A 57,671-nucleotide genomic window follows, 5' to 3' on the forward strand; every position below is an offset into this window, starting at 1 on the left:
GGAATGCAAACTTACGGGGACTATGGTCAATGGTTTCTGTTGCAATAGAAAAGCATCTCCTTAAAGTTGATATATTGATCATACTAGGAGATGCTTTTTAAAAATATGCGTTGTTTGATTGGGGGCTTACTTTAAATGTTCTTTAAACCAGTTGATTGCTTCGTTACTATAAACCTCGAATTGTTCTAGATAAGGTGTAAAGTGATGTCCATCAATTACTTTTATTTTTTTAGGTTCTTTTGCTTCTTTGAAAGCCTCAACTTGTAAATCTGTTGGTGTAACAGTGTCATGTCCCGCGACTAGTAACAAAAGAGGTGTAGGAGAAATCAAAGAAATATAATTACCAGGATTATATGAACGAGAAAGTTCTATAGAACGAATTGTAACTTCATTTTTCCAATTAGGTGACAGTGCACCACCTGATAAATACCAGTCAACAGAAGTTTTTTCAGTATATATTCCTTCATCGCCCTCAAATTCAGGAACTATCTTACGGCGCGTTGGTTCACCGCCTTGCATACGCGTTTTTCGGTCTTCGTAAAAAGTATTTAATAATGCGGGTACATCATTAGGTGACACTCTTCTAGCAGATGATTCAGAACCACTTATAGTAGGTACTTGGGATACGATACAACGCACTCGTTTATCCATAGCTCCGACCATTAAAACATGACCACCACTATAACTAGAACCCCAAATACCAATTCTTGAACTATCCACATCTTCTAATGAACTCATAAAAGTAATAGCATGTTGGTAATCAAGTACTTGCTCGTAAGGGTTGATTTCTTGACGCGGTTGACCATCGCTATCACCAAAGTTTCGGTGATCATATAAAAGAACGGCAAATCCATTGCTTGCAAATTCTTCAGCAAATTTATCGACGTACATTTCCTTTAATGAACCATATCCATGTGTCATTATAATACCTGGAAGACTTGAATCTGTATTGTTAGGTAAGTAAAGCCAACCTCTTAGCGTAATTCCTTCTGCATTAAATTCTACACTTTTTTTATTAAATAAATGAACGCACTTGTTCAAATTATTTTCCCCCAATACTGAATAATATAAAGTTCTCTCTAATTATATTTATACACCAAATTTCCGTGTTTGTAAATTGATTTCGTATGTAAATTAATTAAAGGAATTTAAAGGTAGTGATTGGGCGGGAACCACTTAGTTAGGCAATAAAATTAATGTTTAATAGAATATCAATAGCGGGACGGGGATAATTTACTATGATTGGATTACATCATATTTGGGGTAGAGTGCTATTATGCCAAGTGCAATATAGGAATGTGGAAGGTTGTTAAGGTCTATACTTTCTCTTTTCAAAAAATACGTACCGACTCGAAGTTGACAAGTCGGTACGTATTTTACTTTTTTTATGAAACGACAACCAGTTCTACAGGTTTTCACAAACTACTATTTTTTTCGTTCCGTTGGATATAAGTTCGTAAAGTAATCATCTGTAATTTCTCGCACTTTTCCACTTAAGAACAGTACAGCGATAATGTTTGGTATGACTACAATCGCTAAAAGTAAATCAAGGAATTGCCAAACGAACTGCAATCCGCCGAGTGCACCAATAACAATGGCTACGATATAGACTGCACGCATGACTTTGGAGAAGCCTAGACCAAATAGGAATTCTGCTTGTTTTTCACCATAATAGACGATAACAACGATGGTCGTAATAACAAATAAGAATAATATGAGCGATATAATGATGCCACTAAGTGTTGCACCAAAAACTGTGCTGTATGCTTCTGTCACCATAGTAGATGCTTGATCGGCATCAATTGCTTCCCAAACACCAGTCGTCAGAATGACTAGTGCTGTCATTGTGCAGACGATTAATGTGTCGACAATAACTTCGAAGACACCCCAAAACCCTTGCTTGGCTGGGTGATTATTTACTGCAGCAGAGTGGGCGATGGGAGCTGTCCCCATACCCGCTTCATTGGAGTACAGCCCTCGTGCAAGTCCCCATCGAATAGCTGCTGCGACACCTGCTCCTGCAAATCCACCAGCTGCAGAAATGGGTTGGAATGCATACGTGAAGATTAGTCCGAAAGCCGCGGGTATTTCTGTAGCATGAAAGCCAATAATAATAAGAGCAGTTACAATATAGATTACAACCATTGACGGAATCAAGCGCTCTGTCACACGTCCAATTGCCTTAATACCCCCAAAGGATACAAGTGCCACTAGCACAGCAATAACTAATCCTGTGATAAGTGGCGACCAGCCAAATGAAGATTCAATGGTCGTTGCGATGGAATTTGATTGCACCATTGTACTTGCAATGATTTCAATCATAAGTGCAAATGCGAAAACGTAAGCAACCTTCTTCCAGCCAAGTCCTTTTTTAATATAGTACATCGGACCGCCGACGTAATCTCCTGCTTTATTCTTCTCCCTATACTTGATACCGAGAACAACTTCCGAGTATTTCGTCCCGATTCCAACCAGAGCGACAAGCCACATCCAGAAAATGGCTCCAGGTCCGCCAAGTGCAATGGCGACCGGTACACCAACAATATTAGCTGCACCCATCGTAGAAGCGAGTGCGGATGTAGTTGCTTGGAAAGGCGTTAGTGTACCATCGCCTGAACCTTTCGATAATATTTTTCCGAATGTCTGGCGAATGATATGCGGCATGTATCTGAATTGAAAAAAGCCGAGACGAATGGTCAGGAAGATGCCTCCACCAATCAGTAAGGTGATAATTGGGAGACCCCATATAAAGTTCGAAATACTTTCCACCCATTTTGTAAACGTTATCATTTCAGTCAACTCCTTTGGCTGCTTGAGAAAACCCCAAATTTCTTGTTGTTTGTTTCAAATGTCGAATTTTGTTATCTACTATACTAGTAAAGTTATGATAGACCTGTCAATTAAAAATAGAATAATTTGGATTTCAGGTACAAAGGAATATGTATTTTACTAACGTAAAAATAACACATCTTCTTAATTGGGGGATGTGTTGTGGATGTTTCAGATTGTTTTTTAATTCTTCAGATGGATTAGGAGGTGTTTTTAAAACCCTGTAACTATTCCTTACTTAATCCGACTACTTCAATGAGTTCAAAAAAGGAGAGAATTTTTATGAAAATAAATAAAATCATTCCAATTGCAATGTCAGCTTTGCTCATCGGAAGTGCGGCCGCATCAGGAGAAGTGTTTGCGAAAGAAGGAGTAAAATCAGAAGTGACTTCAAATGAAAAAGCGTATATCAAAGTAGAAGGAATAATTGAAAGCGTAGAAAAAGGTGAAGCGGCTACTCTTTATACGATTAAACAGGGAGAAGAGAGGCCTGTCTTTGCCGTCACCGAAGATACACTAGTTTTTGATAATACAGGCCAACAAGTAGAGTTGGATATAGGAGACAAGGTTTCTGGGTACACAGACTCGAACAAGCCAATGATTATGATTTATCCGCCACAGTATAGTCCGGAAGTGGTTATTGTAGAAAAGGATGAGAGTGCAACAGGAACGGTTGGCGTATTCGATGATGAATTAGTGGATCCATACTTGAAATTACAGTTGAACGTAGATGAAACAACGGATCTTTCAAGTGTAACGGGTAAACAGGTGAAAGTTGATGATTTAAAAGGTAAAGACTTACTCGTATTCTATACAACGACGACAAGAAGTATCCCCGAACAGACAACGCCCGAAAAAGTGGTTGTACTGGATGGAAATACAGGAGATCAGGCCGCTAGTGTAGAACAAATAATTATCGATGATCATTATATGGTGGATGGAGTAAAGATGGTTCCATTACGCTTGTTGGCAGAAAAGCTTGGATATGTTGTGGACTCGACCGGTGAAGGGGCAATTGTTTCAAAAGGCGCACCGTCTTATACAATTACTCGCGGACAGAAAGAATATGGCTACAACAAGTCCCTTCGTAAGTTCGAAGTTGTCCCAGATTTACTTGAACCGAAAAAAACATATGTACCAATAGAGTTTATAGATGAATTAATGAAGTGAGCATCCTGATGTCTGCAATAGCACTACAGATTTTTTAAAAAAATTAAAGAATTATTTGAAAACTGTTGACAATGTAAAGTAAACCTTGTAATATTGCATACAATATATCAATTCAGACTAAGAACGGAACTAGTAAAAGTGTTTTGTGTCTTTCTAGAGAGTCGATGGTTGGTGCAAATCGGCAGGCGCGCATTTTGAACTCATCCGTGAGTCACTCCCCGAAAGTTACTAGTAAGGGATGTCGGTTTCCTCCGTTATCAGGATAGACAGTGATTGCTGTCGACAAGTGGATTTGTTTTTATGACAAATCAATTAGAGTGGTACCGCGAGTTTAACCTCGTCTCTATATTTCGATATAGAGGCGAGTTTTTTTATATTTTCACAAAAAAAGGAGTGCATTGAGATGAGTAGAAAAATTTGGGTGTTTGATACGACGTTACGTGATGGAGAACAGGTACCGGGAGCTAAACTGAATCTTTATGAAAAAGTAGAAATCGCACAGCAACTCAAGAAGTTGGGCGTCGATATTATCGAAGCTGGATTTCCTGCTTCATCTCAAGGTGATTTCGAAGCGGTGAAAGCGGCTGCTCAAAAAGTAGGTAACACAAACGATATTATGATCACAGCACTGGCTCGTGCTGTAAAAGAAGATATCGATTCCGTCTACAATGCGGTGAAATACGCTGAAAATCCAATGATCCATATGGTGCTTGGAACATCCGATATTCACGTAGAGAAAAAATTCAATAAGTCTAAAAATCAAATCCTACAAATTGGTGTAGATGCCGTAAAATACGCGAAAACCTTACTACCCGAAGTACAGTACTCGACGGAAGATGCATCACGTTCGGAGTTCGAATATCTATGGCAAACAATTGAATCGGTCATGAGGGCGGGGGCAACGATGATCAATGTGCCCGACACAGTGGGCTTCGCGGAACCAGAAGAGTTTGGAGCGATGATCTACAAATTAAATGATCGAATGAAAAACTTGAATCCAGACGTATTATTAAGCGTTCATTGCCATAATGATTTAGGTATGGCCACAGCCAATACACTAGCAGCGGTGAAGAACGGTGCAGATAAAGTAGAGTGTACGATTAACGGTATTGGTGAACGGGCAGGAAATGCGGCGCTTGAAGAAGTAATCATGGCATTGAACACAAGAAGCTCCATCTATAACGTCAATACGCAAATTAATACGAAAGAAATTATGAATACTTCACGTTTAGTATCGAGCTTTATGGGACTTGACGTACAAGTGAACAAAGCGATTACAGGAGATAATGCTTTCGCCCATTCTTCAGGTATACATCAAGACGGGTTGCTAAAATCAAGGGATGCGTATGAAATCGTTCATCCGGAAGATGTAGGTCTAGACGATATGGAACTAATTTTGACTGCGCGTTCTGGACGTCACGCAGTGAAAAATGCGCTTGAAAAACTAGGATTTACACAATTAAATTTAGACGATTTTGAAGGGATTTTTGAAGGATTCTTAGCATTAGCAGATATTAAAAAAGAAGTGTATGATCATGATTTATATGTAATTGTAGAAAATTATTATGAAAAGCATAACAAGGCTAACGTTACCAACTATAGTGACCATTTCTTTGAATTTGAAGATCTGCAAGTCATTAGTAACTCCAGCTTCCCTTCAGCGAGTGTGAAAATTCGTAAAGGTGAAGAAGTCTTTAAAGCAAGTGCTGTTGGATCGGGACCAATTGATGCATTGTATTCCGCAATTGCAGATATTACAAAAGTTCCGGTGAAACTAGTGGAGTATGATATTAGCAGTGTTTCACGCGGTAAAGATGCACTTGGTAAAGTGAAAATCACGATTGAGCATGAAGGTGTAAAATACGTAGCCAAAGCTGCAGATACAGATATTTTGAAGGCGAGTGGATTGGCTTATATGAATGCAATCAATAGTGTAATTGTAGAACAGATTAAGGAAACGACTAAGCAACTCCATGTAGTAACTAGCTAATTTGAAGCGGAAAAGGCAGAAGTCTCAGTGGACTTCTGCCTTTTCTCATGAATAAATATAAAAAAGATATTCCTGTCCATTCTTCACAGGATCTTGTGCAAACGTGTAGCCGTGTGCCAGAGCTTTTGCAGTAACCTAAGCTTTCTGTGACAAGCCAGTTTCCGTAAAGCCTGTATTTTTCATCCTGTATTGCGTTAAATAGCTCATTATCTTCTTCATAGACTTCATATAATTCGTTTGGAAAGCTTTTAACCCTACGCTTACTCCTTACTTTGGCAATATTCTCGGATCAACCGTGAAGCTTTGGACTGACTGATTTGAAGATCCGTTGCCACTCCTCTTGAAGAACCAAATTTTTCATACGATCTTCTGACCATCGTACTTGTGACATTATCCAATGCTTTATCCAATGAATTTGAATAGAAAAGTTCAGGAACTTCTTTCACATTTTCCAAAATCACTTCCGGCAAATCCTCCACTCCGATGACCGCTTCACTAATAATCACCAAACGCTCCATCAGATTTTCTAGCTGCCGCACATTGCCGGGCCACGAATAATGGTAAAGAACTGTTAAGCATTCATCAGAAATTATTTTGGTGGAATTATACTTATCATTGAATTTACTTAAGAAGCTGTAGACCAGAGGAATAATATCTTCTTTACGTTCAGCTAATGCCGGCATATGGATATCAATGACATTAAGTCGATAAAATAAATCCTCGCGGAACGTTTTTTCTTTCACCATCTTAAGTAGGTTTTGATTCGTGGCGGCGATAATACGGATATTCACCGTTTTGCTCACATTGCTCCCGATCGGGATAAATTTCCTATCCTGAATAACTTGAAGCACTTTCGATTGCAGGGGTAAGGCTAACTCCCCGATTTCATCCAAAAATATTGTCCCGTTGTGTGCTGCCTCAAACAAACCAATCTTACCTTCTTTTTTAGCACCCGTGAAAGAACCGGATGTATATCCAAAAAGCTCTGATTCTAACAAGTCTCCAGGGATGGCTGCGCAATTGACATTAAGGAAAGGTTCATCCTTTCTCTTACTTAATTTATGCAAATGATAAGCAATCACACCTTTACCCGTACCAGATTGACCGTGGATTAGCACAGTAGAGTCAGTCGGTGCAACCTTTTTGCAGAAATGTAGAATTTTACGCATCTTTTCATTGTTTGTGATAATTGCATTTGTTAAACTCTCATCTATTTTACTAGAAGAAGGTTGCTCTTCTATCGTTGTTAGTCGTGTAAAATCTTTTATTTCAGTTGCTGTAATCACAATGTATTCAATATCGTTCTGTGTATTTAATATTGGAAAAGCCCTAGTAAGCAATTCAGCTCCAATATTCGTTTGCTGACGCATCGATACAGGAGTTTTCTTTTCTAATACGCTTGGGACAATCGAGGGCGTCCAGTATCCCTCATTAAAAAAATCATTATTATATCTACCTACCACGTCATTCTTGTTCACTCCGTAATGCTTTTCGCAGTTCCGATTGACATAGACAATCCTAGTTTCTCCATCCAATACATAGATTTCATCCGACGAATAATCCAGTATTTTAAGCAACGACTCCAAAGATAAGTCCATTTTTTCTAATTCTTCGGTCACGCATAATCACCTTCCTAGTAATTGGCCTGAGTCAATATTGCAAATATTGCTATTTATTTGAATCAGATTTGACTCGATTGTAGCAGAGTTTTTAAAAAAACACACTGAAAATCTTAATCTTATGCAAGTTTAAGAAGTTGGCATGATACTTGCAATAGTATTTAACAACGCGGCGAACATAAAAGAAAACACTTAATCACCTCGTTACGTATTCTTATATATAAATAGCTAGGAGGTACAAAATGAATAGAACAGCTGAAGTTAGCGACATTTCAATTATCGGTGGAGGTCCAGTGGGCTTATTTACAGCGTTTTATGCAGGTCTTCGACAAATGTCTGTAAAAGTTATTGAAAGCTTACCGCAACTTGGGGGCCAGCTTTCTGCGCTTTATCCTGAAAAATTCATTTATGACATTGCTGGTTTTCCTAAAGTTAGGGCACAGGAACTTGTAGATAATCTAATCGAACAGATGGATCAATTTGCTACTACGATCTGCTTAGGCGAAACAGTGATCCGGGTTGAGAAAGAAAATGACGGTGTTTTCAAATTAACTACAAATAAAGAAATCCACTATTCTCGAACAATCATCATTACTGCCGGAAACGGTGCATTCCAAGCAAGGAAGATGGAGATTGATAGTGAAGAAAAGTTTCAGGATCAAAACATTCATTACTTTGTTCAAAACATGAACCAGTTCGAGGGCAAGAAGGTAGCGTTATTCGGTGGTGGTGATTCAGCGGTAGATTGGGCATTGATGCTTGAACCGATTGCCGAAAAAGCATCCATAATTCATCGCAGAGATAAATTCCGCGCACATGAACATAGTGTGGAACTTTTGAAACAATCCAAAGTGGAACGATTGACTCCATATGTTCCAGTTGAATTGATTGGAGAAGAGAAAGTAGAAAAAGTAATTATTAAGCATTCGAAAACAGAAGAGCTAGTAGAGTTAGAAGTCGATGATGTATTGGTAAATTACGGTTTTGTCTCTTCTTTAGGACCGATTAAAGATTGGAGCCTTGAAATCGAGAAGAACTCCATTGTCGTGAACTCGAATATGGAAACAAATATTAAAGGCATCTATGCGGTCGGAGATATTTGCACATATGAAGGGAAAGTAAAACTAATTGCAACAGGTTTTGGAGAAGCACCTATTGCGGTGAGCAGCGCGAAAGTGTTTATCGATCCAACCGCAAAAATGCAACCACTGCACAGTACCAGCATCATGGGAGAACAAGTAGAGACTCCAAAGAAAGTGATGGCTGAAGTCAACTGATTATGTGAGATAGGAGGCAAAGATATGGCGAAATATACAATGGTGGAGCGAAGTACGTGTATCGCTTGTGGAGCCTGCAACCCAGTTGCACCTGAATTATTTGATTACACATCTGACGGTTTCGCTTTCGCTTTATTGGATGATAATGAGGGAGTTACGGAAGTTCCAGAAGACTTAATCGAGGATTTGGAGGATGCCTTTGAAGGATGCCCAACCAATTCGATTAAAATGGCAGACACGCCATTCTCTTGTCATAGAATTGAAGCTAGTTAATTTAAAAAAAGTATAAAACAGAACCTCAAAGGAGAATGAGAAATGGCTTATAACAAAGTACAGAATGCAACAGAAAGAACATTTGAGAGAACGATGCCTTATAGTTTATTTACAGATCCTGCCGTGTTAGAAAAAGAAAAAGAAATGATTTTTGCAAAAAGCTGGCAGCTGGTTGGCCATGTGAGCCAAGTAGAAAAGAAGGGTGAATTTTTCACTGCGGAGATTGGCGATGACCCAATTATCATCATTCGTGGAACAGATGAGGTCCTTCGCGCGTTTTACAATGTATGTCCGCATAGAGCGACAAAACTTGAGAAAAGTCAGCAAGGTAAAAAGAAGATTTTACAATGTATGTACCATGGCTGGACGTTCAAAACAGATGGTAATTTAAATAAAGCACCGAACTTCCGCAGTGAAGAAGATGCTGCTTGCGTGAAGGATGCTTGCTTGCGTTCAGTTAGAATGGAAGTTATCGAATCATTGATTTTTGTAAATTTAGATGACAATGCAAAACCTTTAGCCGAATCATATGGGGACTTCTTCGATCGCCTAGGGAAGTTTGATTTTCTGAAGAACTTACAATTTACCCACAAAAAGTCTCGTCACATTAAAGCGAACTGGAAAGCATTCATTGAAAACTATTTAGAATGTGACCATTGTCACGTGGCGCATCCAAGTTTTGTTGATACACTGGATATGGATGACTATCAAATCATTACGTGTGAGAATTATTCAATTCAAGGATCTATGGTAAAACCCGACAAGCAATACGGGGAAGTGAATTTGGATGAAGCAGAAATGCAAGGAGGATCTTTCTTCTGGCTATGGCCGAACTTAATGCTTACAATCTATCCAGGACCTGCTAATATGGCATCCATCCAATTGGTTCCGATTGATCATGAAAATACTGAAATTGTTTACACATATTATTTCAGCGAAGACAGTTTGGACAAATTAACTCAAGAAGAAAAAGACTTGATGACTTTCGCAGAGCAAGTTCGCTTTGAAGATATCGAATTGGTTGAATTGGAGCAACTTGGCTTTAAATCACGTGCGTTCGAAAAAGGCCGTTATTCTCAATCTGAACAAGCAATTGTTCAATTCCATGAAATGGTACTGGAGGCACTCAATGAATAAATTACTTAATAAAACAACATCTAAACATTTAATGATTAACGGAAAGTATGTAGAAGCGTCGAGTTACGCTTCGCTATTCTCTCCATACTCTGGTGAAAAAATTGCTGAAATTGCTATGGCAGATAAAGAATTGACAGGACAAGCAATTGAAGCTGCGTATAATGCAAGAAAAGTTATTGGGAATATGCCTGCATTTCAACGTGCTGAAATATTAGAAAATGTTGCGAGAATACTAGCAGAAAAGACGGAAGAGGCAGCAACAGTCATTTCAAGTGAATCTGCGAAGCCGATCATGTTTGCAAGAGCCGAGGTTTTACGAACAATCGAGACGTATAAATTCGCTGCTGAAGAAGCAAAGCGTATTCATGGAGAAACGATTCCATTTGATGCTGCTTCAGGCGGTGTGGGACGAATTGGCTATACATTGCGTGAACCAATCGGTGTTATCGCTGCCATTACACCATTCAACTTCCCGATGAATTTGGTTGCTCATAAGGTGGGACCCGCGATTGCGGCAGGTAACCCAATAGTGCTTAAACCGGCATCTCAAACGCCCCTCTCTGCCTTATTCATAGCGGAAGTATTTAAAGATGCTGGACTTCCTGCAGGTGTACTGAATGTTATCACAGGACCAGGTGGTGTAATCGGCGATGTCCTGGTTGAGGATGAGCGTGTTAAAATGGTTACGTTTACAGGAAGTCCAAGTGTCGGAATCGGCATCAGTAATAAAGCTGGTTTGAAGAAGACGACTTTGGAATTAGGATCTAACTCAGCGTTGATTATTGATAAGGATATCGACATTGATTCTGTTATCGACCGCTGTATTATGGGGGCCTTCTCGAATCAAGGTCAAGTATGTATTTCAACACAGCGAATTTATGTGCATGAAGATCTTTATGAGGAATTCACAACTAAATTTGCAGCTGCAGCCAAGCAGTTGAAGTTAGGTGATCCACTTGAGGAAGATACGTATATTTCTTCACTAATTTCAAAGAAAGAATTAGAGCGAACACTTAGCTGGATTGAAGAAACAAAGAAAACCGAGGCAGAAATTCTTGCAGGTGGTAAGGCACAAAATGGAGTCCTTGAACCAACAATCATTATAAACGCGGATCATACGTTAAAAGTTTCTTGCCAAGAAGTATTTGCACCAATTGTCATTGTGAACAAAGTAAATTCCGTACAAGCGGCAATTGAGCAAGTCAATGATTCTCGTTTTGGTCTACAAGCGGGAATTTATACAAACAATGTGCAGCATGCGTTATACGCTTCGAAAAACTTGGAAGTGGGCGGTGTGATCATCAATGACGTACCTACCTACCGAGTGGATCAAATGCCATATGGCGGTGTGAAAGAGAGCGGAACAGGACGCGAAGGTCTTAAGTATGCCATTGAAGAAATGACGGAAATGAAACTTGTCGTCTGGAATCAAGGATGAAGGGGATGGACACAGGAATGAAAAAGTTTAAAATTGCAGTCATTGCAGGAGACGGTATTGGACCTGAAGTCATTGATGAAGGAATTAAAGTGTTAAAGAAGACCGCTGAATTAGATGGAAGTTTTTCATTTGACTTCACGTATTTTCCATGGGGTTGTGAATACTACACACAACAAGGTCGAATGATGGCAGAAGACGGAATGGAACAGCTAAAGGAATTCGATGCAATCTATTTAGGAGCGGTTGGTTTCCCTGGCGTTCCAGATCATATTTCCTTATGGGATCTTTTATTGATCATCCGTAAAAGTTTTGATCAATATGTCAATATACGTCCTGTGAAATTATTAAATGGAGCTCATTGTCCTCTACAAAATATTGAACGTGAAGATATAGATATGCTGTTCATTCGGGAAAACACGGAAGGTGAATATTCGGGCGCTGGAGATTGGCTATTTAAAGGCCAAGAGCATGAGGTCGTCCTGCAAAATGGTGTATTCTCCCGCAAAGGTACAGAACGAATCATTCGGTATGCTTTCGAGACGGCCAAAAAGCAAGGGCGTAGTTTGACTAGTATAAGTAAGGCAAATGCACTGAATTATTCAATGGTTTTCTGGGATCAAGTATTTGAAGAAGTAAGTGCAGAATATCCGGAAGTGAAAACCGCATCTTATTTAGTAGATGCTGCAGCGATGCTCATGATCACCGATCCAAAACGTTTTGAAGTAGTAGTCACGTCGAATCTGTTTGGCGATATTTTAACCGATGTTGGTGCAGCAATCGCAGGTGGAATTGGTTTAGCTGCAGGTGCGAACATTAATCCGGAAGGCACATTCCCTTCTATGTTTGAACCGGTACACGGCTCTGCACCCGATATTGCGGGAAGAGGAATCGGTAACCCTTTAGCTTCCATCTGGTCAGCTAGTCAAATGCTTGATCATTTTGGTTACGAGCACCACGGTAAAAAAGTGATAGATGCTATAGAGCAACTATTAGTTGAAGGTGAAGTTCTAACGCCTGACATGAAAGGAAGTTCTTCTACGTCGGAGGTAGGCGATCGCTTGATTGAACTGTTAGAGAAATCGATTATAGCTCGTGTTTAACTGTATCCTATCGGTGTTTTTTAACACCGATAGTTTTGTACCTATTTATGATTCGTAATATTTGCTAGTAAAATTAGATTGAATTGTAGAAGGTTAAAAGGAGTGTATATATGAGATTCAAGACAATTGATAAACAGATATTGGCTATTGCTCTGTCTTTAGTTGCGATATTAATAGTCCCTATTTTAATCAATCCTGTTAAGGGAACTTCGTTTCTAAACTCAGTTCTTAATTCCATCACCACAAACTTTGGCCCTTTGTATTTATGGGCGTGTTTAGGAATATTCGGATTTTTGCTATGGCTGGCTTTCAGTAGATTCGGCAAGATTCGATTAGGCAATACGAAGCCAGAGTTTACAACCTTTAGCTGGTTAGCATTAATATTCACTGCTGGCATAGGTTCAGGTATTATGTATTGGGGAATTATTGAATGGGCTTTTTATTATTCCAGTCCTCCATACGGTATGGCCGCTGAATCTGTTGAGGCCGCCAATTTTGCTTCTACATATGGAATGTTTCACTGGGGATTTTCAGCTTGGGCTATTTATTGTGTACCTTCCATTCCTATCGCATATGCAGTATATGTCAAAGGCCAAAAATCTTACCGATTGAGTACGGCATGCAGAGGGATTATTGGGAATAAAGCAGATGGTTTGCTTGGTAAAGTGATTGACGTATGCTTCATGTTCGGTCTGATCGGTGGCATTGGAACATCTTTAGCTCTTGGAACTCCATTGCTCGCCGAAGGAGTACATTCTCTATTTGGTTTTGAGAAAACGCTTACATTGAATTTGTCAATAGTTGTAACCTTGATGATTTTTTTCTGTATCTGTCTGTATTTTGGACTCAAAAAAGGATTGAAACGCTTAAGTGATTGGAATCTGTATCTTTACATCGCCATTGCAGTTTTTATCTTTATTTTCGGTCCAACAGCTTTTATTATCGCGACCTTCACGGACAGTGTTGGCGTATTGTTTCAAAACTTTTTCAGAATGAGCTTGTACACGGATCCGATAGGGAAGTCAGGTTTCAGTGAGAGTTGGACACTATTTTACTGGGGATGGTGGTTCTCTTATGCACCGTTCACAGGTATGTTTGCAGCCCGCATTTCTAAGGGTCGAACGATTAAGGGATTAATCCTTGGACAGTTACTGGGCGGAACATTGGGCTGTTGGATTGCCTTCGCAATCTTCGGTAACACAAGTATGTATTTTCAGCTTAATAATATTGTTCCTGTACTGGATATTCTTCAAAATGAAGGGGCACCTGCTGCAATCTTGGCTTCTTTAAGTGCGCTTCCTCTTGGTGGTGTCGTCATGGTACTCTATTTACTAATAGCAGCAATTTTCCTTGCGACTACAGTCAACTCGGCCGCTTATACGTTGTCTGACGTAGCATCCATTAATTTACGGGAAGGCGAGGAACCTGCACGTTGGTATCGTGTATTCTGGGGGATTGTGTTAACAAGCATCTCTATTGTTTTAATGTATGGCGATGGCTTAAAGGCTTTGCAGACACTCTCTATTATCACGGCATTACCTCTAGTATTCATCATATTATTGATGATCGCTTCATTCATGAAATGGGTGTACCAAGGTGAAAAAGATGGTATCCATATTTATGAAGGCGCACAATACGATAAACCGGAAGAACAGACAGTTGAAATTACTATTGAACGAGGTAAGAAGAATAAAAATAAGGGTAAAGTTATAGAAAAAGAAAACATGATTTAGCCTTTGTACAAAAGAAAAAGGCAGAAGCCCCAGTGGACTTCTGCCTTTTCTCATGCGTAAATATAAAAAAGATATTCCTGTCCGTTTTTCACAGGATCTTGTGCGAATGTGTAGCCGTGCGCCAGTGCTTCTTCCGGTACGTTACGGAAAGAGCCAGGACAATCGGTAATGACTTGTAGCAACTCGCCTTTATTCATCCCTTCTAGTGCTTCCAACGTATAGATGACAGGATAGGGACAGGATTCACCTCGAAGATCAAGTGTGAAATCCGCTTCTAACTCAGCTTGCATGAACGTTCATTCCTTTCTTTACAGCCAATTTCCGGTGATAGCGTTTTTCACCGTAGACCGTCAATGCATAGAGTCCCGCTAACATAACGAGCGTTACTGTAATAGCACCAATTGGACCGATTGAGTCGATCAAATTAATCTTCGCGCCACTTTTAACTAATACAGTATATACTCCAAGATGATCCCATGCGTAGGCAAGGAACGTAGCACCTATAATATTTCCCGCAAATACAGGCAAGAACAGTAATTGTCCTTCCATTAAACGATACATCATTCCCGTTTCACAGCCGGAAGCCATGACAATCCCAAGTCCGAATAACACACCGCCAACAAACGTACTCAGTGCTGCAATTTGTGTAATAGGAGTCACATCGTATAGGGAAATAACAATAATCGTCAAAATGGAGCTGACCGCCATACCAATAATAATTGCTTTCGCCATGATACTACGCCCAACAAGGAATAAATCACGGAAGGCAGACGTAAAGCAGATTTGTCCACGTTCAATTAGAATACCGAAAGCGAGCCCGAATAATGCGCCTAGACCAAGAAACTTTTGCCCTGTCGCAAAGAAGTAGGTGATTAATCCGATATATAGTACTGCGATTGTACCCCCAATATAGGGTTGGATGATCCGATTCTTACCTTGAGTTGGTTTACCGCTACCACGAGTCAAAGAAGGTTTTCCCTTCCACCATCGTGTTTTGGTTAGCTTAGATCCGAAAAACGTCCCAATTCCCGTTGCAATAATGAAAATCCACGAATGAAAAGAGAACTGTGGAACGCCTGTGAAGAATGCCGCTAAGTTACAGCCGAGTGCTAAACGCGCGCCAAAACCTGCAATGATTCCGCCGATAAGTCCTTGTACATAGCGTCGTTTCTGTTTCGGCAATCGAATCTTAAAACTATTACTTAGTAACACCATAATGAGAGCGCCTGCGAACATGCCCCAGACAATCCAGCCGTCCGGTCGATTCCAAGTCGTCCCTTGTAGGTGTACCATATCAAAATATTGCCAGCCTGAGATATCCACTCCGAATAATAAGAGTAGATCTCCCCCGAGGCGAGTGAATTCACCGGTTACTGCCCAAACAGTCGAAGTCAGTGTGAAATATAACGCACTTAATATTCCAGCAATCAGTAGGACAACATAGGGGTTCCAATAGCGTGTGAAGATAGGTTGAAGAATAGATTTCATAATTGGTTGCCCCTTATCAAAAGTTCTTTTTTTAGTGTAATCCTAAATTTGAGGAAATCAAGTGATTTTATGCTGAAATTATGTAATAAACGATTACCCCTTCTGCTAAAGAAGGGGTAATCGCCTGGTTCATTCATCGATAATCGTCAACAGTTCCCGAATATCCGTACGTTTCTCAGGTTCCGGTACATGCTTTGGATAGCCAATCATTAACGTGCCGACGATTTTCTCGTCTGATTTAACGCCAATGGCTTCTTTAAACACCGGATCATGTGTCCAATCGTTCGTTCTCCAAATCATGCCAATTCCGCGTTCCCATGCGGCGAGTTGGAAGTTTTGGATCAGTGCAGAAATTGCGGCGTAATCTTCGTCCCAACGCTTTTTGCGAGAATCTTCCGGCATGATGACGACGAGATGGAGAGGGATCTCGCGGAAGTATGCAGCTTTATTCTTCGCTTTATCGGTTATGTTACCGTCTCTTTCCTGAGAAGCAAGAAAGGACTCTACGAATTTCTCTTTTCCAGTGCCCGCGTATAATTGGAAACGCCAAGGCTCTGTCAGTTTATGATTCGGTGCCCACTTTGCAACGTTTAGCAACTCGATAAGTTCCTCTATATTTACTGGATCTGTTTTAAATTTCTTGATGGAACGTCTACTAATAATGGTTTTTTCTACATCATTCTTTCCTTCGTAGCTCATATGTGAAAACTCCTTTTCTATAAATAGAATCTTTCTAATTGAAAATCATTATCAACTATTATAGTAACACGAAAAACCCCGCAAGAGCAATGTATGCTCTTGCGGGGGAAACTAGTAGTTACTTAATGTAGTAAATTGGAGATCCAGGTCCTAAATCAATTCCTAGTAACATCCAAACAATAAGCGTCAAACTCCAGAATAATAAGAAGAACATGGAGTAAGGGAACATAACGGCAACAAGTGTACCAATCCCCATTTTCTTATCATACTTCTGCGCAAATGCGATGATAATCGCAAAGTACGTCATAAGAGGAGAGATAATATTTGTTGATGAATCAGCTACACGGTACGCCATTTGCGTCAATTCCGGAGAATAACCGAGCTGCATCATAATTGGCACGAATACCGGCGCCATCATAGCCCATTTTGCAGACGCACTACCGATGAACAGATTGATAAACGCAGCAATTAGGATGAACATTAACAATAACGGAATCCCTTTTAAGTTAATACTATCAAGGAAATTCGCACCGTATACACCTAACACTAAGCCCATATTCGACTCGGAGAAGAATGCAACGAACTGACTCGCAGTGAATGATAGTACTATAAACATTCCCATAGCAGCCATCGTTGTCGACATCATCGCTGCTACATCTTTATCATTGCGTATCAATTTCGTCACTTTCCCATAAACCAAACCTGGCACGAAGAACATGAACGCAATGATTGGCACAAGTGATTTCATAAATGGTGATTTGATGATCGGCATATCGGCTTCATCCCCACGTAATGGAGCGCCAGGGAAGACGACAAGTAATGCAACGAGGATACCTGCAACAATTACAGACACACCAGCCCAGATTAAGCCTTTCTTTTCTAGTGATGATAATTTCTCGACCTTTTCACGATACTGTCCGTTGTATTCACCTAGACGCGGTTCAACGATTTTTTCAGTGACCCACGCGCCGACGAATGTCAGGATGATAACTGAAAAGGCAATGAAGTAGTAGTTCATCGCAATATTCATGCCATCTGCGTACTCTGGATTGATGATTGCGGCGGACATAATTGTTAATTCACCGAGCAAAGCATCTGTTCCTGATAGGAGTAAGTTCGCACTGAAACCACCTGAAACTCCAGCGAACGCTGCAGCAAGACCTGCTAATGGATGTCTACCAAGCGCTGCGAATAAAACTGCACCAAGCGGAGGAAGAACTACATAACCCGCATCGGAAGCGACACTCGACATAACCCCAGCAAATACTAAACCAAGAGTAATTAAACGTTTTGGAACAGACATTACAAAGCCACGTAATAACGCGCTAATAAGTCCAGAACCTTCCGCAACCCCGATACCAAGCATTGTAATCAAGACGACACCAAGCGGAGCGAAACCGATGAAGTTAGTGGTCATATTCGTAATGATATAGTGAATCCCTTCGCTACTGAGAAGGTTTTGTACTTCGATCATTTCGCCTTCTTTACCCGGATGCTCAGCACTAATGCCGAAATATGATACAACTGCTGATATAACGATAACTAAAAGAGCGAGTAGGGCAAACAGTGTCACCGGATGGGGTAATCTGTTACCGGTTTTCTCGATCATATCCAAAAACTTTTGGAAAAATCCTCTTTTTTGTGTGTCCATAAAAATCTCCTTCACTCAAAAAAATACTATTTGATTAGTGCGAAAAATCATAAGCTTTTCACACTCTACTCAGTATATAGAAGAAAGAGAGTTAGTTAAATGCTTTATTGAAATAATTAAATTAGAAAAATGTTTCAACTCTTGTGGGGAGAGTGAATAGTTTTACTACACCTAAGATTCAGAATGGCGAAGTGGTTAATGCAAATTGCGAATATGAAAGAACTGAAGAGTCATGAAATAATCAATAAGTATGCGCCGCATAAAATAACTTCTTTTCAAATAGTGGCTAGTATATTACTATACCAATGGAATCATAGAATAAAACCATTGTATCTCTTAAATGTTAGTACCTTATAGTACAATGTAAGATGCATCAATACGATAATTAAGGGGGGGGCTTTCATTTCTAAAGAAATAGAAACGAAAATTCTTGATTACCTAATGGAACAAATTGTTTCAAAGACCTTTACATATGGGGAAAAGTTGCCTTCAGAAAATGTGTTAGCAGAGCAATACAAAGTCCCAAGAATGACCACACAAATGCACTAACAACGTTGGAAGAACGGGGGTATATTTACTCGAAACAAGGCAAAGGTCGATTTTTAAAAGAACGATCGAAGGAGATTCAGTTGCATCTCACTGCTGAGACGAGCTTTACTGAAAAGATGGAAGCATTAGGGTATGACTTAGAAACGCGCACTATTGATTGTGAAAAAATCCCTTATAACGAGCAAATCTATCAAATATTAGGTATTGAGAAATCTGACACTGTGCATAAAATAGGTAGACTACGTTATATCGACGGTGAGCCAACTGCCATTCATTATTCGTTTGTCAGTGAAACTACGATTCCCCAAATTAAAGACGACGGTTCCAAGATTCAATCGATGTTCGCCTATTATCGGCAACATGGGTACGATGAATTCAGTAACCGTACATCACTACTAAGTATCACATTTCCAACGGCCAGCGAGCAGCAACTATTAGGTTGTAAAAGTATGGTACCTTTAATTTTGGTCGAAAGCGACTGTGTGGATAGCAAAACAGGAAAGGTCTTGGAATATACAAAAACACTTTATCGCAGTGATAAATTTAAATATGATATAACAATGAATTCATAAGCAAGCAAGGGTTTATCTACCTTGCTTGCTTTTTTTATGTCTGATTGTAAAGAGTCTTTACAGTATGTTTACGGTTTCTTAACACACGGCAACTTGGCGACAAGTTAGGATAGATTTGTAGATAAGGAGGGAGAACATATGAACAGACGCAGAAGAACTGAAATTCTTATTCAAGACAAAGGTAATTTAGCAGAAAAGTTTGCGGAGGCTATTTTAACCACATATGAATACCGTGAAATTACGGCACCTCACTATGGATTGACGATGATCAAGGTGCGTGAAACCGCAAAGAATTCATTGTTCTATATTGGAGAAGTCTTAGTAACTGAAGCAAAAATGGAAATTAATAATTGTATAGGCACTGGCATCGTAGCAGGTATGGAAGAAAAGCTAGCTAAGCAGCTGGCGCTCATCGATGCAGCGTATAAAGCAGAACTGTCAGAGACTATTTTGTGGGAATCACAGTTGATCGCGGCGGAGTGTGAAATCAGAAATGCGAAAGCAAAGGAACAAGCTGAATTAGTAAGTACAAAAGTCAATTTTGAAACGATGGAAATATAACAAAATACTAGAAACGAAGCAGACAGGAGAGAGAGCATGGCGATTGATCAAGTACATGATTTGCAATATGTCTACCGAAAATTACTGCATAGCATGTCGCGACCGGGCACAATTTCATCTATTAAAGAACCAATGATACGAATGGACTACCAAATTACGTGTAATGAATCGCTGCTTTTGAGTGCACTAGCATTACTCGACGGCGAAGTAACCTTCCACATTCTGTCGGATGAACGTCCGGAGCTGATTGAAAAGATTACAGAATATACGTCAGCAAAATATGCGCCCATCCAAGAAGCAGACTTTATCATCGTCTTTCATGATGATCATGAAGAAGCGGTACAACGTGCTATGAAGCAATGTAAAGTAGGTTCACTCATTGACCCGCAACAATCTTCCACTTGGATCATTGAAACTTCCATTTTACAGAATGAAGGCAACGTTCTGTTGAAGGGTCCCGGTATTCAATCTGAAATGGCCTTACAAACTGGGTTTTCAAGTACGCTTTGGCAAGCCAGAAATGAACGGACGAAAGAGTTTCCGATGGGATTCGATATGATCTTTGTCGATCATGAATCACAGATTGCCTGCGTTCCACGAACAACTGAAGTGGCACAGAAGGAGGTGGGCTAAATGGGTTATGTTCCTGTCAAGGGAGGTACCGAAGCTATTGAAGCTTCCATTAAACGTGTGAAGTATGAACGTCTTAAAGGGGAAGCAATCATAGAAATTGAAACCATTTTGTCGACGATGAGAGCGTTGGTAGATCAGGTTATGTCCGAAAGTAGTTTATATTCGCCACACTTGGCTGCGCTGGCTATTAAGCAAGCAGAAGGAAGTATGGAGGAAGCTGTTTTCCTTATGCGTGCACATCGTTCCACATTGCCACGATTATATTATAGCGAGCCAGTGGAAACGGAAAACATGTTTGTGCAACGGAGAATTTCTGCGAGTTTTAAAGATATACCCGGCGGACAATTATTAGGCGCAACGTATGACTACACACACCGCCTATTGGATTTTGATTTGATTGATGAAAAAAAGGCTGATTATACACACTGGTTGCAACGTTATTTCAAGGAACTCCAAGAAGTAGACGTGCAAGAAAATATTCAGCACTTCCCGAAAGTTGTGGAGTACCTACGTAATGAGGGACTGTTTGCCCAATATGAAATCGATAATACGCAACCTGAAGATATTACCAAACAAAGTTTAGAGTTCCCGGCAAGCCGCAGTGCCCGGTTACAAGTATTGACGCGTGGACAAACGGGAGCCGTCACTTCTTTAGCTTATGCCTCACTACGTGGATATGGCGAAGTACACCCGACTGTCGGTGAAGTACGTGTTGGATCACTGCCAATTTACGTTAAGCATCCGAACGAAGCAGCGTCTTCGGAGGAAGAGGAATTTTATATTGGAGACATTCAAGTGACCGAAGTAGAATCCTTTGTTCCTGTAAATGTGAAAAATGACAAGAATGAAGAAGAGCTAGACTTTGAGATTGGTTACGGGATTTGTTATGGACAAAATGAAACAAAAGCGATTGCGATAAGTATTCTTGACCAGTGTCTGGAGCATGCTCATGCCGAGTATCCGACACATGATGAAGAATTTGTGTTGCTTCATATCGATTCAGTCGAATCAAGCGGATTTATTTCACATTTAAAGCTACCGCACTATGTGACGTTCCAATCTAAGTTGGACAGTATTCGACAAGTGAAGAAAGGGGCACAGGTCATTGAAAGCTAAAACACACTTTGCATTTTTTGATGAAGGCTCAAAAAAGGAAATTCGCAGAGCCACTTTGAAAGCTGTAGCAATTCCGGGATATCAAGTGCCATTTGCTTCAAGAGAGATGCCGATTGCGCGTGGTTGGGGTACAGGTGGTTTGCAACTGACACTTTCACTTATCGGAAAAACGGATGTATTGAAAGTAATTGACCAAGGCTCGGATGAATCCGTCAATGCCGTAAGTATCAAAAAGCTAGTTCAAGATACAACGGGTGTTCAATTGACAGAGCGAACGGAAGAGGCAGATATCATTCAGTCCAGGCACCGAATCCCTGAAAGTGAACTAACAAAGAATCAAATTCTAGTATTACAAGTTCCTTTGCCAGAACCCTTGCGCCCCATTGAAGCAAGAGAATACAAGACCAAACGAATGCATGCAGAAGATGATTATAGTGGTGCGTGGCTACTACTATTCGAGCAAATTATGAAATATGGAAAAACAGCAACCACTGCAGACCATCCGGTTTCTGTTAAGGACCGTTATGTAATGGCACCGAGTCCGATTCCTCGGTTTGACAATCCCAAAATGGATCATTCCGAAGCACTGATTCTGTTAGGAGCAGGTAGAGAAAAGAAAATTTATGCTGTCCCACCCTACACGTCGGTCAAATCATTAGCTTTCGACGATTATCCATTTACGGTCGAATCATTTGAAGGGGCTCACTGTCATCTTTGTGGAACAGCAGATGTTTTTATGGACGAACTTATTGATCACGATACAGGTACTACCATTTATCAGTGTAATGATACGGCTCATTGTATGGATCAATTAAATAAGCAAGAGGAAGTAGAGGTGGAAAGCATCTATGTATGAAACACCAATTCTACAAGTGAAAAATTTACAAAAGCAATATGGACCAGGCTGTTGTCATTGTAATGATCTAGAAAATAGTATGCTCGAGAAGAATTTCTGTAAAGCGTGTGGAACGGTCTATGCTGTTCGAAATCTATCGCTTGAACTTTATCCAGGTGAAATTTTAGGGGTGGTCGGGGAAAGCGGTAGCGGTAAATCGACGATGATGCAGTGCTTATATTTTGATACAGATATTACGTCCGGAGCAGCTTATATTAATCGACCAGGGAAGGAACTAGAGAATGTTTTTGACCTATCATCTCAGCAGAAACGATTCATACGTAATCATGACTATGGCATGGTGTATCAAAATCCAGTTCACGGATTAAAGATGAACTTTTCATCCATTGGTAATATAGCCGAAAAGTTAATTGCTGCAGGAAATCGTAATGTGGCGGATATGGAGGAGACTGCTAAAAGACTGTTAACGAATGTCCACATTCCATTGCACCGTATGAAAGAAGAACCTGAAAACTTTTCGGGCGGAATGCAGCAACGTGTACAAATTGCGAAAGCCTTGTCTAATAATCCACCTATTTTATTTTTGGATGAAGTAACAACAGGACTAGATTTATCTGTACAAGCCAAGGTGCTCGATTTGATCAAAAAGATCCAAAGAGAATTACAGATCAGCATGATTGTAGTGTCACATGATTTGGCTGTGATTCGAATGCTTGCAGACCGAACGATCGTCATGCTGAATGGCGAAATTATCGAAGAAGGTTTGACGGATCAAGTATTGGAAGACCCGCAGCATGCCTATACACAACAATTGGTGTACTCATTACTCTAGGAGGTACGGTCCACATGTATGTCATCCACAATGGAAAAGTCATAACAGAACACGAAATACTTGAAGGTTTTGCGGTTGTTATTAAGGGAGAATATATTCAAAAAGTCATTCCTCAGGAGGAAGTTTTGAATGTACAGGGTGCCCAACTGATTGATGCGAGAGGAGGATTTATTTCTCCTGGATTTATTGATATCCATTCTGACTATATTGAAACAATCGCATCTCCCAGACCTTCATGCATGATGGATTTTGATATGAGTTTACGAGAAGCCGAGAAAATATTGATCAGCCACGGGATTACGACGATGTATCATTCTCTTTCCTTTTACGGTGAAGACGTCTTTACTCATAAAGCGATGCATGATCCAAAGAACCTTCAGCGGATGATCGACGCTATCGATGCTACACATAAGAATTCACATTTAATTCGACACCGTCTGCATGCGCGATTTGAGATCGACAATATGGATGGAGTTCCAAGCTTGATAAAAAATATGGAGGACAATAAAGTGCACTTGCTCTCCTTTATGGACCATACCCCAGGTCAAGGTCAGTATCGTAATTTGGAAGTGTATCGTGAAACGTTGAAGGGATATCGCGACATTTCTGATGCCGATGTTAATGTGTTGATTGCGGAGCGACAACAAACAAAGTGTCTGACCATTGAACAAATCAAAGAACTTGCAGAGATCGCCACGAAAAATGGGATCGCGATTGCCTCTCATGACGATGACAATATTCAAAAGGTTGTATTAGTGAAATCGTTTGGTACAACAATTAGTGAATTCCCGATCACATTGGAAGTGGCAATGAAAGCGAAGGAACTAGGGCTTTATACGATTGCGGGTGCACCTAATGTGTTATTGGGCGGTTCTCATTCGGGCAATCTATCCGCCACTGAAGCGATAAGTTATGGATGTGTAGACATTCTGTGCAGTGACTATTATCCAGCGGGTTTACTGCATGCTATCTTCGCGCTACATGAACAACATGATAATGACTTACACAATATGTTCATGATGGTCACGTTGAATCCAGCGAAAGCCGTTCACATAGATGATGAATTCGGTTCTATCAAAGCAGGAAAGAAAGCGGATTTACTAATCATTGAACGAATGGATGATGGCTATCCGATGTTAACGAGGACAATGGTAAACGGAATATTGATCACAACGACAAATTACCGTAGTCAATAATGTGACCAGGGAGGAGTTTTTGATATGCCAATGCTAGAAATTACCGGGTTTGGAAAACGTTTTACTATTCATCATTTAGATAAAACAATGCGCGCTACAGAAAACATTCATTTTACTTTGGATGCTGGTGAATTTATCGGTATCGTTGGTAAAAGTGGTAGCGGAAAGTCTACCATCTTAAAAAGTATCTACCGTACGTATTTACCGGATGAAGGAAAAATATTATATGAGTCGGATCGTTTTGGACTCGTTGATTTGGCGCAAGTGAGTGAGCGGCAGATGTTGTATTTACGTAAATATGAGATTGGCTATGTATCTCAATTTTTAAGCGTTATGCCAAGAACAACTTGTCGTCAATTGGTGACCAATGCCTTGTTGGAAATGGGAGAGCTAGAGGAAATAGCTAATTCTGAAGCTGAAAAAGCACTAATTCATTTTGAGTTAGATCCTAAACTGTGGGACAGTTACCCAAATACCTTTTCTGGCGGTGAAAAGTTACGCTTGAATATTGCCATGGCAACTGTGAAGAAACCTAGACTGCTGTTGCTTGATGAACCAACAGCGAGCTTGGACCAGCAATCGAAAGTAAAAGTGCGAGAAATCATAGAAAAACTTAAAAGTAATGGCACAACTTTAGTAGGGATTTTTCATGATATTGAATTCATGGATGGCTTATGTGACAAAGTATTTGATATGAAATCAAGAACACTTGTGATGGAGCAGAAGGTAGGTGTTAGTTCTGAAAGCTGACCTGCACGTTCATAGTTATTATTCGGATGGTTCCGATTCAGTTGCATCTATTTTACAAAAGGCTGCACAGGCTAACGTAACACATATTAGCTTTGTCGATCATGATACGATTGCTGGCTGGGAAGAAATTCATTCGGAAAGTAAAGCGGTCGATATCATTGCGATACCTGGTATTGAAATATCCGCTTATGATTTCAAACGGAACCGAAAAGTGCATGTGCTAGGCTACAATTTTCATCGGGATGCAGTGCATATACAATCGATTTGCCAACCTTTACTAGAGAGAAGGCATGCCCAATCGCTATGGCAAATAAAACAACTAAAGCTAGCAGGTTATTCGCTAGACACGGACAGAATCATAGAGTCTGCGAAACACTCTGGTACAGTGTACAAACAACATATTATGAAAGAGTTGACAGAACAGCCCTTTACATCAGCTGCCTATCAAAAATTGTACAAAGATTTATTCAAAGGACATGGAGTTGCGGCAGGAGATATTGAGTATATCGATGTTTTTGATGCGGTGAGAGCTATTAAATTAGATGGCGGATTAGCGGTGGTGGCACATCCCGGTCAGTTAGATTCGTATGATCTAATCCCTGAACTCGTGGAAGTTGGTCTTGATGGTATTGAACGAAATCACTTTGATCATACAGCGGAGGATATTAGTCGGGTGGAAGAACTAGCGGAAAAGTATCAGCTCGTGATGACGGGTGGAACCGATTTTCACGGCGCATTCGGGAGCGATATTGCGGTTGGGGATATTGTTAGCCCTTCATGTACGACCGTGAAGGTATAGGTTGTTAAGAGTCTATGAAGATACTGTAAATATTAACAATTTTCTACTATTCTATGTTTCAATAAAGTGAATTACACCAAAGAAGTCTGTTATGGAAGCCATTAATGAGGAGTGAACTTGATGAAAATAAGGAATGCGATCTTCGCAGTGCTTGCATCGGTAACTTTACTAATGTCTGCGTGTTCAAGCGAAAAAGCAGGAGCTGAGAAGATAGAAGTGGATGATGTCATTAAAATTGTCTGGTATCCCAACGAGTCGGGTAATGATATGAAATCTTCACGAGATGAAATTGGGCAGGCTATCGAGCAAGTGACCGGAAAGTCAGTTGAGCACAAGTTAACGACTGATTATGCAATCGCAATTGAAACGATGGTGAATAATAACGCGGATTTGGCCTATATGGGTGCGCAAGGATATGTTGAAGCAAATAAAGGAAATGAAGCAAATCAACCATTAGTGGTTTCAACAGGTCCATCGGGTACTATAGACGATGCACTATATAATAGCTGGCTTGCGGTGAACGTAGATGAACAAGATAACTTTAAAGTAAATGGAGAGTTCACTTTAGATACATTAGAAAATAAAAGTATATCATTTGTTTCAAATAGCTCTACTTCGGGATTCGTGATTCCAGCCTCTACCATAATTAATCATTTCAGCAAGAAAGAGGGCTTTAAAGAGTTAAACTCAGAAGATCTAATGGAAGGCGGTCCGTTATTTTCACAAGTATTATTCGGGAATTCCCATCAAGGATCAGCTGTAAATGTATTAAATAGGGGGACAGATGTCGCAGCTTTCTGTGATCTATGTGTTGAATCCTATGTAAACGTGGTAAAGGGTGTAGAAAATGAAGTTGGTTCTATCTATAAAGTGAAAAAAGATGCAGCTGAACCGTTTAATCGATTGGCAGGCAGTGAATTCATGCTAATGGAAGTCACCCCCGTATTAAATGGCCCATTTGTTGCGAATAAGAATGTCCTTGGTCAAGAGGACTTTGAAAAATTACAAAACCTATTTAGTTCAGATGAATTTGCCAATAACGAAAAAATCTTCATTCCAAAAGATTCTGATGCATCGGGCTTATTCTATAAAACGGAAAAGGAGCGCTTTGTGCCAGTTGAAGATGCTTGGTTTAACCCAATCCGCGATCTAGTGAAAGAATAGATGGATCCATTCAGAGTGTGTAATCATCACATACATACTCTGAATGTATACATAATCGAATGAAAGGGGAGTGGGAAGAGATGCCTTTATTAACAGTAGAACAACTTGGAAAATCGTATAATACCCACACAAAAGTATTGCGAAATGTGAATTTTGAAGTGGAAGCAGGGGAGTTCGTATCGATTATAGGTCCCTCAGGTGCTGGTAAGTCAACGTTGCTTCGTTGCATCAATCGAATGGTTGATATTGATGAAGGTGCAGTCATCTTTAATGGAGCCGACGTCGGGATGCTGAACAAAAAGGAATTGCGTACGCTAAGAACGGATATTGGGATGGTTTTTCAGCATTACAATTTAGTACCTCGCTTATCAGTCATTGAAAATGTTCTACACGGCCGCTTTGGGTATAAAACGACACTGCAAGGAATTATGGGGAGATTTACCGAGGCAGAAAAAGAGCGCGCATTTTATCTTCTAGAAAAATTGGGGATTGCAGAGCACGCCTATAAGCGTTGCAATCAGTTAAGTGGAGGCCAGCAACAGCGGGTTGGAATTGCGCGTGCATTAATCCAAGAACCCAAAATTGTATTATGTGATGAGCCGATCGCCTCTCTTGATCCGAAAGCCTCTACCATAATTATGGACCATTTAAAGTCCATCACAGTTGAACTTGGTATTACGTGCATCGTAAATTTACATCAAGTCGAAGTGGCGCGTGATTATTCAGATCGCATTATAGGGCTTAGGGAAGGACAAGTAGTTTTTGATGAGATGAGCTATCGGTTGACAGAGCAACGCACGGATATTCTTTATGGCACAAAGTCAAAGCCGGTTACACAAGTTAGAGAACTACTAACGGTATGAGGTGTTATTCATTGTGAATGAAAATTTAGTGCGGATCAAACGAAAAAATCAGACGGTTATATTCATCGTTGTTCTGACCGTATTTACGTATCTTTCATCCGTTATCACAGATTTTAATATTTTACATGGTATCGCTACGTTACCGGAAGCCATCGTTTGGATATTTTCAAATTTGGTCATTACAGAAGAATCCCTAGAACGTTTGCCAACAATTGTAGAGAAATTAATTGAAACAATCCTGATGTCTATAGCAGCAACAACAACGGCTACCATTTTCTCTCTAATTTTAGGAGTCATGGGATCTAAAACGATTGGGACGAGCAAAGCACTTGGAGTCTTTGCAAGGTTTGTAGCCTCTCTCTCGCGTAATATTCCTGTTGTTGCATGGGCGCTAATTTTGTTACTGTCATTCGGGCAGAACTCGTTGACAGGATATCTTGCACTATTTGTTGGTTCAGTCGGTTTTCTAACACGTTCTTTCATTGAGGTCATTGATGAAGCGAGTCAGAGTGCGGTCGTGGCTTTACGAGCAACGGGTGCAACGTATGTTCAAATTATTGGGAAGGCCGTCATACCTGAGTGTTTGCCACAAATGATTAGCTGGGTGCTATTCATGATTGAAACTAATATCCGTAATGCCACCTTGGTTGGGATCTTAACGGGAACAGGGATTGGTTACTCATTTGATTTGTATTATAAAACAATGAACTATCCTGGGGTAGCGCTTGTAACAATTAGTATCGTTCTTGCGGTTATCTTAATTGAATTACTCTCAAATCATGTCCGGAAGGTGATTCTTTAATGCAAGCGACAACTTATATGAAGCGGCGAAGAGATGGGCGTATTAGTTTAAACTCAGGTAATCAAGTACAGCACGTTATGCAGATGACAATTCTTATCCTTACTATATTAACTATTGTCGCATTCTTATTTTTTGACTATACAGGTCTGAACTTTAAGAAAGCGCTAGTAGAAACAGCTCATAACTTACAGGCGATGTTTTTGGAGCCCGCCCTAAGTCATTTCAGCTGGAGCGAAGCTTTCTATCAAGTGGGTATTACGCTTGGCCTTGCGTTCTTAGCGACTATTTTAGGAGCAATCATCTCTTTTTTTCTGGCACTTGCAGCTGCCGCCAATCTATCTAAGGAATGGCTATCCAAAACAGTTCGGATCGTATTGGCTTTTGTTCGAGCGGTCCCGACGGTTCTATGGGTATTAATCTTTGCTATAGCGGCGGGACTTGGTAGTGAAGCCGCCGTGCTTGGCATGTTGCTTCATTCTATCGCGTATTTGGTCAAAGCTTTTTCTGAAGCATTTGAGGAAGTCGATAAAGGAATCATTGAAGCGTTGAGAGCTACGGGGGCGAGTTGGTGGCACATCGTAGTGCACGCAATTCTTCCCTCGACATTTACCTATCTGACGTCCTGGACGTTCCTGCGGTTCGAGATTAACTTTGGAGTGGCGGTGGCAATGGGCGCAGCAGCGGGGGCAGGTGGAATTGGATTCGAGCTATTCATGGCTTCCGGCTTCTATTTTGATTTGCGTGAAGTGGGAATGATCACGTATATGATTTTATTGATCGCAATTATTTTGGAAGTCATGTCCACATTCTTGAAAAATCATTACTTTCCTGAGACTGTGAAAAATTAAATCCACCTCTACCTAGGAATAAAATACAAATAAGGTTGTTTGGACAGTCAGAGCGACTTTCCACAACAACCTTTTTCTTTCCTTGTCTGCGTTTAGATATTCAATCCATATACTTTGCCAATTCACTATCCTCAAGCGTCTCAATGAACAGCTCCAAAGCTTTTGAAGAAGGTTGAGACTTATTCGTTACATAATAAAACGTACGTGCATCTTTATAACCCTCAATCGTCAATGCCTTAATCACCCCTTTTTCCAGTTCTTCCTTTACCGCCACCTTGGAAGTATAGGAGATACCAATCCCATTTTTCACAGTTCCTTTTATAACTTGCGTGCTCCCGAATTCTAATACCCGTTTAGGTGCTAGTTTAGTCCGAGCGAACATCGTGTCTGTTACTTGTCTAGTACCTGAACCGTTCTCACGGATAATCCACGTTTGTTCAGCTAGTTCACTAAGAGGTATGACGTCCCCGTTATTTTTAGGGAAATCTGCTGGCACGATGACGACCATATCATCTTGAGAAAAAGGAACAGTTAGCAATTCATCATAGAAAATTTCCCTTTCGATGATGCCAATATCCAAATCCTTTTGTTTTACTTGATTGGCAATACGAATGGAGTTTTTAATCGTAATTTTGGGATTAATATTTGGATGATCTTTGATGAATGTGGAGATGACGTCCGGTAGAAAATACTCCCCAAATGTAAAACCGGATCCGATGGTAAGCGAACCTGTGATACCTTCCTTCAATTCATCGATCATTCTACCAGCGAGTGCATACTGATTCATAATCTGTTTCGCATGAAGATATAAGATTTCACCGGCCTTAGTCAATTTAATACGTTTATTTGTCCGATCAAGCAACTGGGCATTGAATTGTTCTTCTAGCAATTTGATATTTTGGCTAACCGCAGATTGTGTGATAAATAGCTTTTCCGCAGCGCGCGTTAAATTGCCTTTCTCTATAACAGTTAAAAATACGAGAAGTAACCGATCCATGAAATGACCCCCTTTTAATCATTAGTATTTCTAATGGTGACCACAAGAATGATTAATTTTATTTCTATCTATATTAATGCTAATATTTTAATTAATCAATAAATTAAAAAAACAGGAGGCTACAAATTATGAACTTAGCAAACTTACCTAGAAGAAGATATACCCACGGATTAACACCAATCGAAAAGCTGGAGAACTTAACGGAACATCTTGGCGGTCCGGAAATTTATATTAAACGCGATGACTTGCTTGGACTGACAAGTGGTGGAAATAAAACGAGAAAATTGGAATTCTTAGTGGCGGATGCATTAGAGCAGGGAGCTGACACATTGGTTACATGCGGAGCTGTCCAATCTAACCATTGTCGCTTGACATTGTCGGCGGCTAGAAAAGAAAAGCTGGATTGCCACCTTGTATTGGAAGAGCGCGTACCTGGAAGTTACCACGAAGATGCAAACGGCAATAACTTCTTATTTAACCTTCTTAAGACGGATGGCATTTCGGTTGTAAAGGGCGGTTCCGATATGATGGAGGAGATGGAAAAGGTAGCAGAGAAACTACGTGCGGAAGGTAAAAAGCCGTATATCATTCCGGGTGGAGGTTCCAATGAAATCGGTGCTACAGGCTATGTCGCTTGTGCACAGGAAATGATGGCACAGCTATTTGATCAAGGATTGGAAATTGACTGTATCGTTACACCAAGCGGAAGTGCAGGGACACATGCGGGACTGACTGTTGGATTGCGTGCTAGCAATAATCCGGTACAAATTGTAGGGATTAGCGTGAACAAGGATAAAGAAACACAAGAAAACAATGTATATAAGTTAGTAGAGAAGACGAGAGACTTCCTCAAAGTGGAAAGTGAAATCGATAAAAGCGCAATCAATGTCTTTGATGATTATGTAGGACCTGGCTACTCACTTCCGACTGACAAGATGGTCGAAGCTATTGAGATGCTTGCTCAGCAAGAAGGAATTTTGCTAGATCCGGTCTATACAGGGAAAGTCATGGCGGGCTTTATCGATCTAATCCGCCAAGGCTACTTCAAAAAGGGGCAGAAGGTATTGTTCTTGCATACAGGTGGCTCTCCTGCACTTTATGATTACACATCACTGTTTCAAAAAAAGGCATCAACACTGACAACGTAACTATCTTTTACACATGGAAGCAGTTTTGACTATCACCTATGAATCTATGAAGAAGGGGTTGGGCGGATGAAGGCTAAGCGTCTTGAAATGCATGGCGGTGTCTATGGCGGATTAATACCCATGGGAATATTATTGGTCGGTCTGATTTGGTTATCGGTAGCGGGTATGGGAGGAACAACTCCGTTTTGGGCTGCTGGTTGGGCGGCCCTTGCCCTAGGTATCCTATTTGCGAAAGATAAGTTTCATTACTGTGAAGCGGTTATTCGAGGAATCAGTGATCGAAATGGTATGATTATTGTATGTGCAGCCTTGTTTGCCGGTGTGTTCGGTGTCTTGATGGTTGCGGGCGGACTAGTAGAAGGCTTATTATGGTTCGGTTTTTCTACAGGTGCACAAGGCGTAGCATTTACGTTAATTGCGTTCGTTGCGGCTATGATCTTTTCTACAGGTACTGGTGATAGTACGGGTACAATTCTTGCGTTGGCTCCAGTATTATATCCAGCAGGTTTTTATCTAGGTGCAGATCCAACGATGCTTGCTCTTGCGATTTTATCGGGTGCGGTATTTGGGGATAATTTGGCACCCATTTCTGACACGACAATTGTATCCGCTTCCACGCAGGGAGCCACCATGAAAGATGTTGTCAGGACGCGTTTTCCTTTAGCAATTATTGCAGCGGGTATTACGTTTATCGTCCTTGCAATCTTTGGCGGTGGCGGAAAGGTACAAACACTTCCAGAGATGGATGCAGTGATGGGACCTTCCGGATTATTTATGTTAGTGGCTCTCGTTGTCGTGTTAATTTCTTCATTGAGTGGTCGTCATATTATAGAATCACTTATCTGGGGAAATTTATCGGCTATGACAATCGGCTTACTGACTAAGCACATTTCATTTCAGAATATCTTTCATATTCCTTCAGCAAGAGGTACGTCTACAGGAATTATCCAAGATGGAATTACAGACGTGACAGGCGTTATCGTTTTTGTGTTACTTGTATTAGCAATTACTCAAATCTTAATTGAAAGCGGTATCATGGATAAATTATTGAACTGGACGTTGACAGTAGTTGCGAAAACAGTACGTCGCGCAGAATTAGCGATCATTTTCACGACAATTCTTGTGTCGATTCCGATTTCTGCGAATACACCTGCATTATTATTAGTTGGTCCGACGTTTGTTAAGAAGGTGGGAGAAAAGTTTAAGCTATCACCCGCAAGACGCGCAAATTTAATGGACTGTGCCGTATGTACAATCTTTTACACGATGCCTTGGCATATTGCGGTAGTTGTTTGGTATAGTACAATCAGTTCAGCAGCAGTCGAGTGGGGGATCTTCGCACCTAGCATCGCTTCGGCGTTCATTAATCCATATTCTTGGGCATTGTTAGCTGTTCTTCTGTTCTCTGCATTTACTGGCTGGAACCGGAAGTATGCGACAGACGCTGAATTAGCAGCAATTGAAGAGGCTACTAAGAATGAGCGACAAGAGTTAGTACAAAAAGAGAGTGCTCCAGAACTTCAAAGTATTTAAGAGCCAGCTGAGCACGATGAAAAGGAATGAGTGGGCATGAAACATATCATCAAAGGTCAATACATTTATGAATTCTCTCATCAACACAAACCTATTGCGGTTATACAATGCGGTGATACGGTCGAAATTGAAGCGATCGATTGCTATAGCGGAACGATTCAATCTGAGAAAGACTTGGTTACGGATCTTCCGAATCGAAAGCCGAATCCTGCGACAGGCCCGATTTTTGTTGAAGGTGTGAATGCAGGTGATTTGCTAGAAATTCACGTTCAAAAGATTGAGTTGAATTCATTTGGAGTTATGCCCACTCGCCCGAATAGGGGGCTTCTAGGAGAGTTCATTACAGAGACACAGACACGAATTCTCCCTATACAGGACAATTTCATCACATTACAAAACATTACATTTCCAGTGAATAAGATGATTGGTGTAATCGGTGTGGCGCCTGAGAATGAAGCCGTTCCAAATACTACGCCCGGTGATCATGGTGGCAATATGGATACAAAAGACATCAAAGAAGGAAACATTCTGTATTTACCTGTATTCCATGAAGGAGGTTTGCTCGCTCTAGGCGATTTACATGCCGCGATGGGTGATGGAGAACTTGACGGCTCTGGTGTGGAGGTTGGTGGAAGAGTAACGCTTCAAGTGAATAAGGTGGAAGGTGTTACGCTTCACATGCCACTCGTTAAAACAGCGGATGAAGTAATCATAATCGCTAGTGCTATCGAATTCTCTGATGCGGTGAAAAAGGCAATGAGGGAAGCAGTACGGCTCATTCAGAAAAAAACAGGATTGGAATTTGCTGATGCGTACCGATTAGTCAGCGCAAAAGGTGACTTACGAATCAGCCAACTTGTTAATCCAGAAGTTACCGTACGTATTGCGTTGCCAAAGGAATGGGTTGAGATCTAGAAGTGAAGGAAGAATAGTTTTAAACCATCGAATTATACTTTCGATGGTCTTTTTTTATATGTAATTATAGTCAACAGTGAATCAAATAAATATATTATTTTAAACTAAAATCGCCTCTGTATGGTTTAATAAGTAATATTGGGATAAAAGAACACTGTTAAGCGTTCCAGAGTGAGTTTTCTAGAATAAGCTACAAGAGGGCTAGTGAAGAAGAGGTGAGCGGATTGAACAAGTTTTTTACAAAAACAACGGCGGCTTTATTACTCCTAGTGCTCATTTGGGGTATTAGTTGGCCGATTTATAAAGTATCTGCTGCCTACGCACCGCCTTTATTGTTTGGAGGAATGCGTGCTTTTTTTGGCGGCTGTTTGGTTGTGTTGGTGATGCTTCGATTTCGCAGTGAGCTGAAGTGGCAACAACATTGGCGGAAATACTGTATTTCGGCATTGTTCAATACCGTCTTATTTTTTGGACTGCATACTTTAGGTCTTAATTATTTACCGGGTGGACTCTTTTCTGTGCTAGTCTATTTCCAACCTGTTTTGTTAGGGGTATTTGCTTGGATTTGGCTAAATGAACGCATGACGGTGCTTAACGTATTCGGCCTTGTGCTTGGATTTATCGGAATTAGCATCGTAAGTTTGGACGGATTGACTAACCATTTATCTATAATTGGGGTGTTGTTAGGATTGCTGACGGCTTTCTTCTGGGCAATCGGTGTGATTTATGTCAAGAAGGTAAGTGAAGAGGTGAATGCTTTTTGGATGGTGGCCATGCAGTTTACGGTCGGTGGTGCTGTGTTGCTGCTATTGGGTTCATTGACAGAAAGTTGGTCTGCCATCGAGTGGAATGGTATGTTTGTTTTTGGCGTTGGATTTGGCGGTACGGTAGGGATTCCGGTAGCCTATATCATTTACTACAAACTGCTTCGGGCTGGAGAGGCAAGTAAAGTGGGTGTGTTCACCTTTCTAGTACCTATTATTTCTGTCTTTGTCAGTACGCTATTTGTTGGGGAAACCATTACATTTAAGCTGATTGCGGGACTGGTGTTGGTAGTCCTCAGTATCTACTTAGTTAACTATCGAAAGAAGCAACCTGATACACTACCCGTTAAATACTGACAGTGGCTATTAATATGAAAGAGACGCAGTTTGTCTTAGCGGAAGGGAAGTTAATTTGATGAATTTGAAGCTGCCACTTTTATGGGGGCAGTTTTTTTGAAGTTTCTGGGCATAACCAGTCATTGTTACTACATTCAATTGTAGGAATGCTTGATTTGTTATATGATTAGCAGTATGGAATAACTAGAGTGCGGTTTTTACTAAGGAGGAAATGAAGTAATGAGCAATCAGCAAAATGATTTTACGAAATGGTATATCGATACGATCCAGAAAGCAGATTTGATGGATTATACACCAGTACGCGGATGTATCGCGTTTAAACCGGACGGCTATGAAATCTGGGAGCATATTAAAGATGAAATGGATCGTCGTTTTAAAGAAACAGGTCACCGTAATGCGTATTTCCCGATGCTTATCCCTGAATCATTTTTCCAAAAAGAAAAAGATCATATTGAAGGATTCTCCCCAGAATTACCGTGGGTGACGGAAGCTGCAGGAGAAAAGTTGGAAGAACGTTTGGCACTTCGTCCGACGTCCGAAACGATGATCGGTCATTTGTATTCTGACTGGATCAAGAGTTATCGTGATCTTCCTGTACTGATTAATCAGTGGGCAAACGTATTCCGTTGGGAGAAGAAGACGCTACCGTTTATCCGTACGTCTGAATTCCTATGGCAAGAAGGGCATACAGCGCATGTGGATGAAGAAGAAGCACGCAAAGAAACGATGCAGATGCTTGAGATATATAAGGAAGTCGTAGAAGAGTTACTTGCAATTCCAGTATATGATGGTCAAAAAACACCGTCTGAGCGTTTTGCAGGAGCAGTTGATACGTTTTCTATCGAGGCGATGATGAAGGACGGAAAAGCCGTGCAAGCCGGTACTTCACATTACTTAGGAACGAAGTTTGCGGAAGCATTCGATATTAAATACTTAACAAAAGAAAATAAGCACCAATTCGTCCACACAACATCATGGGGAACTTCCACTCGTTTGATTGGTTCGGTTATCATGGTCCACGGTGACGAGCAAGGGCTAGTATTGCCTCCACGTATCGCACCAACACAAGTAGTGTTGATTCCGGTAGGTCCATGGAAGAAGAATCCGGCCATTATGGAAAAACTGGATGAAATCTATGCTGAATTGAAGTCTAAAGGAATCCGCGTGCGTTTGGACGATTCTGATCAGTCGCCTGGTTTCAAGTTTAATGAATGGGAACTAAAAGGTGTTCCTGTCCGCTTAGAACTAGGACCACGCGATCTTGAGAACGAACAAGCGTTGATGAAAGCGCGTGACGGTGAAGAGAAAGTGGCGGTCAATTTGGCTGACGCGGTTGCAAGTATAGAACAAGAGCTAACAACGATGCAAACTCGCCTGCTTGAAAAAGCACGTGCGTTCCGCGAAGAGCATTCTCATACGCATATCGCAACACTAGATGAGTTGAAGAAGCATATCGAAGACAGCGCTGCGAATGAAGAAATTCCAGGCTGGATTCTTGCGGGTTGGTGTGGCGATGATGCATGTGAAGAGCATGTGAAAGACGAGACGAAATTTACGACGCGTAATATTCCGTTCACTCCACCAGCAGAGAAGGAAACTTGTATTAATTGTGGAAAAGAATCGAAGCATACGGTTTGGTTTGCGCGAGCTTACTAAGTTAAAAGGTGTCACACGCATTTTTTGCGTGTGACACCTTTTTTTGTATGGAATGGGAGGGGCGTTGACTGGCGGCCGCGCGAATCGTTTGCGGAACCGCGCCAAAGCATGCCGTAACCGCGCGAATCGTTTGTGGAACCGCGCCAAAGTGTGCTGTAACCGCGCGAACCGTTTGTGAAACCGCGCCAAAGTGACCTACCACCGCGCCAAACCAAACCAAACCCAGCCAAACCAAATCAATCGTCCAATTTCAAACCTTTTAACGCATCCGCAAATGGATTGTTGATAGGCTCATCTTCGTTGTTTTTCTTTAAGTACTTCTGTACATCGCGCTTATTAACTTTACCTTTCGAATCCTTCTCGCGACGGGCTTTGAACACCGAGAGCTTTTCGCGGTAGCCACATTTACATGTGAAGATCTGCCCTTCGCCTTCGCCACGCAACTCCATCTTCTTTTTACACTGCGGGCAGCGAGCGTTTGTTACGCGTGAGACATTTTTACGGTGGCCGCATTCACGATCTTGGCAGACGAGCATTTTGCCGTGTTTCCCGTTTACTTCAAGCATTGGCTTGCCGCAGTCTGGACAAGTTTTTGTCGAAATATTATCATGCTTGAATTTCGCGTCACTTGCTTTGATTTCTGAAACGATTTCTTTCGTATAGCCCTTCATCTCATTAATGAATGCCTCTTTTTTTAGTTGGCCTTTAGCGATCTTTTCTAGTTTTAATTCCCATTCTGCCGTTAAGGTAGGGGATTTTAACTCGTCTGGTACTAATTCGAGTAGTTGTTTTCCTTTGTTTGTGACGTGGATATCTTTTCCGCGCTTTTCGATGAGGAAGGAATTAAACAGTTTGTCGATAATATCCGCACGTGTTGCGACGGTTCCGAGTCCGCCTGTTGATTTCAATGTTTCCGCAAGTTTCTTATCCTGTGTACCCATATACTTCGTTGGGTTTTCCATGGCGGATAAAAGAGTTGCTTCATTGAAACGAGCAGGGGGTTTTGTTTGGCCAGATGTTTCTTTGACGAATTGGATATTCAGTGCATCACCTTTTGCTAGTTTCGGCAAAAGCTGTTCTTTTGTGTCTTGCTCTGCTACTTCATCGTCAAATTGGTTGTTGTAGACTTCTTTCCAACCGGCTGACAAAATCGTTTTGCCGCGTGCAGTGAAGCGTTCGTCTGCGATTTTTGCATGGACTGTAAGTTGCTCGTATTCATGTGCAGGGAACAGAACCGCTAGGAAGCGTTTGACGACTAGGTCATAGATTTTACGTTCCCTATCGGACAGTTTATCACGTAGGACGATTTCTTCTGTCGGAATGATTGCGTGGTGATCAGATACTTTACTATCGTCCACGAATGATTTATTCGCTTTGATTGGATTTTTCAATATTTTATTCGCAAGTGTACGATACTCTCCGATACCGCAAGTTTTCAAGCGTTCCGGTAGAGTGGCGACTAGATCGCTTGATAGGAAGCGTGAGTCTGTTCGTGGATACGTTAGTAATTTATGCTGCTCATATAGTTTTTGCATGATGTTCAGCGTGTCTTTTGCAGAGTAGCCGAATAGTTTGTTAGCGTCACGTTGTAGCTCTGTCAGATCATAAAGTCCTGGCGCGAACGTCTTTTTCGCTTTCTTATCCACGTTTTCGATAATCGCTTGCTTGCCATCAACCTTTTTAACGATGGAAGAGAGTTTTTCACGATCAAATGAACGCGTATCATTGGTTTTTTCATCTTGCCATGTTAGTTTCAACTTAGAATCGGTTTGTGCTTCGATACCATAGAATGTTTTCGCGCGGAATGTGTTAATCTCATCTTCACGCTGTGCGATGATTGCAACGACAGGGGTCTGGACGCGTCCGCAGTTCAGCTGGGCATTGAATTTCGTCGTTAGTGCACGAGTTGCATTTAAGCCGATATACCAGTCTGCTTCCGAACGAGCGACTGCCGCTTCGTACAGGTTTTCGTAGGCCTTACCTGGTTTTAACTGTGCGAAACCGTCTTTGATTGCTTTGTCTGTAACGGATGAAATCCACAGGCGTTTGATCGGTTTTTTTACTTTTGCTTTTTCAATGATCCAGCGTGCAACGAGCTCACCTTCACGTCCAGCATCTGTTCCAATAATGATATCTCCTACATCCGAGCGAAGTAGCTGTGATTTCACGGCATTATATTGTTTGCTCGTTTGTTTAATGACTGTCAGTTTCAAGTCAGCAGGCATCATCGGTAAATCATCTAATTTCCACGTCTTATACTTCGTATCATAGTTTTCGGGGTCAGCGAGCGTCACCAGGTGGCCAAGTGCCCAAGTCACGATGTATTTATCACCTTCTAAATAGCCGTTTCCTTTTTTATTACAGTTAAGTACACGAGCAATATCGCGTGCAACGGATGGTTTTTCAGCCAATACAACACTTTTTTTCATATGATGAACTCCTTTGTTTATATACATGTCGAAAAACTCCTTGGGTAGATAAGGGGTCCGTGACCTTATGCTATCGTAAGGAGTTACTTAGTAAAAAGTGTAAACCAGTCCAATCGTTTCGTCAATAAAGAGGAAATGTGCTCGCGACCACTTATTGACCTTTGATTAATTCATTCCTAATGCCACATGAAGTGAAAAAACGCGACTGATTGCATGGTTTTTTTGTATACTAGTAATAACACTTTAGAAATGAGGGATCTCGATGTCAGAGTTGAAAAGCCGTTTGATGGCAGATATCAAAACCGCAATGAAGGAAAAAGATACAATGAAGAAAGGTGTCATTAATTTATTGCGTGCCGGTCTACAAAATGAAGAGCTAGAATTGAAACGTGAGTTGACGCCAGAAGAGGAGATCAAAATCGTCCAGCGTGAACTGAAGCAGACGAAACAGTCACTCGAAGAAGGTCAAAAGGCGAACCGTGAAGATATCGTAGAAGCTGAAAAAGCAAAGATCGTCATCGTTGAATCGTATTTGCCGAAGCAGATGAATGTGGACGAAGTGAAGGCATTGATCGCGTCACTAGGCGTCGCAAAAGATACGCCAATGGGCCAGGCGATCGGTACTGTGATGAAAGAAGTAGCTGGGCGTGCGGAAGGTAAGACAGTTTCGCAGGCAGTGAAGGAATATTTGCAGGATTAATAAAACGTAAGGTTCGGACAACAAGTACACTTGTTGTCCGGACTTTTTTATTTTTCAAATAAAGGAAGATGTAACTATTAGTATAAAAGAACGCCTATTTATAAAATAGGAGGGGATATTTATGAAGATAATAAAAGTCGTATCTATCGCGAATATCATCATTGTGTGGGCTTTAATGATTGTCGGTTGAAGTACCGAAATATCCAGTGAACCGAGTTTGGAAAAACATGGCGCCTACTACGACGTAACAGCAGAAGAGTATGTAAAAATAATTGAAGATGCATATGTGGTGTTTCATTGGGATGGTAGTCAATTAGATTTCGATCCAACTCAGTTTGGAGCAAAGAAAATTGATATTATATCTAATGAATAAGCGCCATAGTACAATGTGTAACTTCACCCTTAATACATATATTAATTATAAAAAATAATTAAAAACAACTTGAAAATAAAGTGAAATAATAATTGTTTTTTCAACACAAACTTTACTATTTTATAAAACGTGATAGACTGGATAGAGTACTGCCGGCTTGGTAACTTACTAAAGCCTTGGCAAATGATAAAATGGAGTGGTAGTTTTGGTAAAAGTCGCTATGATGGAAAAAGAAGAACAACAACAAGGAATTATGCAAATTCCCGAGTGGTGGACTTGTCCAGAAGGGCATGAAGAATTACAGAAAGCTGCACATGCATTAGGAGAAAAAGTGCTTCTGCCGCGTGCACTCATTTCAGATCAACAGAGAAAATATCCGCGTGAAAGTTTACGTGAAGTTGCGAAAGCTGGCTATTCGGCTGTTACCATCCCAGTTAAGGCGGGTGGTCTTGAAAATGGATTCACAGCATTCGCGGTTCTTTCGGAAAGTTTTGCGCAGTATTGCCCGTCTACAACAATGTGTTGGGTCATGCATATGACAACAGCTCATACAATTTATGAAGCAGGAACAGAAGAACAGCGTCAGCGATTACTTCCACGCTTACGTGCAGGACATGTCGGTGGCTTGGCATTCAGTGAAAAAGCAACAGGTGGACACTTCTGGAATGTCGGCAGTGAAGCAGAGAGACGTGCGAACGGTTATTTGCTATACGCTGAAAAGTCATTTGTTACTAGTGGAGGAGAAGCGGACTTTTACTTAGTTGCTACAACTTCACCTGAAACGAGAGATCCAGATAACTTAATGTTCTTATTAGTGGAAAATGACCAAGAAGGTGTGGAAGCATTCCCGTTCGACGCAATGGGCTTACGTGGAAACGCTAGCGGACCGATGAACTTCAAAGATGTGCACGTATCGTTCGACAATCGCATCGGCGGTGAAGGCGGCATGGGTTATTTCAACGACAACACAATCGATCCATTATTCCTGTTAGGTTCAGCTGCTTGCTGGGTCGGCATTGCGCAAGGTGCGCTGAATATGGCGACGAATGGTGCGAAACGAAGAGTCCATGCGGATACAGGTTCATCTGTAGCGGATTATCAAGTCATTCGCCACGAACTGGCTAAAGCGCAGATCAAAATCGATAGTGCGCGTAGTATGTTGTATCGTACATCGGAAGCGATGGATCGTTGCAATAAAGAAGGAAGAGAATTATCAGAGTGCTTGTATCCATTATGGCAACTGAAAACACATGCAGCGGATATGGTCATTGATGTAACGAATGTAGCGTTGCAAGTTTCGGGCGGCCGTGGCTATATGACAGGCCAGGTAGAGAAGTTCGTGCGTGACGGACGTGCAGGTGCTATTATGGGACCGACGAATGAAATATTACGCGAGTGGATCGGCCGTACAATGATCGAAGTTCCTTGGATGGATTAATAGAGTAAATACAAAGCAGTCCCCTGCAGAATATAATCTGTGGGGGACTGTTTTTAATAGTTGTGTGAAAGTAAATCTAGGGTAATGGCCCGGGATTTAAAGAAAACGCCGTACTTATCGATTGCTCTTACAACAGAAAGGACCGCTTTCTCGAGGGTGTTTGCCTGAGTCGCTTCCTTAACGTTCCATTTCAGGATCTCACGCTGATCCTTCAGGAGACACCCATTCTTATATGCTATTGCAATTACTTTTGCTCCAATAAGTTCTGCTCCCGTAAGAATGCTTCTGCTACTTCACTCGCATTTTTACCTTCTGCATTCACTAGGTAATTCATTTCACGCATCTCGTCATCCGTAACGAGTCCCGCAAGTGTATTAAGCGTATCTACGAGCTCAGGATACTTCTTCAATGTTTCTTTTCGTACTAGAGGAGCACCTTGATATGGAGGGAATAGTTCCTTATCATCCACGAGCACCGTCATGTCATATTCACGAAGTTCGCTGTCTGTTGAATAGGCGTCCATAAGATTGATTTCACCTGACTCGATCGCTTGGTAGCGCAACTTAGGTTCCATCGTCTTAACGGAAGGGAACGTGATATCGTATAGCTTTTGGATGCCGAGATAACCATCTTCGCGATCATTGAATTCCAATGTAAAGCCTGCATTTACGGCGGGCACCACCGAACCTAGATCGGATATCGTCTTCAGCCCGTATTTCTCTTGGAATGTCTTCGAGACAGCGAGTGTATACGTATTGTTAAAAGACATGGGGGTTAATAATGCTAAATCAAATGTTTCCTCTAAGCCTTTTCGTGCCTGCTCGTATACTTCGCCACGATCGTTACTAACGGCTTCTTCCTTAAGAAACTCTGATATCGCTGTGCCTGTGAATTCAGGGTACAGATCAATGCTTCCAGATTGTAAAGCATTGAAAACGAATGAAGTTTTACCAAGTCCCGGTTTTAATTCGACAGTCAAATCGGTTTGATCTTCTATTAGCAATTTGTACATATTAATAAGAAGTTCGGGTTCTGCACCTAGTTTCGCGCCGATTACTAAATGATCTTTTGACTTCCCGCCAAGTAAAGGAGCGGCAATCATTAGTACAGCTACGATGACGAAAACGGTGAAGGCAGTAATAGCCTTTCTGAATGAAAGTCCTTCGAATATCTTTAATAAGAAGTCAAAGAATAGTGCAAGCAACGCAGCTGGAACTGCACCAAGTATAATGAGTGAAGGATTATTGCGATCAATCCCTAGTAATATCAAATCTCCTAGACCACCCGCACCAATCAATGCAGCGAGTGTGGCGGTTCCGATGATGAGTACCATAGATGTCCGAATCCCAGCCATCATGACAGGCATTGCAAGCGGTAGTTCTACCTTTGCTAATCGTTTCCACGTATTCATTCCCATCGCGGTAGCTGCTTCTTTCAATGAAGGGTCCACTTCTTTTATGCCTGTATATGTATTACGTAAAATAGGAAGCAACGCATACGCGACCAACGCAATAATCGCTGGCACTTTACCAATTCCAAATAGGGGAATTAAAAGACCTAGCAAAGCGAGTGAAGGAATCGTCTGCAAAACTGCACTAGCACCGATGACAGATTCCGCTATCTTGCGCCGATTTGTCAAATAAATCCCTAATGGAATGGCAATTAGTACCGCAAACAATAATGCAATTAATGAAATTTGAATATGTTCTATAAGTGCACTAAGCAACTGGCCACGTCGATCTTGAAAAACCTCTAAGAAATTATTCATTCGGCATCGTTCCTTCCAGTGATTGCTCTGCTAAAAAACGAAGAACGCCCTCACGCGTAATAAATCCGACAACCTCACCATTTTTCTCAACCGCGATTTTTTCAGAAGAAGCCAGTAATTGAACTAGGGGACCCCAGCCGCTGTGGATTGAAATTGCGAAAGAAGGTAAATAACCATCTGGTATCGGCTCCAAGTGATCTTCAATAGAAAACGAATGTGCCGCTGCGGTAGCAGTAAACTCCTGTACAAAAGGTGAAGCTGGATTAGTCATGATTTCCTGAGGGGTTGCGACTTGTTCAATTTTTCCTTCATTCATAATACAGACACGGTCACCTAATTTAAATGCTTCTTGCAAGTCATGCGTGACAAATACGATTGTCTTTTGGATTCTACGTTGTAGCTCCAATAAATCATCTTGTAATTTCACACGACTAATTGGATCGAGCGCGCTAAATGGCTCGTCCATCAATAAAATTTCTGGATCCGCGGCCAATGCGCGTACAACACCGACCCGTTGTTGCTGCCCACCAGATAATTCATTTGGCTTACGGTGGCGATAAACAGCTGGATCGAGCCCGACCATCTCAAGTAATTCCGTTACACGCTCGCGAATCCGTTTCTTCTTCCAGCCAACAAGTTCCGGAACGACGGCAATATTCTCTTCAATCGTCATATGAGGAAACAGTGCAATTTGCTGCAAGACATAGCCGATTTGCCACCGAAGCTCATCAATCTGATAATCACTAATTCGCTTCCCATCCAGCCAGATTGTGCCTTTAGTCAACGGAATTAATCGATTAATCATCTTCAGTGTCGTCGTTTTCCCACAACCGCTCGGCCCGACCAACACAAGAAACTCTCCACTTTTGATGTCCAAATCCACTGACTCTACTACTAAACGTTCCATATCATAACTTTTCGAAACTCCCTCAAAACGAATCATTCCATCACCCCTTCGTATACCCAATACTAATACATTGCTAGCCCGATAGAAAATCATTACCTTACATATTGTAATACCCAGTTCATCCTCCGTTAATCTTCACAAACTAAACTAAACATATCAAGAAAAAACATGGAGGCGGAAGATATGAAGATCGCATGGAAAGAAATGAAGAAAAGCAAAGCAAAATTTCTAATACTCGGCTCGATCATATTCCTCGTCAGTTTACTAACATTCATTATTTCTGGATTGGCAAACGGACTATCCCAAGACAACGCAGCCCTTATCAAAGATTTACCTACTGGTGAGTTTTACTTGAATAAAGATGCAAACCAAACGTATAACTTATCAAAAATAGATGAAGGAATGCAGAAACAAATACTTATAGACTACCCCAACGCAACAGCATTCTCCGTTCAGATGGGCTTCGTCAATGACGCGGAAGACAAACAGCATAGTATTGCTTTCGTGACATCAACGGAATCGCAACTGTTCCCGACCGTCAAAGAAGGCGAGATCATTTTAGATAGCTCGCTTAAAGAAGAAGGTCTAGAAGTCGGTGATGTTCTGACAAACAATCAATTCAGTGGTGAATTCGTAGTTACAGGGTTTGTCGATCAACAGAAATACAGTCATGCACCTGTTGCGTTCATTAACATGACGAATTACCAAGAAATCTATCGTGTGATGGAAATGCAAGCGATTTTTATCCCAGGTAAAGAGACGCCAACACTTAGCGCACTTGACTCATTTTCAAATAAAGAGTTCCTAAACGCTATACCAAGCTATAGTGCAGAGCAAATGTCACTGAATATGATTGTCTGGTTCCTAGTCATTATTAGCGGTATGTTGTTTGCGATTTTCTTCTATATGATGAACGTCCAGAAAATTGGTTTGTATGGGATATTGAAAGCTATCGGAATGAAGACGATGTCACTATTCAAGATGATTTGGTATCAGATGATGATCATTACGCTTATCTCGCTGGCGCTTTCCATTGCACTGAGCCAAGTCTTCAGTTTCGTCGCACCTGAAGGCATGCCTTTCCACTTAACGATGGAAACGGTTCTTCCATTATCAGCAGTATTTATAATCGTTGGTTTTATCGGTGCTACTATTTCAGGTTTCCAAATTAAAAAAATTGAACCGCTTCAAGCGATTCAGCAAGGAGAGATGTAATATGGCTACCTTTACTATTGATGAAGTGAAAAAAACGTTTTCTAATGGAGAAATCGAAGAGGAAATTTTGAAAGGCGTCAATTTGAAGTTGAAAGAAGGAGAGATCACAGCGCTTGTCGGTCCATCAGGTTCCGGTAAGTCGACAATCTTAACAATTGCTGCGGGCTTGCAAAGAGCGTCTGGCGGAGAAATTTTATTCGAAGGGAAAGACATGACGAAGATGAGTCAAGAAGAGATTCGGCAAATACGTGCAACCGATTTCGGTTTCGTTTTTCAGTCTTCTCATTTAGTGCCTTTCTTGACAGTAGAAGAGCAATTACAGTTGATGCTTGATGTGGCGGAAACGAAATTCAACAAAAAAGAACAATCAAAAGCTATAGAGGAGATCTTGGAGCTAGTCGATATGAATCATCGTAAAGATGCCTATCCTTCATCTTTATCAGGAGGGGAGCGTCAGCGTGTGGCGATTGCCCGCGCAATTATTCATCGTCCGAAAGTCCTCTTTGCGGATGAACCGACAGCGAGTCTTGATACAAAACGTTCAAAAGGCGTGATGGAGTTGCTTCAGGAACTGACAAGAACGTTGAATCTAACAACTTTGATGGTGACGCATGATGAAGAGATGTTGCCGTATGCAGATCGTATTATTACGATGCGTGACGGCTATATAGTAGAGTGATAAAGGGTAGCTTTTTGCTACTCTTTTTGTATGGTAAACTATAGAATCATAGAAGAGAAAAGGGGAGAAAGGTTATGCAATCACCATTTACGTTTAAGCACACTGCACCGACAACAGGTACAGGGAAGCAGCCAGCACTATTTTTACTTCATGGTATGGGGAGTCATGAAGGGGACTTGCCGAATCTAGTTCAAGACTTTACGGCTACACATCATATATTTAGTCTACGTGGCCCAATCGTACAGCCGCCAGGTTATGCTTTTTTTACAATTGAAGAAGAAGGTAAACCCGACCGTGCAATTTTTGATAAAGTTCTTGTCTACATCCAATCATTCATTCGTGAAGCGGTTCATGTATATGATTTGGATTCTGCGCGTCTGACTGTAGTTGGATTCAGTCAAGGGGCTGTGCTAGCACAAACACTTGGTTTAACGTTGATCCCATCACTTCATGGCGTCGTAGCGTTAAGTGGTTATATGCCTGAATTTGTCAAAAGTCAGTATGTGAAGCAATCGGTTGAAAAGCAACATGTATTCATTTCACATGGAGACTATGACTACGTGATCCCATCACAGTCAGGTGTGGAAAGTAAAGAGTATTTTGAGTCGTTAGGCGCGAATGTAACGTTTAAGACGTATCCTGATGGGCATGGCGTAACGCCTGAGAACCAACACGATTTAACAGCGTTTTTACATACATTATAAGGAGCTAATTGGGTGAAGAGTTAAAGAAGTTCGGTTTCCTATCATCGCTTCGGCACGTGGGTGATTGCCTCCCACAAAGAGCCAGCTAGCGGAAGTTCACGCTAGTTGTCTCTTTGTTTCGGCTGACCCCGCAGTTGTGCCTTCGCTTTTTGAGTACAGTGTAGTTTTAGTAGTCTTTGGTACATAGGAAAAACATTTTGTGTTGTGTGGTTGCACGACTCTTTTTCGTTTCTGATGTTAGTAAAGGTCGGCTTTCTATCATCGCTTCGGCACGTGGGGGATTGCCTCCCGCCATGAGCCAGCTAGCGAAGATCGTGCTAGTTGTCTCATGGCTTCGGCTGACCCCGCAGTTGTGCCTGCGCTATTGAGTACAATGTAGATTGAGTGGGTTTCTGTACATAGGAAAACCAGTTTGTTTTGGGGCGTTGCGCGACTTTTTTACGGTACTGAAGTGAGTGTAGGTTAGTTTCCTATCATCGCTTCGGCACGTGGGGGATTGCCTCCCGCCATGAGCCAGCTAGCGAAGATCGCGCTAGTTGTCTCCCGGCTTCGGCCGACCCCGCAGTTGTGCCTTCGCTTTTTGAGTACAGTGTAGTTTTAGTAGGCTTTGGTACATAGGAAAAACATTTTGTGTTGTGTGGTTGCACGACTCTTTTTCGTTTCTGATGTTAGTAAAGGTCAGCTATCTATCATCGCTTCGGCACGTGGGGGATTGCCTCCCGCCATGAGCCAGCTAGCAAAGATCGCGCTAGTTGTCTCATGGCTTCGGCTGACCCCGCAGTTGTGCCTTCGCTTTTTGAGTACAGTGTAGTTTTAGTAGGCTTTGGTACATAGTAAACTCACTTTTAGACTTTAAAGTACTATGCCACTTACTTCCACTCACAAAACGAAGGCGCCTTACAAGCGGTAGGCGGAGCAATAAGACGGATAGGCGCCCTTCCTATCTGGCTTATTGCGGGAGCCATCCGCCAGCGCCGAAGTGAGTACAGTGATGAGCACTTCTCTGTATGCCGAAGCGTTATGAAATGTAAAGTAGTCACCGAATCTCTTACTAACTTCAACGTGCAATGCCACTTACTCCCCCTCACTAAACGAAGGCGCCTTACAAGCGGGAGCCATCCGCCAGCGCCGCAGTGAGTACAGTGATGGATCACTTCTTTACATACAGAAGCGGATTGATGTGTCTAGAACTTACTGAATTCCTAACTACCACTTTTCTTTAATCTCCGTCTAGTCCTCAAAGAAAATCTCTGCAACATCGCTGGCAATGTCATGCCGAACAGGACGAGTAGAATACCGATGAATTGTAATATGGTTAGTCGTTCGCCAAGCAACAGCATGGACGCGATGATGGCGACTGGAAGTTCTACAGCACTCAAAATGGATGACATGCCAGCGCCAACTTTTGGAACACCTACTGAAAATAGAAAAATTGGTAGAACGATGCCAAAGACGCCTAGAGTTGCACCATACAGCCATAAGCCTTCCACTAGTTTTCCATTCCAGACAATTTCAGGAGACTGGAAAAATGTAATAGCGATGGAAGCGTAAAATGACATAAGGAACAACCGTGTCACAACATCCATTCCGGCTACTGGCTTTTGATTGGCCGTGAGGAAGGCTGCGAAACTGAATGCTGCGGCTAATCCCCACGCCCAGCCTTGCCAAGGGATTCCGCTAATATCTGCGTCGATTAAACCTGCAGCTAAAATCGTTCCGCTGAATAAAAATATCAGCGAAACGACTTCTGATTTCTTTGGTAAACGTCTAGTTGCTACACACTCATACAGCATGCCAATCCAAGTGAATTGAAATAGTAAGACGACAGCTAGTGAAGCGGGCATGTATTCGACGGATTTTCCGTACATTGTTCCTGTAATAGCGGTGAATAGGCCGGCAAGTAAGACAGGAAAGCTGCCTCGAAATTTAGGCATCCCGCGTCTTGCCAATATGTAAATAATAAATGCTAAAAGAAAACCTGTATAATATTGGCTCGTCACGGCTTCGGATGCCGTGAAACCATCTTGAATCGCGAGCTTAATTATGGTTGATAAAATACCGTAACTAGCTGCCCCAAGGACAACGAGTAGTGGATACATCCATGCTTTCATCGTTTAACCTCCGTTCCCATCGGATAATAGTATATCATGGAAAATACGTGGCTGATGACGGGGAATAAAATAGCATTTCCCGGGAAATATCGACAACCATCGTACAAAAATGAGGAAAAGCCGTACAGTGAATGGGACACTGTACGACTTTTTTTTGTAAAACTATCTAGGGGCACCGTAATCGGTGGACGGTTTACCGCTGCTATAACGTGGGGAGTGGTTGTGTTTTTCTTTTTTGAGGTCGTGCCGTTGATCAGGCAGTGAAATGGAGTCGACAGTCTGCATATCTTCATGCAAATCGAACAAACTAACCGTATTGGTCTGCAAATTCTCGGGGTGTGTTTGAATTAATCGATACGTATCAGAATTAATCTCTTGATGAGTATTATCACTAAATGTCATTCTTCATCGCCTCCTATTATGCTTGGCGAACCATCTTTAATAACATATGTGCAAGAGAATGTTGTTCTTCTTTAGAACCCGAATCCCATAATTCTTGCAATAAATATTGCTCACGATTTCTTGGTTCTTCATGACGAGATAAATAATTCGCAATGAATTCGGTTGTTTTCGCAAGCTGTTCATCGCTAAGTCCCAGGTTCTCACCTTTTTCCACTTTATCTGCAAGATAGCCCTTAAAATTATTAAAGTTCTGCAAGATCTGATCCTTTTTCTCTTCACCAATTTTTGAGATTTCTGATTCCACTTTGTTTTTCATTTCCAATCCACAACACTCCTTTTCACTTGATACCCGTAGATTGTGCAGTAAGGAACAAACTATACACGGAAGACTTTTCGTCTTGATATATGTGTGAAAAAGAGCATCAGTGGGTAGTAGTAAAACATAGCGGTAGCTGAAGGAGGTGTGGGAATGTCAGATAAACAGTATATGGGTACTTTTCATTCGGTCGATAATGTTCTTTATAAGATAACGGAACTTGAAGCGCGAGGGTATCAAAAACGTCATATGTGTGTAGTATCGAATGTGCAGGATGACCTAAAGGTTTTAGAAAGCGATTCAGAAATAAAGTTGATTGGTATCCAAAAGGGGTCAGTTTTGGATCATAACCGTAGATTATTTAATAACAAAGATGGAATGCTGACTATTTTTATCAAGATGGGTTTTTCCAAGCAAGAAGCGAAAACGTTCTTTAATGACCTTGAGGAAGGCGGCATCGCGCTATTTGTCGATCATCTGACCGATGAAGAGCGTGCGAATACTGTCGACCCACATGACAGTGCGGTCCAACAAACGGATAGTGGAGAAAGTTTGGAAGGGGAGTCCAACGAAGAAGTAGGTAACCCGATTCCGAATAGTCCACGAATCGGTGGAAATAACTTATAAAAAAGCAGGATCGCCCACTTAGTGGATGATCCTGTTTTTTTTTAATGGAAGGGCCTACCAGTTTACGCTGGCTTGAATATTTTAATTATAAATGATTGTCTTGGGCTTCTGTATCGCTGAAGTGCTCTTTCGCTTTACCGAGTTTTTGTTGGACTTCACCTTTTGCTTTGTCAAGTTTACCTTCAACTTGTAGCTTTGTGTTATCCGTTACATCGCCCACGACATCTTTAACGCTACCTTTGATTTTATTACCTAGACCTTTTAATTTATCCTCTGTTCCATGATCTTTGTGATCCATGAGATCGCCTCCATTTATAGTAGTTACTATATATGTACCCACTTTCAAAAAGATAAAAACAGCAGAATAATTGTTGAAGTAATTGAAGGACGGATTGCACGTGAAGAGCCAAGACATATTTAGTATCATCCGGCGGGGAAGATACTCCATAAGAAAAACCGGAAACCTTAGAGGTTCCGGTTTTTTGGTGTGTTCAACAAATGATCGGCATTACGGTGTACTTTTCATTCCTGCAAATTGATTGATTTGCCCCATGAGTTTTTCCCGCGACTCTTTGTTGCGCATTAAATATAGCGCGCCAAGTCCTACAGCTGTCATTGCCATTTTGTTCATTTGTTTGCCACCTCCAATGAATAGGATGGTGTCAGTAACAGAAAGTATACATAGAATGTACTGTTAAATTTCATCAGAAATAAAGGGTTTTTCACATGACCGTTCTCTTATAGTGCTATAATTTCATTATTCGTATTTTACTGACTGGAAGTGTGATCATGACTTTACATACTAAATCGACAATTCGTGAACTACGATTTTGGCGAATTGTCATCGGGCTTGGAATTGCCTCGGCCCTTATCTTTTCAGCAATGTATGCGATGCAACCATTGCTACCTATTTTAACGAAGCAGTTTAATGTGTCTGTATCTACAGCTAGTTTGGCGATGTCGATTAATACAGTAGGTCTAATTATTGGTCTCGTCATTCTAGGATTTTATTCCGATCGTATCGGTCGGTCAACTTTTATAAAGACCTCGATTTTGCTAACGACCTTATTATTTATTCCGATGTTTTTGACAGATTCATTTGTAATGATTCTAGTGTTTCGTTTTTTACAAGGATTTGCGATGGCAGGTGTGCTTGCTGCGGCCCTAGCCTATATTAATGAGGAGGTTCATGAACGTGTAGTAAGTGTAGCAACGGCGCTATATATATCATTCAACGGAACGGGCGGGATGTTTGGACGTTTCGTTACGGGTTATTTGGCGGAACGTTGGTCGTGGGAATTGTCTCTTCAATTATTGACGATATTCGGTGTAGTGGTATTCGTGTTCTTATTACTAGTCTTGCCGAAATCAATGAATTTCCAACCGAGTACGGAGACGATACGAAAAGATATGGAGGGCTTTGCTTTTCATTTCAAGAATCCTAGCCTGTTGATTGTCTTTGGATTAGGCATCATCTTGCAGTTAAGCTTCACGGGAATGTGGACGTTCCTGCCTTTTCATTTGACGGCTACCCCGTTTTCACTGACGCTAGATGAAGTGTCCTATATTTATTTTGCCTATGCATTCGGAATTATTGGCGCACCGCTTGCGGGATCACTTGCGACGAAGTACGGTATAAACAATGTGCGGCTACCAGGTGTTTTGATGCTTGCTGTCGGTTGTGTACTCACAATCCCGATGAAACTACCATTCATCATCATTGGCTACTGTATTATCTGTCTCAGCTTCTTCTCTGCCCATTCCTTAACAGCAGCCTCTGTCAGTAAAGAAGCGACGCATCATAAAGGAAGTGCCTCCAGTCTTTACCTAGTGTCGTATTATATTGGCATGGCAGCAGGTAGTACACTTACGACACCGCTATGGCAACACACAGGCTGGACTGGATTGGCACTATTCTCAGCTATCGTGCCAGTGGTCTATGTACTGTTGATTCGATTCCTTCGAAGAAAACAACGGTCGGTTGCAAACTGAAAGTAAGTAGTTCGGGATTTACACTTCTATATAAAAACAGGTGCTAGGATTGAATCCTGGCACCTGTTTATTTTATCCTTTGAAAACTTCTGGTATCGTATTCAAATCGATGCCCCATAGTAAAGGAAGCAAGAAATAAATACAGAGTGTTACGAGTACGACGCCTAAAATATTAAGCGCAAAGCCGGCTTTTGCCATGTCGGGAATTCGTAGATAGCCCGAACCGAAGACGACGGCGTTTGGTGGAGTCGCAACAGGTAACATGAACGCACAAGAAGCCGCCACACCCGCCGCAATCATTAACGCATAAGGGTGGAAACCGAGTGCAAGTGCTAGTGAAGCCATGATAGGATACATCATCGAGGCAGTCGCTGTGTTTGATGTGATTTCAGTTAAGAAGATTACTAGTGCCGCAACAATTAAAATAATAACGATTAGTGGAACACCTTTCAATCCGATCAACTGGGCTCCAATCCACTCTGATAGTCCACTACTAACAAATCCTGCAGCAATAGCGAGTCCACCACCGAATAGAAGTAAAATACCCCAAGGCAACTTAACGGCAGTATTCCAATCTAGCAGGTGATCTCCCTTCTTATTAAAAGAAGGAATGATAAATAGAATCATAGCAAAGACAATCGCAATTAGACCATCACTTAAACCATCAATAAACTTGGATAAGAAGAAGGAGCGAGTAATCCATGAAAAAGCCGCTAGCGTAAAGACGATGAACACAAGAATTTCTTCAATCGATGGACGTCCTAATAATTTCTTTTCTTTTTCAATTACTTCGTGCCCACCCGGCAATGTCTTCACAGGCGATTTGTAAACTATTTTCACTAGATAGAACCAAGTGATTAAGATAAAAACCCAAGCAAACGGTACACCGAACAACATCCATTTTCCAAATGATAATTCGATTCCGTAAATTTTATTGACAGCTCCGGCTAGCAACGTGTTCGGTGGGGTACCGATTAATGTCGCAATCCCGCCTAAAGAAGCTGAATATGCGATACCGAGCATAAGTGCTTTACCAAAGCCAAAATTTTCTTTGGACGTATCGATGGATGGATCATCTTTCAATGCGATAGTGACTTGCGTAATAATCGCGAGACCAATTGGTACCATCATCATTGCAGTCGCTGTATTAGAAATCCACATTGAGAGGAATCCAGTCGCGACCATGAAACCAAGAACGATTTTGTCCATATTCGTTCCGATCACTGAAATGATCGTCAATGCAATTCGGCGGTGCAAGTTCCACTTTTCAAGCGCTAACGCAATCATAAAGCCGCCCATGAATAAGAAAATTGTTTCATCTCCATAAGAGGATGCCGTTTCTTTCATTTCTAGTCCGCCCGTCAAAGGAAACAATACGAGCGGTAACATGGAGGCAACGGGAATTGGAATCGCTTCCGTAATCCACCAAACAGCAATCCACACCGTACTAGCCAATATTGCAATTCCTGCAGTAGATAAATCAGCGGGTTTGAAAAAGATTAAAATAAGGGAAAACAATAGTGGGCCGAGAATTAAGCCAATGATCTGTGAAGCTGAATAGCTACGGGAGTCCTTGCCGCCGCCTTCATTTTGTACGCCAACTGTTTTTCCACCGTCTCTACCCTTTGCCATTTCTGAAGAATTGGTCGAGGTGAAGAAGCGGAAAACATCTTTTACTTGATCGTGTAATGACCAAAGACGATTCCAAGTCTGTTGTAACATAAGATCCCTTCATTTCTACGTTGTTTTTCTGGAGGAATTTGCATTCTTTCCAAGTCAGACCTATTTTACCGATGAAAGACCACTTGGACAAGAGGAATTGTGATATTTTCATATAGTTAGACCATAATTGTTACAATACAGTGCAGATTTTGCGAATTATTGTATAGCAATAGGTTGAGGGAAATTTTCGACAGGAACGGCTCAACAACGTATACTAAGGTTAACTACATATTTAAAAATGAAAGGAAGTGAGGATTTGACAAAGAAGGTATGGTTTCAAGTTGGCATTGGTATTTTACTTACACTTTTAATTACTAAGTATTTTTTGGAAGTAAATTATATTTTTAAACCAGTCGGCATTATCTTACACACGATTATCATGCCATTGATTTTTGGTGGCCTGCTGTACTACATGACAGAACCTATTCAGCGTTACTTAGAGAAAAAGGGATTGCCTAGATGGGGAAGCATTTTTTCTGTCATTCTTATATTAGTTGCGGTTCTTTGGATTTTAGTTGCACTGATTGGTCCGATTGTTACGAAACAAGTAAATAATCTTGTGGATAATGGACCTGCGCTCACGCAGCAGCTAGATCAAGTAAAAAATGAAGTAATCAATCAAAAGGATAATTTGCCAGAAGGATTACAGGACTCATTGAACTCGGCGGTCGAATCGGTTCAGTCCTTTGCGGTGAAGTTTGGTAAATGGTTTGTCCATTTCATCCAATCCTTTGTTCAAGCAGTCGTGTTATTACTCCTTGTACCATTTTTCTTCTTTTTTATGTTGAAAGACCATGAGAAGTTTGCACCAAAAATTTATAATTTATTCTCTGGGCAGCGCCGTGTATGGGTGAAGAAAACACTATCAGATATAGATGGTGTATTGCGTTCTTATATCCAAGGACAGTTACTCATCAGTGCTATTCTCGCGACGATTATATTTATCGGTTATCTCATTATCGGGCTAGAGTATGCATTGCTATTAGCAATACTAGCATTATTCATGAATCTCATTCCATTCATTGGACCGTGGATTGCTTTTGTACCTGCATTGTTAATCGCTTACTTACAGGATCCCAAACTCGTCATTTGGGTAGGTGTGGTTACATTGGTCGCACAACAGATTGATAGTAACCTAATTACACCAAACGTTATGGGGAAAACGCTCGATATCCATCCACTGACAGTTATTACGGTATTATTGGTTGCTGGAAGTCTTGCTGGATTCCTCGGAATTTTAGTAGCGGTACCTGCGTATGCAGTAGGAAAAGTCATCGTCCAAAATATTTATGAACGGCGAAGGGAAATTAGTCGAGCAGCAACGAAAGAAGTATAGTGGCAAAACCTCCAAGTCTTCAATGACTGGGAGGTTTTTTCGTTTATTTTACTGAATAGAATCATGCAATGTACACATCCTAATGAAAAAGGAAGGAAGTAGCGTATGTTAACAGAATTCCCAGTCATTCATACAAATATTTGGGATGCAATTTGGGGGGTTCCTGTAGTATTAGTAATTGTACTTTTGGCGAAATGGCTAGTAAACATACCACTCACTTGGCTATCAACGGTGGCTACTGTTTCAGCGCTAATTCTATCTGTTTTCATTAGTCATCGGGGTAATTTATCAGCGGGAATTTTCATGGGATTTTTCTATAGCGGGGCGGCTATGGGGATTATCTATTCTACAAAACAGTCTTTTCACGCCTATCGGAAAAGGTAAAACAGGTCCTTCGCAAAGAAATGCGAAAGGACCTGTTTATTATGGTAATGGGCAAAAACCGCAACGCATCAAGCCAGGAACGTCTTTTGAAAAACAACAAGTTTTGCGTACTGTTGTGTTCAGTAAGGCAGAAGGTTCCGAGCCATTTAAGTAACTGGCGAATCGTGAGTGTGTATGGATACCGGTCCATACTTCATTAGCTTTTAATATCTCTAAATCGTCTCGTGCTTCCATTTCACTGCCGGGATCTGAAAGTAACACATGATACTGCCATAACCAAAAGCCGAAAATATTTTCCCACGCGGTTAGTGGGGAAAGTGGGACGGCTGTGCGTAATGAAGTAATGACTGCATGTGCATTTTCTAAAATGCTACGAATATGCATCTGTCGCTCATCCTCATCGACCATCTGCCAATCCTTCGAGTCTATAAACATGCTAATCGTCCGATTACCAAACTCCTCGACTGCACCGAAACGTAAATCTTCCGCTACACCACTCCATAGTTCATCATAGGCCGCCAGATTATATAACTGCATTGCAAAAAACATGCCGATTCGTCGCATGAAGTAGGAGGCCGCAACGACTTCATCTGGACTTTGACTCACCATTTTCATCACCTGGATCAAGTCTGCAATCTTCGCATGATCTTGGAGATCAGCCAAAGTAAACACGGGATGTTGAGGTGTATCGACGTAAATACTGTAACTATTCAATTCTCTAATTTGGTCTGCTGTAAGTGTATTCATAGAGTTAGTATAATCAAAGAATTTAGTATAAACAACTAGTTCGTCTACCCATGTGGTTTGATCCGCAAGCCCAACCACTTCACTAGGCGTTTACATACAATAGGCAGTGAAGAGGTGGTGAAGTGTGAACAATCAACAACTTGCTCGCGATGAATCATTTGAAGTTGAACAGCGGGAGTGGAAACGTAGGCAGCGGAAAGAACGTGGGAAGCAATTATTGACGATTGTCTCTCCTGTATTCCTTTTATTGCTGTGGGAAGTAATGTCTAGAACCGGTATATTGGATATTCGATTTTTCCCGCCTCCTAGCAGAATTGTTCAAACGTTTTATGAAATGATCATGAGCGGAATGATGGCGAAACATGTCGGCGTGTCACTGTATCGAATTTTCATCGGATTTTTAGCGGGTGTAATTCCAGGTGTGATTATTGGCTTGTTGATGGGCTTGTATTCACCGATTCGGCATTTTGTTCAACCGATTGTAATGGCGCTTATGCCGATTCCTA

General features: G+C 41.3%; 57 protein-coding genes and 1 other annotated feature (1 of these 58 running past the window's edge). Of the genes, 38 read left to right on the top strand and 19 right to left on the bottom strand.

The features are described from left to right. Positions 1 to 126: 126 nt before the first annotated feature. Together CSV79_RS07980 and CSV79_RS07985 are read right to left on the bottom strand one after the other, a co-directional pair. Positions 127 to 1,041, bottom strand: coding sequence for an alpha/beta hydrolase (locus CSV79_RS07980; RefSeq protein ID WP_099688520.1), 915 nt, complete (start codon positions 1,039 to 1,041; stop codon positions 127 to 129). Positions 1,042 to 1,425: 384 nt separating this feature from the next. Beyond that, complete coding sequence (locus tag CSV79_RS07985) at positions 1,426 to 2,790, bottom strand: alanine/glycine:cation symporter family protein (RefSeq protein WP_099688521.1); 1,365 nt, start codon at positions 2,788 to 2,790, stop codon at positions 1,426 to 1,428. A 321-nt stretch (positions 2,791 to 3,111) separates the two neighbouring features. On the opposite strand from CSV79_RS07985, the gene CSV79_RS07990 reads away from it, so the two are divergent. Together CSV79_RS07990 and CSV79_RS07995 are read left to right on the top strand one after the other, a co-directional pair. After that, entirely contained in the window at positions 3,112 to 3,999 is an 888-nt protein-coding gene (locus CSV79_RS07990) for a stalk domain-containing protein (protein WP_099688522.1), read from the top strand. Between the two features lie 110 nt (positions 4,000 to 4,109). Further along, positions 4,110 to 4,347, top strand: a binding site (T-box leader). 55 nt (positions 4,348 to 4,402) lie between these two features. Next, positions 4,403 to 5,989 (top strand): 2-isopropylmalate synthase, encoded by a 1,587-nt coding sequence (locus tag CSV79_RS07995; RefSeq protein ID WP_099688523.1) that lies wholly within the window; start codon positions 4,403 to 4,405, stop codon positions 5,987 to 5,989. A 260-nt stretch (positions 5,990 to 6,249) separates the two neighbouring features. Here CSV79_RS07995 and CSV79_RS08005 read toward each other — a convergent pair whose 3' ends face one another. Then, on the bottom strand, positions 6,250 to 7,587 hold the full coding sequence (locus CSV79_RS08005; RefSeq protein ID WP_099688581.1) for a sigma-54 interaction domain-containing protein: 1,338 nt from the start codon (positions 7,585 to 7,587) through the stop codon (positions 6,250 to 6,252). A 263-nt stretch (positions 7,588 to 7,850) separates the two neighbouring features. On the opposite strand from CSV79_RS08005, the gene CSV79_RS08010 reads away from it, so the two are divergent. From CSV79_RS08010 to CSV79_RS08035, 6 genes are all read left to right on the top strand, one after another. Next, complete coding sequence (locus CSV79_RS08010; RefSeq protein ID WP_099688524.1) at positions 7,851 to 8,885, top strand: NAD(P)/FAD-dependent oxidoreductase; 1,035 nt, start codon at positions 7,851 to 7,853, stop codon at positions 8,883 to 8,885. Between the two features lie 24 nt (positions 8,886 to 8,909). Next, a complete protein-coding gene (locus CSV79_RS08015) occupies positions 8,910 to 9,158 on the top strand; it encodes a ferredoxin (RefSeq protein ID WP_099688525.1) in 249 nt (82 codons plus the stop codon). A gap of 42 nt (positions 9,159 to 9,200) precedes the next feature. Next, complete coding sequence (locus CSV79_RS08020) at positions 9,201 to 10,295, top strand: aromatic ring-hydroxylating oxygenase subunit alpha (RefSeq protein WP_099688526.1); 1,095 nt, start codon at positions 9,201 to 9,203, stop codon at positions 10,293 to 10,295. After that, positions 10,288 to 11,733, top strand: coding sequence for an aldehyde dehydrogenase family protein (locus CSV79_RS08025; protein ID WP_099688527.1), 1,446 nt, complete (start codon positions 10,288 to 10,290; stop codon positions 11,731 to 11,733). The genes CSV79_RS08020 and CSV79_RS08025 overlap by 8 nt, the downstream gene beginning before the upstream one ends. A 17-nt stretch (positions 11,734 to 11,750) precedes the next feature. Beyond that, complete coding sequence (locus tag CSV79_RS08030; protein ID WP_099688582.1) at positions 11,751 to 12,833, top strand: tartrate dehydrogenase; 1,083 nt, start codon at positions 11,751 to 11,753, stop codon at positions 12,831 to 12,833. A gap of 110 nt (positions 12,834 to 12,943) precedes the next feature. Then, a complete protein-coding gene (locus CSV79_RS08035) occupies positions 12,944 to 14,566 on the top strand; it encodes a BCCT family transporter (protein ID WP_099688528.1) in 1,623 nt (540 codons plus the stop codon). 50 nt (positions 14,567 to 14,616) lie between these two features. Here the strand turns inward: CSV79_RS08035 and yedF are convergent, their stop codons facing one another. From yedF to CSV79_RS08055, 4 genes are all read right to left on the bottom strand, one after another. Beyond that, positions 14,617 to 14,856, bottom strand: a complete 240-nt coding sequence (gene yedF / locus CSV79_RS08040) for a sulfurtransferase-like selenium metabolism protein YedF (protein WP_099688529.1) — start codon at positions 14,854 to 14,856, stop codon at positions 14,617 to 14,619. Continuing rightward, positions 14,846 to 16,054, bottom strand: coding sequence for a selenium metabolism membrane protein YedE/FdhT (yedE, locus tag CSV79_RS08045; RefSeq protein ID WP_099688530.1), 1,209 nt, complete (start codon positions 16,052 to 16,054; stop codon positions 14,846 to 14,848). The genes yedF and yedE overlap by 11 nt, the downstream gene beginning before the upstream one ends. Positions 16,055 to 16,183: 129 nt before the next feature. Then, positions 16,184 to 16,753, bottom strand: coding sequence for a nitroreductase family protein (locus tag CSV79_RS08050; protein WP_099688531.1), 570 nt, complete (start codon positions 16,751 to 16,753; stop codon positions 16,184 to 16,186). Positions 16,754 to 16,871: 118 nt separating this feature from the next. Further along, complete coding sequence (locus CSV79_RS08055) at positions 16,872 to 18,404, bottom strand: AbgT family transporter (RefSeq protein WP_099688532.1); 1,533 nt, start codon at positions 18,402 to 18,404, stop codon at positions 16,872 to 16,874. Between the two features lie 441 nt (positions 18,405 to 18,845). Between CSV79_RS08055 and CSV79_RS17415 the strand changes: the two genes are divergently transcribed. The 14 genes from CSV79_RS17415 to CSV79_RS08120 all read left to right on the top strand — a co-directional run bounded on the left by CSV79_RS17415 (position 18,846) and on the right by CSV79_RS08120 (position 29,945). After that, positions 18,846 to 18,953 (top strand): GntR family transcriptional regulator, encoded by a 108-nt coding sequence (locus CSV79_RS17415; RefSeq protein WP_369824938.1) that lies wholly within the window; start codon positions 18,846 to 18,848, stop codon positions 18,951 to 18,953. 80 nt (positions 18,954 to 19,033) lie between these two features. Then, positions 19,034 to 19,525, top strand: coding sequence for a GntR family transcriptional regulator (locus tag CSV79_RS08060; protein WP_369824939.1), 492 nt, complete (start codon positions 19,034 to 19,036; stop codon positions 19,523 to 19,525). A gap of 138 nt (positions 19,526 to 19,663) precedes the next feature. Further along, on the top strand, positions 19,664 to 20,086 hold the full coding sequence (phnG, locus tag CSV79_RS08065; protein WP_099688533.1) for a phosphonate C-P lyase system protein PhnG: 423 nt from the start codon (positions 19,664 to 19,666) through the stop codon (positions 20,084 to 20,086). 36 nt (positions 20,087 to 20,122) lie between these two features. After that, positions 20,123 to 20,719, top strand: a complete 597-nt coding sequence (phnH, locus tag CSV79_RS08070) for a phosphonate C-P lyase system protein PhnH (protein ID WP_099688534.1) — start codon at positions 20,123 to 20,125, stop codon at positions 20,717 to 20,719. Continuing rightward, complete coding sequence (locus CSV79_RS08075) at positions 20,720 to 21,835, top strand: carbon-phosphorus lyase complex subunit PhnI (RefSeq protein WP_099688535.1); 1,116 nt, start codon at positions 20,720 to 20,722, stop codon at positions 21,833 to 21,835. It begins immediately after the preceding gene. Beyond that, complete coding sequence (locus CSV79_RS08080) at positions 21,825 to 22,691, top strand: alpha-D-ribose 1-methylphosphonate 5-phosphate C-P-lyase PhnJ (RefSeq protein ID WP_099688536.1); 867 nt, start codon at positions 21,825 to 21,827, stop codon at positions 22,689 to 22,691. The genes CSV79_RS08075 and CSV79_RS08080 overlap by 11 nt, the downstream gene beginning before the upstream one ends. Next, positions 22,684 to 23,523 (top strand): ATP-binding cassette domain-containing protein, encoded by an 840-nt coding sequence (locus CSV79_RS08085; RefSeq protein WP_099688537.1) that lies wholly within the window; start codon positions 22,684 to 22,686, stop codon positions 23,521 to 23,523. Before CSV79_RS08080 ends, CSV79_RS08085 begins: the two co-directional genes overlap by 8 nt. 14 nt (positions 23,524 to 23,537) lie before the next feature. Further along, positions 23,538 to 24,719, top strand: a complete 1,182-nt coding sequence (phnM, locus tag CSV79_RS08090; RefSeq protein WP_099688538.1) for a phosphonate metabolism protein PhnM — start codon at positions 23,538 to 23,540, stop codon at positions 24,717 to 24,719. A 24-nt stretch (positions 24,720 to 24,743) separates the two neighbouring features. Beyond that, entirely contained in the window at positions 24,744 to 25,469 is a 726-nt protein-coding gene (locus CSV79_RS08095) for a phosphonate C-P lyase system protein PhnL (protein ID WP_099688539.1), read from the top strand. Beyond that, complete coding sequence (locus tag CSV79_RS08100; RefSeq protein WP_099688583.1) at positions 25,459 to 26,268, top strand: PHP domain-containing protein; 810 nt, start codon at positions 25,459 to 25,461, stop codon at positions 26,266 to 26,268. Before CSV79_RS08095 ends, CSV79_RS08100 begins: the two co-directional genes overlap by 11 nt. Before the next feature lie 120 nt (positions 26,269 to 26,388). Further along, positions 26,389 to 27,432 (top strand): PhnD/SsuA/transferrin family substrate-binding protein, encoded by a 1,044-nt coding sequence (locus CSV79_RS08105; protein WP_099688540.1) that lies wholly within the window; start codon positions 26,389 to 26,391, stop codon positions 27,430 to 27,432. A gap of 80 nt (positions 27,433 to 27,512) precedes the next feature. Then, positions 27,513 to 28,295 carry a phosphonate ABC transporter ATP-binding protein gene (phnC, locus tag CSV79_RS08110; protein WP_099688541.1) on the top strand — a complete coding sequence of 261 codons (783 nt, stop codon included), beginning with the start codon at positions 27,513 to 27,515 and terminating at the stop codon, positions 28,293 to 28,295. A gap of 13 nt (positions 28,296 to 28,308) precedes the next feature. Beyond that, on the top strand, positions 28,309 to 29,097 hold the full coding sequence (locus CSV79_RS08115; RefSeq protein ID WP_099688542.1) for a PhnE/PtxC family ABC transporter permease: 789 nt from the start codon (positions 28,309 to 28,311) through the stop codon (positions 29,095 to 29,097). After that, entirely contained in the window at positions 29,097 to 29,945 is an 849-nt protein-coding gene (locus tag CSV79_RS08120) for an ABC transporter permease subunit (RefSeq protein ID WP_099688543.1), read from the top strand. The genes CSV79_RS08115 and CSV79_RS08120 overlap by 1 nt, the downstream gene beginning before the upstream one ends. A gap of 100 nt (positions 29,946 to 30,045) precedes the next feature. Here the strand turns inward: CSV79_RS08120 and CSV79_RS08125 are convergent, their stop codons facing one another. Continuing rightward, positions 30,046 to 30,942 carry a LysR family transcriptional regulator gene (locus tag CSV79_RS08125; protein ID WP_099688544.1) on the bottom strand — a complete coding sequence of 299 codons (897 nt, stop codon included), beginning with the start codon at positions 30,940 to 30,942 and terminating at the stop codon, positions 30,046 to 30,048. A gap of 128 nt (positions 30,943 to 31,070) precedes the next feature. Between CSV79_RS08125 and cuyA the strand changes: the two genes are divergently transcribed. From cuyA to proS, 5 genes are all read left to right on the top strand, one after another. Continuing rightward, positions 31,071 to 32,090 (top strand): D-cysteate sulfo-lyase, encoded by a 1,020-nt coding sequence (cuyA, locus tag CSV79_RS08130; RefSeq protein ID WP_099688545.1) that lies wholly within the window; start codon positions 31,071 to 31,073, stop codon positions 32,088 to 32,090. Positions 32,091 to 32,156: 66 nt separating this feature from the next. After that, positions 32,157 to 33,623, top strand: a complete 1,467-nt coding sequence (locus CSV79_RS08135; protein WP_099688546.1) for a Na+/H+ antiporter NhaC family protein — start codon at positions 32,157 to 32,159, stop codon at positions 33,621 to 33,623. 36 nt (positions 33,624 to 33,659) lie between these two features. Next, positions 33,660 to 34,538, top strand: a complete 879-nt coding sequence (locus CSV79_RS08140; protein ID WP_099688547.1) for an acetamidase/formamidase family protein — start codon at positions 33,660 to 33,662, stop codon at positions 34,536 to 34,538. Between the two features lie 224 nt (positions 34,539 to 34,762). Further along, a complete protein-coding gene (locus CSV79_RS08145) occupies positions 34,763 to 35,659 on the top strand; it encodes a DMT family transporter (protein WP_099688548.1) in 897 nt (298 codons plus the stop codon). 219 nt (positions 35,660 to 35,878) lie between these two features. Then, positions 35,879 to 37,315: a proline--tRNA ligase gene (gene proS, locus CSV79_RS08150; protein WP_099688549.1), complete on the top strand. Its 1,437-nt coding sequence runs from the start codon at positions 35,879 to 35,881 to the stop codon at positions 37,313 to 37,315. Between the two features lies 1 nt (position 37,316). Here the strand turns inward: proS and CSV79_RS08155 are convergent, their stop codons facing one another. Together CSV79_RS08155 and CSV79_RS08160 are read right to left on the bottom strand one after the other, a co-directional pair. Continuing rightward, positions 37,317 to 37,550, bottom strand: a complete 234-nt coding sequence (locus tag CSV79_RS08155; RefSeq protein WP_099688550.1) for a hypothetical protein — start codon at positions 37,548 to 37,550, stop codon at positions 37,317 to 37,319. A gap of 1 nt (position 37,551) precedes the next feature. Then, positions 37,552 to 39,744 carry a DNA topoisomerase III gene (locus CSV79_RS08160; RefSeq protein ID WP_099688551.1) on the bottom strand — a complete coding sequence of 731 codons (2,193 nt, stop codon included), beginning with the start codon at positions 39,742 to 39,744 and terminating at the stop codon, positions 37,552 to 37,554. A gap of 262 nt (positions 39,745 to 40,006) precedes the next feature. Between CSV79_RS08160 and CSV79_RS08165 the strand changes: the two genes are divergently transcribed. The 3 genes from CSV79_RS08165 to CSV79_RS08170 all read left to right on the top strand — a co-directional run bounded on the left by CSV79_RS08165 (position 40,007) and on the right by CSV79_RS08170 (position 42,255). Next, positions 40,007 to 40,444 carry a GatB/YqeY domain-containing protein gene (locus CSV79_RS08165; protein WP_099688552.1) on the top strand — a complete coding sequence of 146 codons (438 nt, stop codon included), beginning with the start codon at positions 40,007 to 40,009 and terminating at the stop codon, positions 40,442 to 40,444. 217 nt (positions 40,445 to 40,661) lie between these two features. Further along, on the top strand, positions 40,662 to 40,817 hold the full coding sequence (locus tag CSV79_RS16795; protein ID WP_158232496.1) for a hypothetical protein: 156 nt from the start codon (positions 40,662 to 40,664) through the stop codon (positions 40,815 to 40,817). Positions 40,818 to 41,022: 205 nt separating this feature from the next. Further along, entirely contained in the window at positions 41,023 to 42,255 is a 1,233-nt protein-coding gene (locus CSV79_RS08170; protein ID WP_233201404.1) for an acyl-CoA dehydrogenase family protein, read from the top strand. Positions 42,256 to 42,499: 244 nt separating this feature from the next. Here the strand turns inward: CSV79_RS08170 and CSV79_RS08175 are convergent, their stop codons facing one another. Both CSV79_RS08175 and CSV79_RS08180 read right to left on the bottom strand, forming a co-directional pair. Beyond that, complete coding sequence (locus CSV79_RS08175; protein WP_099688553.1) at positions 42,500 to 44,023, bottom strand: ABC transporter permease/substrate-binding protein; 1,524 nt, start codon at positions 44,021 to 44,023, stop codon at positions 42,500 to 42,502. Beyond that, positions 44,016 to 44,966 (bottom strand): ABC transporter ATP-binding protein, encoded by a 951-nt coding sequence (locus tag CSV79_RS08180; protein WP_099688554.1) that lies wholly within the window; start codon positions 44,964 to 44,966, stop codon positions 44,016 to 44,018. Before CSV79_RS08180 ends, CSV79_RS08175 begins: the two co-directional genes overlap by 8 nt. A gap of 147 nt (positions 44,967 to 45,113) precedes the next feature. On the opposite strand from CSV79_RS08180, the gene CSV79_RS08185 reads away from it, so the two are divergent. From CSV79_RS08185 to CSV79_RS08195, 3 genes are all read left to right on the top strand, one after another. Then, positions 45,114 to 46,145, top strand: a complete 1,032-nt coding sequence (locus CSV79_RS08185) for an ABC transporter permease (protein ID WP_099688555.1) — start codon at positions 45,114 to 45,116, stop codon at positions 46,143 to 46,145. A gap of 1 nt (position 46,146) precedes the next feature. Beyond that, a complete protein-coding gene (locus CSV79_RS08190) occupies positions 46,147 to 46,824 on the top strand; it encodes an ABC transporter ATP-binding protein (RefSeq protein WP_099688556.1) in 678 nt (225 codons plus the stop codon). 74 nt (positions 46,825 to 46,898) lie between these two features. Continuing rightward, entirely contained in the window at positions 46,899 to 47,528 is a 630-nt protein-coding gene (locus CSV79_RS08195) for an alpha/beta hydrolase (protein WP_099688557.1), read from the top strand. A gap of 1,202 nt (positions 47,529 to 48,730) precedes the next feature. Here CSV79_RS08195 and CSV79_RS08200 read toward each other — a convergent pair. From CSV79_RS08200 to CSV79_RS08210, 3 genes are all read right to left on the bottom strand, one after another. Beyond that, a complete protein-coding gene (locus tag CSV79_RS08200) occupies positions 48,731 to 49,639 on the bottom strand; it encodes an EamA family transporter (protein ID WP_099688558.1) in 909 nt (302 codons plus the stop codon). A 162-nt stretch (positions 49,640 to 49,801) separates the two neighbouring features. Next, positions 49,802 to 50,041, bottom strand: a complete 240-nt coding sequence (locus CSV79_RS08205; RefSeq protein WP_099688559.1) for a hypothetical protein — start codon at positions 50,039 to 50,041, stop codon at positions 49,802 to 49,804. 16 nt (positions 50,042 to 50,057) lie between these two features. Further along, positions 50,058 to 50,357, bottom strand: coding sequence for a DUF3243 domain-containing protein (locus tag CSV79_RS08210; RefSeq protein WP_099688585.1), 300 nt, complete (start codon positions 50,355 to 50,357; stop codon positions 50,058 to 50,060). Between the two features lie 153 nt (positions 50,358 to 50,510). On the opposite strand from CSV79_RS08210, the gene CSV79_RS08215 reads away from it, so the two are divergent. Next, the gene (locus CSV79_RS08215; RefSeq protein ID WP_099688560.1) at positions 50,511 to 50,984 is read left to right on the top strand and encodes a general stress protein; all 474 of its coding nucleotides are present in this window, start codon (positions 50,511 to 50,513) and stop codon (positions 50,982 to 50,984) included. 85 nt (positions 50,985 to 51,069) lie between these two features. Here the strand turns inward: CSV79_RS08215 and CSV79_RS08220 are convergent, their stop codons facing one another. Both CSV79_RS08220 and CSV79_RS17290 read right to left on the bottom strand, forming a co-directional pair. Next, complete coding sequence (locus CSV79_RS08220) at positions 51,070 to 51,282, bottom strand: CsbD family protein (protein ID WP_099688561.1); 213 nt, start codon at positions 51,280 to 51,282, stop codon at positions 51,070 to 51,072. A gap of 210 nt (positions 51,283 to 51,492) precedes the next feature. Continuing rightward, the gene (locus tag CSV79_RS17290; RefSeq protein ID WP_255407429.1) at positions 51,493 to 51,615 is read right to left on the bottom strand and encodes a hypothetical protein; all 123 of its coding nucleotides are present in this window, start codon (positions 51,613 to 51,615) and stop codon (positions 51,493 to 51,495) included. 158 nt (positions 51,616 to 51,773) lie between these two features. Between CSV79_RS17290 and CSV79_RS08225 the strand changes: the two genes are divergently transcribed. Next, on the top strand, positions 51,774 to 52,976 hold the full coding sequence (locus tag CSV79_RS08225; RefSeq protein WP_099688562.1) for an MFS transporter: 1,203 nt from the start codon (positions 51,774 to 51,776) through the stop codon (positions 52,974 to 52,976). Between the two features lie 72 nt (positions 52,977 to 53,048). On the opposite strand, the gene CSV79_RS08230 is transcribed toward CSV79_RS08225, so the two are convergent. Next, positions 53,049 to 54,698, bottom strand: coding sequence for an SLC13 family permease (locus CSV79_RS08230; protein ID WP_099688563.1), 1,650 nt, complete (start codon positions 54,696 to 54,698; stop codon positions 53,049 to 53,051). A 256-nt stretch (positions 54,699 to 54,954) separates the two neighbouring features. On the opposite strand from CSV79_RS08230, the gene CSV79_RS08235 reads away from it, so the two are divergent. Together CSV79_RS08235 and CSV79_RS08240 are read left to right on the top strand one after the other, a co-directional pair. Next, positions 54,955 to 56,034, top strand: a complete 1,080-nt coding sequence (locus tag CSV79_RS08235; RefSeq protein WP_099688564.1) for an AI-2E family transporter — start codon at positions 54,955 to 54,957, stop codon at positions 56,032 to 56,034. Positions 56,035 to 56,139: 105 nt separating this feature from the next. Further along, positions 56,140 to 56,418: a hypothetical protein gene (locus tag CSV79_RS08240; RefSeq protein WP_099688565.1), complete on the top strand. Its 279-nt coding sequence runs from the start codon at positions 56,140 to 56,142 to the stop codon at positions 56,416 to 56,418. A 39-nt stretch (positions 56,419 to 56,457) separates the two neighbouring features. Here the strand turns inward: CSV79_RS08240 and CSV79_RS08245 are convergent, their stop codons facing one another. Beyond that, the gene (locus CSV79_RS08245) at positions 56,458 to 57,165 is read right to left on the bottom strand and encodes a hypothetical protein (RefSeq protein ID WP_099688586.1); all 708 of its coding nucleotides are present in this window, start codon (positions 57,163 to 57,165) and stop codon (positions 56,458 to 56,460) included. A 124-nt stretch (positions 57,166 to 57,289) separates the two neighbouring features. On the opposite strand from CSV79_RS08245, the gene CSV79_RS08250 reads away from it, so the two are divergent. Continuing rightward, positions 57,290 to 57,671: the start of an ABC transporter permease gene (locus CSV79_RS08250; RefSeq protein ID WP_099688566.1), read on the top strand. 437 nt of this gene lie beyond the right edge of the window; only the first 382 of its 819 coding nucleotides appear in the window; its start codon is at positions 57,290 to 57,292; the stop codon falls past the right edge of the window.

Origin of the sequence: Sporosarcina sp. P13 (assembly GCF_002743055.1) — a bacterium.
Classification (GTDB): Bacteria; Bacillota; Bacilli; order Bacillales_A; family Planococcaceae; genus Sporosarcina.

What these genes read in the sequence shown, in the direction of transcription:
- CSV79_RS07985 (WP_099688521.1), bottom strand. Translation starts at nt 2,790, where the DNA reads ATGATAACGTTTACAAAATGGGTGGAAAGTATTTCGAACTTTATATGG.
- CSV79_RS07990 (WP_099688522.1), top strand. Translation starts at nt 3,112, where the DNA reads ATGAAAATAAATAAAATCATTCCAATTGCAATGTCAGCTTTGCTCATC.
- CSV79_RS07995 (WP_099688523.1), top strand. Translation starts at nt 4,403, where the DNA reads ATGAGTAGAAAAATTTGGGTGTTTGATACGACGTTACGTGATGGAGAA.
- CSV79_RS08005 (WP_099688581.1), bottom strand. Translation starts at nt 7,587, where the DNA reads ATGGACTTATCTTTGGAGTCGTTGCTTAAAATACTGGATTATTCGTCG.
- CSV79_RS08010 (WP_099688524.1), top strand. Translation starts at nt 7,851, where the DNA reads ATGAATAGAACAGCTGAAGTTAGCGACATTTCAATTATCGGTGGAGGT.
- CSV79_RS08015 (WP_099688525.1), top strand. Translation starts at nt 8,910, where the DNA reads ATGGCGAAATATACAATGGTGGAGCGAAGTACGTGTATCGCTTGTGGA.
- CSV79_RS08020 (WP_099688526.1), top strand. Translation starts at nt 9,201, where the DNA reads ATGGCTTATAACAAAGTACAGAATGCAACAGAAAGAACATTTGAGAGA.
- CSV79_RS08025 (WP_099688527.1), top strand. Translation starts at nt 10,288, where the DNA reads ATGAATAAATTACTTAATAAAACAACATCTAAACATTTAATGATTAAC.
- CSV79_RS08030 (WP_099688582.1), top strand. Translation starts at nt 11,751, where the DNA reads ATGAAAAAGTTTAAAATTGCAGTCATTGCAGGAGACGGTATTGGACCT.
- CSV79_RS08035 (WP_099688528.1), top strand. Translation starts at nt 12,944, where the DNA reads ATGAGATTCAAGACAATTGATAAACAGATATTGGCTATTGCTCTGTCT.
- yedF (WP_099688529.1), bottom strand. Translation starts at nt 14,856, where the DNA reads ATGCAAGCTGAGTTAGAAGCGGATTTCACACTTGATCTTCGAGGTGAA.
- yedE (WP_099688530.1), bottom strand. Translation starts at nt 16,054, where the DNA reads ATGAAATCTATTCTTCAACCTATCTTCACACGCTATTGGAACCCCTAT.
- CSV79_RS08050 (WP_099688531.1), bottom strand. Translation starts at nt 16,753, where the DNA reads ATGAGCTACGAAGGAAAGAATGATGTAGAAAAAACCATTATTAGTAGA.
- CSV79_RS08055 (WP_099688532.1), bottom strand. Translation starts at nt 18,404, where the DNA reads ATGGACACACAAAAAAGAGGATTTTTCCAAAAGTTTTTGGATATGATC.
- CSV79_RS17415 (WP_369824938.1), top strand. Translation starts at nt 18,846, where the DNA reads ATGGAACAAATTGTTTCAAAGACCTTTACATATGGGGAAAAGTTGCCT.
- phnG (WP_099688533.1), top strand. Translation starts at nt 19,664, where the DNA reads ATGAACAGACGCAGAAGAACTGAAATTCTTATTCAAGACAAAGGTAAT.
- phnH (WP_099688534.1), top strand. Translation starts at nt 20,123, where the DNA reads ATGGCGATTGATCAAGTACATGATTTGCAATATGTCTACCGAAAATTA.
- CSV79_RS08075 (WP_099688535.1), top strand. Translation starts at nt 20,720, where the DNA reads ATGGGTTATGTTCCTGTCAAGGGAGGTACCGAAGCTATTGAAGCTTCC.
- CSV79_RS08085 (WP_099688537.1), top strand. Translation starts at nt 22,684, where the DNA reads ATGTATGAAACACCAATTCTACAAGTGAAAAATTTACAAAAGCAATAT.
- phnM (WP_099688538.1), top strand. Translation starts at nt 23,538, where the DNA reads ATGTATGTCATCCACAATGGAAAAGTCATAACAGAACACGAAATACTT.
- CSV79_RS08095 (WP_099688539.1), top strand. Translation starts at nt 24,744, where the DNA reads ATGCCAATGCTAGAAATTACCGGGTTTGGAAAACGTTTTACTATTCAT.
- CSV79_RS08105 (WP_099688540.1), top strand. Translation starts at nt 26,389, where the DNA reads ATGAAAATAAGGAATGCGATCTTCGCAGTGCTTGCATCGGTAACTTTA.
- phnC (WP_099688541.1), top strand. Translation starts at nt 27,513, where the DNA reads ATGCCTTTATTAACAGTAGAACAACTTGGAAAATCGTATAATACCCAC.
- CSV79_RS08120 (WP_099688543.1), top strand. Translation starts at nt 29,097, where the DNA reads ATGCAAGCGACAACTTATATGAAGCGGCGAAGAGATGGGCGTATTAGT.
- CSV79_RS08125 (WP_099688544.1), bottom strand. Translation starts at nt 30,942, where the DNA reads ATGGATCGGTTACTTCTCGTATTTTTAACTGTTATAGAGAAAGGCAAT.
- cuyA (WP_099688545.1), top strand. Translation starts at nt 31,071, where the DNA reads ATGAACTTAGCAAACTTACCTAGAAGAAGATATACCCACGGATTAACA.
- CSV79_RS08135 (WP_099688546.1), top strand. Translation starts at nt 32,157, where the DNA reads ATGAAGGCTAAGCGTCTTGAAATGCATGGCGGTGTCTATGGCGGATTA.
- CSV79_RS08140 (WP_099688547.1), top strand. Translation starts at nt 33,660, where the DNA reads ATGAAACATATCATCAAAGGTCAATACATTTATGAATTCTCTCATCAA.
- proS (WP_099688549.1), top strand. Translation starts at nt 35,879, where the DNA reads ATGAGCAATCAGCAAAATGATTTTACGAAATGGTATATCGATACGATC.
- CSV79_RS08160 (WP_099688551.1), bottom strand. Translation starts at nt 39,744, where the DNA reads ATGAAAAAAAGTGTTGTATTGGCTGAAAAACCATCCGTTGCACGCGAT.
- CSV79_RS08165 (WP_099688552.1), top strand. Translation starts at nt 40,007, where the DNA reads ATGTCAGAGTTGAAAAGCCGTTTGATGGCAGATATCAAAACCGCAATG.
- CSV79_RS08175 (WP_099688553.1), bottom strand. Translation starts at nt 44,023, where the DNA reads ATGAATAATTTCTTAGAGGTTTTTCAAGATCGACGTGGCCAGTTGCTT.
- CSV79_RS08180 (WP_099688554.1), bottom strand. Translation starts at nt 44,966, where the DNA reads ATGATTCGTTTTGAGGGAGTTTCGAAAAGTTATGATATGGAACGTTTA.
- CSV79_RS08185 (WP_099688555.1), top strand. Translation starts at nt 45,114, where the DNA reads ATGAAGATCGCATGGAAAGAAATGAAGAAAAGCAAAGCAAAATTTCTA.
- CSV79_RS08190 (WP_099688556.1), top strand. Translation starts at nt 46,147, where the DNA reads ATGGCTACCTTTACTATTGATGAAGTGAAAAAAACGTTTTCTAATGGA.
- CSV79_RS08195 (WP_099688557.1), top strand. Translation starts at nt 46,899, where the DNA reads ATGCAATCACCATTTACGTTTAAGCACACTGCACCGACAACAGGTACA.
- CSV79_RS08200 (WP_099688558.1), bottom strand. Translation starts at nt 49,639, where the DNA reads ATGAAAGCATGGATGTATCCACTACTCGTTGTCCTTGGGGCAGCTAGT.
- CSV79_RS08205 (WP_099688559.1), bottom strand. Translation starts at nt 50,041, where the DNA reads ATGACATTTAGTGATAATACTCATCAAGAGATTAATTCTGATACGTAT.
- CSV79_RS08210 (WP_099688585.1), bottom strand. Translation starts at nt 50,357, where the DNA reads ATGAAAAACAAAGTGGAATCAGAAATCTCAAAAATTGGTGAAGAGAAA.
- CSV79_RS08215 (WP_099688560.1), top strand. Translation starts at nt 50,511, where the DNA reads ATGTCAGATAAACAGTATATGGGTACTTTTCATTCGGTCGATAATGTT.
- CSV79_RS08220 (WP_099688561.1), bottom strand. Translation starts at nt 51,282, where the DNA reads ATGGATCACAAAGATCATGGAACAGAGGATAAATTAAAAGGTCTAGGT.
- CSV79_RS17290 (WP_255407429.1), bottom strand. Translation starts at nt 51,615, where the DNA reads ATGAACAAAATGGCAATGACAGCTGTAGGACTTGGCGCGCTATATTTA.
- CSV79_RS08225 (WP_099688562.1), top strand. Translation starts at nt 51,774, where the DNA reads ATGACTTTACATACTAAATCGACAATTCGTGAACTACGATTTTGGCGA.
- CSV79_RS08230 (WP_099688563.1), bottom strand. Translation starts at nt 54,698, where the DNA reads ATGTTACAACAGACTTGGAATCGTCTTTGGTCATTACACGATCAAGTA.
- CSV79_RS08240 (WP_099688565.1), top strand. Translation starts at nt 56,140, where the DNA reads ATGTTAACAGAATTCCCAGTCATTCATACAAATATTTGGGATGCAATT.
- CSV79_RS08245 (WP_099688586.1), bottom strand. Translation starts at nt 57,165, where the DNA reads ATGAATACACTTACAGCAGACCAAATTAGAGAATTGAATAGTTACAGT.